At 52.5% G+C, this 57,671-nt stretch carries 52 protein-coding genes, 1 other RNA gene, 1 pseudogene and 2 other annotated features (1 of these 56 running past the window's edge); of the genes and pseudogenes, 12 read left to right on the top strand and 42 right to left on the bottom strand.

Translation table 11 applies throughout. The annotated features are described in order from the left end of the window. A protein-coding gene (locus EVJ28_RS00265; RefSeq protein ID WP_131457286.1) for an SDR family NAD(P)-dependent oxidoreductase crosses the window boundary here: on the top strand, window positions 1-573 show its 3' portion. 153 nt of this gene lie to the left of the window's left edge; the window shows 573 of its 726 coding nt (coding positions 154-726); the start codon falls outside the window, past its left edge; the stop codon is at window positions 571-573. A 63-nt stretch (window positions 574-636) separates the two neighbouring features. Here the strand turns inward: EVJ28_RS00265 and EVJ28_RS00260 are convergent, their stop codons facing one another. The 4 genes from EVJ28_RS00260 to EVJ28_RS14185 form a co-directional block, all read right to left on the bottom strand. Beyond that, the gene (locus tag EVJ28_RS00260; protein ID WP_131457288.1) at window positions 637-1,872 is read right to left on the bottom strand and encodes a DUF2254 domain-containing protein; all 1,236 of its coding nucleotides are present in this window, start codon (window positions 1,870-1,872) and stop codon (window positions 637-639) included. Window positions 1,873-1,940: 68 nt separating this feature from the next. Further along, on the bottom strand, window positions 1,941-2,597 hold the full coding sequence (gene mecA / locus EVJ28_RS00255; protein WP_131457290.1) for an adaptor protein MecA: 657 nt from the start codon (window positions 2,595-2,597) through the stop codon (window positions 1,941-1,943). A 175-nt stretch (window positions 2,598-2,772) separates the two neighbouring features. Beyond that, window positions 2,773-3,171 (bottom strand): transcriptional regulator SpxA, encoded by a 399-nt coding sequence (gene spxA, locus EVJ28_RS00250; protein ID WP_015881217.1) that lies wholly within the window; start codon window positions 3,169-3,171, stop codon window positions 2,773-2,775. A 175-nt stretch (window positions 3,172-3,346) separates the two neighbouring features. Further along, entirely contained in the window at window positions 3,347-3,484 is a 138-nt protein-coding gene (locus tag EVJ28_RS14185) for a hypothetical protein (protein WP_167331259.1), read from the bottom strand. 223 nt (window positions 3,485-3,707) lie between these two features. On the opposite strand from EVJ28_RS14185, the gene EVJ28_RS00245 reads away from it, so the two are divergent. After that, a complete protein-coding gene (locus tag EVJ28_RS00245) occupies window positions 3,708-4,238 on the top strand; it encodes an HD domain-containing protein (protein WP_131457292.1) in 531 nt (176 codons plus the stop codon). A 76-nt stretch (window positions 4,239-4,314) separates the two neighbouring features. Here EVJ28_RS00245 and EVJ28_RS00240 read toward each other — a convergent pair whose 3' ends face one another. The 5 genes from EVJ28_RS00240 to EVJ28_RS00220 all read right to left on the bottom strand — a co-directional run bounded on the left by EVJ28_RS00240 (window position 4,315) and on the right by EVJ28_RS00220 (window position 10,232). Further along, the gene (locus tag EVJ28_RS00240; protein WP_131457294.1) at window positions 4,315-5,265 is read right to left on the bottom strand and encodes an ABC transporter ATP-binding protein; all 951 of its coding nucleotides are present in this window, start codon (window positions 5,263-5,265) and stop codon (window positions 4,315-4,317) included. After that, on the bottom strand, window positions 5,265-6,338 hold the full coding sequence (locus tag EVJ28_RS00235) for an ABC transporter ATP-binding protein (protein ID WP_071399491.1): 1,074 nt from the start codon (window positions 6,336-6,338) through the stop codon (window positions 5,265-5,267). Before EVJ28_RS00235 ends, EVJ28_RS00240 begins: the two co-directional genes overlap by 1 nt. Window positions 6,339-6,361: 23 nt before the next feature. Further along, a complete protein-coding gene (opp3C, locus tag EVJ28_RS00230; RefSeq protein WP_131457296.1) occupies window positions 6,362-7,387 on the bottom strand; it encodes an oligopeptide ABC transporter permease in 1,026 nt (341 codons plus the stop codon). Then, complete coding sequence (gene opp3b / locus EVJ28_RS00225) at window positions 7,387-8,313, bottom strand: oligopeptide ABC transporter permease (protein WP_131469629.1); 927 nt, start codon at window positions 8,311-8,313, stop codon at window positions 7,387-7,389. Before opp3b ends, opp3C begins: the two co-directional genes overlap by 1 nt. 302 nt (window positions 8,314-8,615) lie before the next feature. Next, window positions 8,616-10,232: a peptide ABC transporter substrate-binding protein gene (locus EVJ28_RS00220; protein ID WP_131457300.1), complete on the bottom strand. Its 1,617-nt coding sequence runs from the start codon at window positions 10,230-10,232 to the stop codon at window positions 8,616-8,618. Window positions 10,233-10,504: 272 nt separating this feature from the next. Here EVJ28_RS00220 and EVJ28_RS00215 point away from each other — a divergent pair, with 272 nt between their 5' ends. After that, window positions 10,505-10,882, top strand: a complete 378-nt coding sequence (locus EVJ28_RS00215; RefSeq protein WP_131457302.1) for a DUF3899 domain-containing protein — start codon at window positions 10,505-10,507, stop codon at window positions 10,880-10,882. A 45-nt stretch (window positions 10,883-10,927) separates the two neighbouring features. Then, window positions 10,928-11,135: a binding site (T-box leader), on the top strand. A 47-nt stretch (window positions 11,136-11,182) separates the two neighbouring features. Further along, window positions 11,183-12,184 (top strand): tryptophan--tRNA ligase, encoded by a 1,002-nt coding sequence (gene trpS, locus EVJ28_RS00210; RefSeq protein ID WP_131469631.1) that lies wholly within the window; start codon window positions 11,183-11,185, stop codon window positions 12,182-12,184. 98 nt (window positions 12,185-12,282) lie between these two features. On the opposite strand, the gene EVJ28_RS00205 is transcribed toward trpS, so the two are convergent. From EVJ28_RS00205 to EVJ28_RS00135, 15 genes are all read right to left on the bottom strand, one after another. Beyond that, a complete protein-coding gene (locus EVJ28_RS00205) occupies window positions 12,283-13,947 on the bottom strand; it encodes a peptide ABC transporter substrate-binding protein (protein WP_131487794.1) in 1,665 nt (554 codons plus the stop codon). A gap of 203 nt (window positions 13,948-14,150) precedes the next feature. Beyond that, window positions 14,151-15,683, bottom strand: a complete 1,533-nt coding sequence (locus EVJ28_RS00200) for a peptide ABC transporter substrate-binding protein (protein ID WP_131487792.1) — start codon at window positions 15,681-15,683, stop codon at window positions 14,151-14,153. A 66-nt stretch (window positions 15,684-15,749) separates the two neighbouring features. Beyond that, on the bottom strand, window positions 15,750-16,982 hold the full coding sequence (gene fabF / locus EVJ28_RS00195) for a beta-ketoacyl-ACP synthase II (protein ID WP_131487790.1): 1,233 nt from the start codon (window positions 16,980-16,982) through the stop codon (window positions 15,750-15,752). Then, the gene (locus EVJ28_RS00190; RefSeq protein WP_131465417.1) at window positions 16,979-17,938 is read right to left on the bottom strand and encodes a beta-ketoacyl-ACP synthase III; all 960 of its coding nucleotides are present in this window, start codon (window positions 17,936-17,938) and stop codon (window positions 16,979-16,981) included. Before EVJ28_RS00190 ends, fabF begins: the two co-directional genes overlap by 4 nt. Window positions 17,939-18,014: 76 nt before the next feature. Beyond that, window positions 18,015-18,719, bottom strand: a complete 705-nt coding sequence (gene mtnN / locus EVJ28_RS00185) for a 5'-methylthioadenosine/S-adenosylhomocysteine nucleosidase (protein ID WP_070327645.1) — start codon at window positions 18,717-18,719, stop codon at window positions 18,015-18,017. 56 nt (window positions 18,720-18,775) lie between these two features. After that, window positions 18,776-19,249 carry a transcription elongation factor GreA gene (gene greA / locus EVJ28_RS00180; protein ID WP_131457315.1) on the bottom strand — a complete coding sequence of 158 codons (474 nt, stop codon included), beginning with the start codon at window positions 19,247-19,249 and terminating at the stop codon, window positions 18,776-18,778. 63 nt (window positions 19,250-19,312) lie between these two features. After that, complete coding sequence (gene udk / locus EVJ28_RS00175; protein WP_131457317.1) at window positions 19,313-19,951, bottom strand: uridine kinase; 639 nt, start codon at window positions 19,949-19,951, stop codon at window positions 19,313-19,315. A gap of 16 nt (window positions 19,952-19,967) precedes the next feature. Next, window positions 19,968-20,609: an O-methyltransferase gene (locus EVJ28_RS00170; RefSeq protein ID WP_131457319.1), complete on the bottom strand. Its 642-nt coding sequence runs from the start codon at window positions 20,607-20,609 to the stop codon at window positions 19,968-19,970. A 66-nt stretch (window positions 20,610-20,675) separates the two neighbouring features. Then, window positions 20,676-21,815, bottom strand: a complete 1,140-nt coding sequence (gene mltG / locus EVJ28_RS00165; protein WP_131457321.1) for an endolytic transglycosylase MltG — start codon at window positions 21,813-21,815, stop codon at window positions 20,676-20,678. A gap of 69 nt (window positions 21,816-21,884) precedes the next feature. Further along, on the bottom strand, window positions 21,885-22,181 hold the full coding sequence (locus EVJ28_RS00160) for a DUF1292 domain-containing protein (protein WP_016508787.1): 297 nt from the start codon (window positions 22,179-22,181) through the stop codon (window positions 21,885-21,887). A gap of 13 nt (window positions 22,182-22,194) precedes the next feature. After that, complete coding sequence (gene ruvX, locus EVJ28_RS00155; RefSeq protein ID WP_070327649.1) at window positions 22,195-22,617, bottom strand: Holliday junction resolvase RuvX; 423 nt, start codon at window positions 22,615-22,617, stop codon at window positions 22,195-22,197. 1 nt (window position 22,618) lies between these two features. Further along, entirely contained in the window at window positions 22,619-22,885 is a 267-nt protein-coding gene (locus tag EVJ28_RS00150) for an IreB family regulatory phosphoprotein (protein WP_035386073.1), read from the bottom strand. 37 nt (window positions 22,886-22,922) lie between these two features. Further along, on the bottom strand, window positions 22,923-25,565 hold the full coding sequence (gene alaS / locus EVJ28_RS00145; protein WP_131457323.1) for an alanine--tRNA ligase: 2,643 nt from the start codon (window positions 25,563-25,565) through the stop codon (window positions 22,923-22,925). Window positions 25,566-25,875: 310 nt separating this feature from the next. Next, a complete protein-coding gene (recD2, locus tag EVJ28_RS00140) occupies window positions 25,876-28,086 on the bottom strand; it encodes an SF1B family DNA helicase RecD2 (protein WP_201738310.1) in 2,211 nt (736 codons plus the stop codon). A 67-nt stretch (window positions 28,087-28,153) separates the two neighbouring features. Further along, on the bottom strand, window positions 28,154-28,840 hold the full coding sequence (locus EVJ28_RS00135; RefSeq protein WP_131468661.1) for a magnesium and cobalt transport protein CorA: 687 nt from the start codon (window positions 28,838-28,840) through the stop codon (window positions 28,154-28,156). Between the two features lie 118 nt (window positions 28,841-28,958). On the opposite strand from EVJ28_RS00135, the gene EVJ28_RS00130 reads away from it, so the two are divergent. Then, window positions 28,959-29,507, top strand: a complete 549-nt coding sequence (locus EVJ28_RS00130; RefSeq protein ID WP_236633982.1) for a VOC family protein — start codon at window positions 28,959-28,961, stop codon at window positions 29,505-29,507. Window positions 29,508-29,569: 62 nt separating this feature from the next. Next, window positions 29,570-29,845 (top strand): hypothetical protein, encoded by a 276-nt coding sequence (locus tag EVJ28_RS00125; RefSeq protein WP_131457329.1) that lies wholly within the window; start codon window positions 29,570-29,572, stop codon window positions 29,843-29,845. 62 nt (window positions 29,846-29,907) lie between these two features. On the opposite strand, the gene EVJ28_RS00120 is transcribed toward EVJ28_RS00125, so the two are convergent. The 4 genes from EVJ28_RS00120 to cymR are packed head-to-tail and all read right to left on the bottom strand — an operon-like array spanning window position 29,908 to window position 33,261. Further along, entirely contained in the window at window positions 29,908-30,573 is a 666-nt protein-coding gene (locus EVJ28_RS00120; RefSeq protein ID WP_201738311.1) for a tetratricopeptide repeat protein, read from the bottom strand. Between the two features lie 4 nt (window positions 30,574-30,577). After that, on the bottom strand, window positions 30,578-31,699 hold the full coding sequence (mnmA, locus tag EVJ28_RS00115; protein WP_131468654.1) for a tRNA 2-thiouridine(34) synthase MnmA: 1,122 nt from the start codon (window positions 31,697-31,699) through the stop codon (window positions 30,578-30,580). Further along, a complete protein-coding gene (locus EVJ28_RS00110) occupies window positions 31,700-32,836 on the bottom strand; it encodes a cysteine desulfurase family protein (RefSeq protein WP_131487788.1) in 1,137 nt (378 codons plus the stop codon). A gap of 17 nt (window positions 32,837-32,853) precedes the next feature. Then, complete coding sequence (gene cymR, locus EVJ28_RS00105) at window positions 32,854-33,261, bottom strand: cysteine metabolism transcriptional regulator CymR (RefSeq protein WP_131468652.1); 408 nt, start codon at window positions 33,259-33,261, stop codon at window positions 32,854-32,856. A gap of 60 nt (window positions 33,262-33,321) precedes the next feature. Between cymR and EVJ28_RS00100 the strand changes: the two genes are divergently transcribed. Then, the gene (locus EVJ28_RS00100; protein ID WP_131457337.1) at window positions 33,322-34,629 is read left to right on the top strand and encodes a replication-associated recombination protein A; all 1,308 of its coding nucleotides are present in this window, start codon (window positions 33,322-33,324) and stop codon (window positions 34,627-34,629) included. Window positions 34,630-34,653: 24 nt separating this feature from the next. Here the strand turns inward: EVJ28_RS00100 and EVJ28_RS00095 are convergent, their stop codons facing one another. The 3 genes from EVJ28_RS00095 to EVJ28_RS00085 all read right to left on the bottom strand — a co-directional run bounded on the left by EVJ28_RS00095 (window position 34,654) and on the right by EVJ28_RS00085 (window position 36,993). Beyond that, a complete protein-coding gene (locus EVJ28_RS00095; RefSeq protein ID WP_131468650.1) occupies window positions 34,654-35,421 on the bottom strand; it encodes a tRNA threonylcarbamoyladenosine dehydratase in 768 nt (255 codons plus the stop codon). Window positions 35,422-35,516: 95 nt separating this feature from the next. Continuing rightward, window positions 35,517-35,703, bottom strand: a non-coding RNA gene (ssrS, locus tag EVJ28_RS00090) — 6S RNA. A gap of 75 nt (window positions 35,704-35,778) precedes the next feature. After that, window positions 35,779-36,993, bottom strand: coding sequence for a DASH family cryptochrome (locus EVJ28_RS00085; RefSeq protein WP_131469635.1), 1,215 nt, complete (start codon window positions 36,991-36,993; stop codon window positions 35,779-35,781). Window positions 36,994-37,337: 344 nt separating this feature from the next. On the opposite strand from EVJ28_RS00085, the gene EVJ28_RS00080 reads away from it, so the two are divergent. Further along, a complete protein-coding gene (locus EVJ28_RS00080) occupies window positions 37,338-37,985 on the top strand; it encodes a YczE/YyaS/YitT family protein (protein ID WP_131487786.1) in 648 nt (215 codons plus the stop codon). 50 nt (window positions 37,986-38,035) lie between these two features. Here the strand turns inward: EVJ28_RS00080 and EVJ28_RS00075 are convergent, their stop codons facing one another. Next, complete coding sequence (locus EVJ28_RS00075) at window positions 38,036-39,070, bottom strand: zinc-binding dehydrogenase (RefSeq protein WP_131487783.1); 1,035 nt, start codon at window positions 39,068-39,070, stop codon at window positions 38,036-38,038. 98 nt (window positions 39,071-39,168) lie between these two features. After that, window positions 39,169-40,881, bottom strand: coding sequence for an ABC transporter ATP-binding protein (locus EVJ28_RS00070; protein WP_131468644.1), 1,713 nt, complete (start codon window positions 40,879-40,881; stop codon window positions 39,169-39,171). 118 nt (window positions 40,882-40,999) lie between these two features. On the opposite strand from EVJ28_RS00070, the gene EVJ28_RS00065 reads away from it, so the two are divergent. Further along, a complete protein-coding gene (locus EVJ28_RS00065) occupies window positions 41,000-41,350 on the top strand; it encodes an iron-sulfur cluster biosynthesis family protein (protein WP_131457351.1) in 351 nt (116 codons plus the stop codon). Next, the gene (locus EVJ28_RS00060; protein ID WP_131468642.1) at window positions 41,323-41,538 is read left to right on the top strand and encodes a hypothetical protein; all 216 of its coding nucleotides are present in this window, start codon (window positions 41,323-41,325) and stop codon (window positions 41,536-41,538) included. Before EVJ28_RS00065 ends, EVJ28_RS00060 begins: the two co-directional genes overlap by 28 nt. 33 nt (window positions 41,539-41,571) lie before the next feature. Here the strand turns inward: EVJ28_RS00060 and aspS are convergent, their stop codons facing one another. The 7 genes and pseudogenes from aspS to secD all read right to left on the bottom strand — a co-directional run bounded on the left by aspS (window position 41,572) and on the right by secD (window position 52,918). Continuing rightward, window positions 41,572-43,350, bottom strand: a complete 1,779-nt coding sequence (gene aspS, locus EVJ28_RS00055) for an aspartate--tRNA ligase (protein ID WP_131468640.1) — start codon at window positions 43,348-43,350, stop codon at window positions 41,572-41,574. Continuing rightward, window positions 43,347-44,627 carry a histidine--tRNA ligase gene (gene hisS, locus EVJ28_RS00050; RefSeq protein WP_131487781.1) on the bottom strand — a complete coding sequence of 427 codons (1,281 nt, stop codon included), beginning with the start codon at window positions 44,625-44,627 and terminating at the stop codon, window positions 43,347-43,349. The genes aspS and hisS overlap by 4 nt, the downstream gene beginning before the upstream one ends. 39 nt (window positions 44,628-44,666) lie before the next feature. Next, window positions 44,667-44,901 (bottom strand) — a binding site (T-box leader). Between the two features lie 38 nt (window positions 44,902-44,939). Continuing rightward, complete coding sequence (gene dtd / locus EVJ28_RS00045) at window positions 44,940-45,383, bottom strand: D-aminoacyl-tRNA deacylase (protein WP_131457355.1); 444 nt, start codon at window positions 45,381-45,383, stop codon at window positions 44,940-44,942. A gap of 17 nt (window positions 45,384-45,400) precedes the next feature. Continuing rightward, entirely contained in the window at window positions 45,401-47,590 is a 2,190-nt protein-coding gene (locus EVJ28_RS00040; protein ID WP_070327670.1) for a RelA/SpoT family protein, read from the bottom strand. A 187-nt stretch (window positions 47,591-47,777) separates the two neighbouring features. Continuing rightward, window positions 47,778-48,296, bottom strand: a complete 519-nt coding sequence (locus EVJ28_RS00035; RefSeq protein ID WP_016508814.1) for an adenine phosphoribosyltransferase — start codon at window positions 48,294-48,296, stop codon at window positions 47,778-47,780. Window position 48,297: 1 nt separating this feature from the next. After that, complete coding sequence (recJ, locus tag EVJ28_RS00030) at window positions 48,298-50,595, bottom strand: single-stranded-DNA-specific exonuclease RecJ (RefSeq protein ID WP_131487779.1); 2,298 nt, start codon at window positions 50,593-50,595, stop codon at window positions 48,298-48,300. Window positions 50,596-50,697: 102 nt separating this feature from the next. Beyond that, window positions 50,698-52,918, bottom strand: a pseudogene (gene secD, locus EVJ28_RS14255) (protein translocase subunit SecD). Window positions 52,919-53,136: 218 nt separating this feature from the next. Between secD and zupT the strand changes: the two are divergent. Beyond that, on the top strand, window positions 53,137-53,997 hold the full coding sequence (zupT, locus tag EVJ28_RS00020) for a zinc transporter ZupT (RefSeq protein WP_131457361.1): 861 nt from the start codon (window positions 53,137-53,139) through the stop codon (window positions 53,995-53,997). A 124-nt stretch (window positions 53,998-54,121) separates the two neighbouring features. On the opposite strand, the gene EVJ28_RS00015 is transcribed toward zupT, so the two are convergent. Further along, complete coding sequence (locus EVJ28_RS00015) at window positions 54,122-54,418, bottom strand: hypothetical protein (protein WP_131457363.1); 297 nt, start codon at window positions 54,416-54,418, stop codon at window positions 54,122-54,124. 14 nt (window positions 54,419-54,432) lie between these two features. Further along, a complete protein-coding gene (locus EVJ28_RS00010; protein WP_131487777.1) occupies window positions 54,433-56,205 on the bottom strand; it encodes a methyl-accepting chemotaxis protein in 1,773 nt (590 codons plus the stop codon). A gap of 176 nt (window positions 56,206-56,381) precedes the next feature. Here EVJ28_RS00010 and EVJ28_RS00005 point away from each other — a divergent pair, with 176 nt between their 5' ends. After that, window positions 56,382-57,536: an FAD-dependent oxidoreductase gene (locus tag EVJ28_RS00005; protein ID WP_131487775.1), complete on the top strand. Its 1,155-nt coding sequence runs from the start codon at window positions 56,382-56,384 to the stop codon at window positions 57,534-57,536. The last annotated feature ends 135 nt before the right edge of the window (window positions 57,537-57,671 follow it).

Raw genomic sequence — 57,671 nt, 5'->3', positions numbered from 1 at the left:
CTGAAATGTGATTTATCTCAAGCTGACGAGGTCGAGGCACTCATGGACCGCCTCGCAGCCGATCAAGTCGTCCTGCACGGATTATTCAATAACGCCGCGACGTTCGGTCGCCCCGGTACGCCTGAACGGTTGCCAGCCTCTGCTTTTGACGAAGTGTTCGAACTGAACGTGTTGGCGACAAACCGCCTCATTCAACGCGCAATCCCGCTCCTCGCGACCGGTTCTAGCGTGGTCAACAACGCAGCGATCGTCGGACACGTCAAATTCCCGCCGATGCTTGGTCCATACGCCGCTTCGAAAGCGGCCGTCATCGCCTTGACGAAGACGTTCGCCCACCGGATGAAAGGAAAGATTCGTTTCAACGCCGTCTGCTTCGGACCAGTCGATACGCCGCTCAGCCATAAGCTGTACGGCGGCGAGGCAAAATTCAAAGACGCGATGAGCCACCATTTCCGCGGGAACGCCGCTTCACCGGAAGAAGTCGCACCGGTCGTCACGTTCTTGCTAAGTGATGCGTCGAGCTATATTAACGGCCAAGCCATCACCATCGATGGTGGTTACAGCCTGTCTTGAACGCGAAAAGGGGTCGTCTACGAATTAGACGGCCCCTTTCGCTTTTGTGCGAACAGCTATATATTATGCCTTGATTTTCCTCGCTTGCATCATCTGGGTCGTCAAGAACGCCTTTTCGCGCGGATGCAAATCATCCCATGCGAGCACGTCTTCAATGTAATCGACGAATTCTTCAAACGTGTCGTGATGCGTTGGATGAGCGCGCAGGCGTCCGATCCGGATCGCCTCGAAAATCGACGCCATCACGAAAATGTCATGGCTCGCGTACGTTTTGATCGGCGCGAGCGCCTCGAATAACGTCGCTTCCATCGCTTTCCGTTTGATGTGCCAATCACTCTTACCGTTTGAGAAGACGAAATCCCCTTCCGGAAGTTCGCTCAATTCCCGTAAGATATCCCCGATATAGTGAATCGCATGAATCGCCGTGTTCGGGTCGTTAATCCCCGGTGATACTCCTTTAAGGGCGATCTCACTCAATTTTTCAATGACGAACGCCGGGTCTTGGATCGATGAACGGACCTCGCCGATTTGAAACACATCTTTGTCGAGAGCGTCATCCCCTAGCCAATATCCGAGAATATCTCCTTCCGCCACAAAGTCGCCGACCGCGACGACCGATTCGAAACTGATGTCGTGATCTTCTTGTTTCTCGCTCGAGAACAATTGAACATAGCCGGTCCGCGAGGCGTACACCGCTTGCCCTGTTTCGAACGTATGGACCGATCGTTTCAGCACGATGCTCACCTTTCCGTCTTCGACCGCTTGCTTCTGTTTTACGATGACGGATAATGCTTCTCGATGTAAGGACGATAACAGGCGTTCAGCTTGAATCGAGACGCTAATCGTCTGAATGAACTTGACGAACGCCCAGATCGAACTGACGACTAATACGACGCTGACACCTGAGGCGAGGACGGCGTCCTCTTCCGATGTCCGAATGAGAAATAAATTCGTGATCCCGTATACAGTCGTCATGATGAAAATACCGAGCGTATGTTTCGAAGCCGAGTTCGTTAAAAAGTTATTGATTGTACGGGGCGAGAATTGAGATGAATACGTCGTCAGCACGACTAAAATCGTCGAGAAACTGAACGTCATCATCGTCATGAGACTCGTGAACGACGACGAAAGGACGGAAGCGGCTGAATCCTGATCCAAATAAATGATTTTTGGCAACAGTTCGCGGAAAAAGCTACCGAAGTATTGCGTCAGAAACGTTAATACGATACCGCCTGTCCCATACAAAAACGGGACGAACCACGTACTGTCTGACAACATCAATTGTAAACGCTTGAACATCAAGTCACCTCTTCATATGTATCAATTAGTAAAAAAGTCGCCTGTCCGTTTGAACAGGCGATTCGAGTTTAAAAATAGTGGCGTACTTTCGAGAACACGTCGCCGTCGAGAATTGGTTTACCGTACTCCTCGAGCATAGCGAGGGTTTGCGTACTGAACGACAAATATTCGGCTAAAAGACTGAGGACGTTCTCTTCTTCTTCCGGCTCCATCTCGTCCGGGAAGTCGATCCACAAGTAGTAACGGTTTTCATAATGGAATAACTTGAGGGTGACGTTATCCAACGTATCACCGGCCCGTTTGCTCAGAGCGATAATGGCCTCAAAGTCATCCGTATCCATGGCTAACGGAGCCCACGCCTCCGGTTCAGTTTCGACTTCATCGAGTTCACTCAACTGGTCAAGGACAGACTGTTGATCACGCGCTTCGTCGATTGCGTTGCGCAAGAGCGAGCCGAGTTCTGCGTCGTCTTCTGTGTCGATCACATTTTTGGCGATCGTGACAGTCACTTCAAGCCCTTTTTCAAACGCTTGTACTTGTATCCATAGTGGACCATCGAACGAGATATCTTCCCGTTCGTGCGCTTCGTCCATCATCTGCCAGAACAGCTGCTCACCACGTTCTCGGTTGTACCAAATTTCATCCCGGGCGAATCCGCGTTTCTCGATATCGACATAAGTGATGAAAAACTTGACGGTATTGTCATTGATGCGCTCAATTTTCACGATTGTCCACTCCCTTCTGACCTCACTCCTACTTCTTAAGGAGGAGAGGGGAAATTGTCTTGTTATCATAGTACCCTTTTTTTCACCTGTCAATCTATTGATGATGGGGTGTGTATCACTATTTTATCGGAAAAACGAGATAATAAAAAGCACACTGCTTGGACAGTATGCTTCCTCACTCGTTGACGAGTCGTTGCGCTTCTTGAAGTTGGAACGTACGAACTTTACGAGGCAAGAACCGACGAATCTCATCTTCGTTATATCCGACTTGAAGGCGTTTTTCATCAATCAAAATCGGACGGCGAAGGAGGCCCGGATATTCTTGAATCAAATCGTACAACTGCTGAAGCGAAAGTGCGTCGACCGATACATCAATTTTCGAGAAAACTTTTGAGCGGGTTGAGATGATCTCATCTGTGCCGTCTTCTGTCATGCGTAAAATCTGTTTAATCTCATTGAGTGAGAGTGGTTCTGAGAATATGTTTCGTTCTGTAAATGGGATATCATGCTCTTCGAGCCAAGCCCGTGCTTTTCGGCACGATGTACAGCTCGGAGACGTATAAAGTGTGACCATTTTCGTTCCTCCCTGATCAAATGTTCGTCCATTTTTTCGTGACTCTTCTTGTATACCCAAAATCTCGTTCACGTAATTATAATAATTCTTATTTACTGAAACTTCAATGATATTCTTTCTCATCCGGGGAAGAAAAGAGGACGCATTCAGAAGAATGCGACCTTGATCGACCGTTCTACGAAGCTGGAATCCGAGAAACCGGTTGTGACACCGTTTCTTTCCCTGGCTTCACTTGCAAGTCTTTCAATTTCTTCTTGAGCACTTCTTTTAACAGTTTCTTTTTCTGTTGCAGTACTTTGTCACGCTCTTTCATGGTCTCTCACCCCCCATGGACGAAAGGAAAAACCAACCATTACTGTATCTGAAAATCTTAAAGTTGCACTAATCTATAGTTAAATTATAGCACATCCTATTGAAAAATGTTGAACAATCTCGTAAAAAATCATGATTTCACACGTTCCAAATTTGCATTTACTTATCCATTCCCGTATAGTTAATAGAAATAATCTTTGAAATCACCAAGGAGGAGAGCACGAATGAGAATCACGTTAGAAACGATCATGCAGCATCACGTCACCCAGAAATACTTGACACGATCTGGATTAAAACATGCCGTCGACGTCTGTGAACGCGCTCTCGAATTGGCGACACGACGAGGACTCGACACCGATCTAGCAACGAAGGCTGCACTGCTCCACGACATCGGTCATTACGAATGGTACACCGAAGGCAAGTGGAACTATGACTTGTATCGTCAAAACGATATCCACGCCATCAAAGGCGCGGAACGCGCGCATAAACTGTTGATCCGGCTCGGAGAAGACCCGGCTCGGGCCAAGGAAATTTCCGTCATGATCCTGCTTCATACGGATTCTTACCTTCCGCCTAGCCGCATCCAACGGACCCCGCTCCAACAACTCGTCCATGATGCCGACACGTTCGTCGAACAACCGGGCGGCCTTCACCATTATGAAACAATGGAGATTGAAGATGCGCTTGCTCGCGTCCGCTCCATCGATGCCGTCGTCGAGCGTCTCTCGAACTTGCCGCGCATCTCAAACGCTTAACACCGTCCGGGTCTCCCACGGTGTTTTCATTTGAGCAAAAAAGCCCCGAATCCAATTGGATTCGGGGCTTTTCGTATTAGACGAGCTGGGCTTTATACGCCTCATATTCTGCGTCTGTGAGCGAAACATAGTGACCTGGTTCGACTTCACGAAGCGCAGGGATACTCGAATCTTCATCCGATCGTCCGACAGCACCAAGTGAGCCAGACTCGTAGACGATCCGCTTACGTGTCCGTTCGTGTTCTGGGTCCGGAAGCGGGATCGCAGACAAGAGCGATTTCGTATAGGCGTGAATCGGGTTCTCGTACAGGCGCTCTGCCGATGCAAGCTCGACGAGATGACCTTGGTACATAACGCCGATCCGGTCTGAGATATACTTGACCATCGACAAATCATGGGCGATGAACAAGTACGTGAGATCGCGGTCCCGTTGCAACTCTTTCATCAAGTTGACGACTTGAGCTTGGATCGACACGTCGAGTGCCGAGATCGGCTCGTCGGCGATGATGAACTCCGGTTCAACAGCGAGTGCCCGGGCAATCCCGATCCGCTGACGCTGTCCGCCTGAGAATTCGTGTGGATAACGGCTCGCGTGCTCTTTCGTGAGGCCGACCGTCTCGAGGAGGTCGTACACACGGTTCATCCGTTCTTCATTCGTCTTGGCAAGGCTGTGGATATCGATGCCTTCGGCGATGATGTCAGCGACCGTCATCCTCGGGTTGAGCGACGCGTACGGATCTTGGAAGATCATCTGCATAGCCCGGTTGAATTTCAACTTCTCAGCCTTATTCTTTTTCCCGTGGACGTTCTCACCTTTGAAAAGAACATCCCCGTCTGTTGCATCGTAAAGGCCGATGATCGTACGGCCTGTCGTCGATTTACCGCAACCCGACTCTCCAACGAGGCCGAGCACTTCACCTTTGTAAATATCGAACGAGATGCCGTCGACCGCTTTAACGACGCGGCCTCGACCAATGTTAAAGTGCTGCTTCAGGTCTCGTACTTCTAGTAATTTCTCACGTTCCATTATTCAGCACCACCTTTCAAAATCGATTTTGCGAACGCGCTGTCAGGACGATACTTGAGCGCGAGCTCACGAATCGCTCGCGGCGGCGTCACTTGCGGTGCTTGTGGATGTAAGAGCCAGCTCGCTGCATAGTGTGTATCGCTAATTTGGAACATCGGTGGTTCTTTCTCGAAATCAATCTTCATCGCATACGGATTACGCGGTGCGAACGCGTCGCCTTTCGGTGGGTCAAGCAAGTTAGGCGGAGTGCCTGGGATGGCCGGGAGCGCTTCGTTCGGATCGTCGGTCGGACGCGGCATCGATCCGAGCAGTCCCCAAGCGTACGGGTGACGCGGCTCATAGAAGATTTCATCAACCGTTCCTCTTTCGACGATTTTACCGGCGTACATGACGGCGACACGGTCAGCCATGTTCGCGACGACACCGAGGTCGTGCGTGATGAAGATGATAGCCGTACCCGTTTTTTGCTGAATGTCTTTCAACAATTCTAAAATCTGAGCTTGGATCGTCACGTCGAGTGCTGTCGTCGGCTCATCGGCAATCAACACTTTCGGGTTACATGCGAGCGCGATCGCGATGACGATCCGTTGGCGCATCCCGCCTGAAAGTTGGTGCGGATATTGTTTAAGACGTGCCTCTGGGTTCGGGATCCCGACGAGCGTGAGCAATTCGAGCGTACGCTTCTTCGCATCTTCACCTGTCAATCCCTGGTGTTGCTTCAATCCTTCGGCAATCTGTTTGAAGATTGTCATCGTCGGGTTGAGTGACGTCATCGGATCTTGGAAGATCATCGCGATGTCGCGGCCGCGGATTTTCAACATTTCTTTTTCTGACAACTTCGCCAAGTCTTTTCCTTCGAACAAAATTTCTCCGTTCGTGATCTCACCTGGCGGGTTCGGAATGAGACGCATGATCGCTTTCGATGTGACGGATTTACCAGAACCCGATTCACCAACGATTGCGAGTGTCTCGCCTTTTTTCAAATCAAACGATACGTTGCGGACGGCTTGTACCGTTCCGGCATACGTATGGAACGAGACTGCTAAGTCTCGGACAGATAAAATCGTTTCCATGCACGAGTCCCCCTCTGTTTAAATTATTTACGCATTTTCGGGTCGAACGCATCACGCAAGCCATCGGCGAGCAAGTTGAAGCTGACCATGAGCAAGACGATGATGATTGACGGGATGACGAGCAAGTACGGGAACGTCCGTAGCTCTTTGTATCCGTCGTTGATCAACGTACCAAGTGACGCTTGTGGCGGTTGAAGTCCGATCCCGATGAAGCTGAGGAACGCCTCGAAGAAGATGGCAGATGGAATCGTGAACATGAGTGTGATGATGATCGCACCGAGCGTGTTCGGGATCAAGTGTTTGAAAATCAAACGGTTACTTGACGCACCGAGCGTACGGGCAGCCAATACAAACTCTTGGTTTTTCAGTTTCAAAATTTGACCGCGGACGAGTCGACTCATCCCGATCCAGCCAGTGATGGCCATCGCCAAGATAATGGTGAAGACACCTGGGTCAAAGATCAAGATGAACAAGATGATCAAGATCAAGTTAGGAACACCAGTCAAAATCTCGACGATCCGTTGCATGATGTTGTCAATGCGGCCACCGAAGTAAGCCGAGACGCCGCCGTAAGCGACACCGATGACCGTATCGATGATTGCGGCCATCAAACCGATGAAGAGCGAGATACGAGTCCCTTCCCAAACACGCGACCAAAGATCACGCCCGAGGTAATCAGTACCAAACCAGAAATTCTCTTCGACGTTTTTTTGTTCATAGAAGTTGATGTCACGCCCACCGAGGTTGGCCATGCCGTCAAATCCGGCCCACTCAAGTCCTGTGACTTTAGGCGGTAGTTTCGCTTGTGAGATATTTTGTTCATAGGCGTCACGAGCTGAAAGCATCGGACCGAACAACGCGAGCAACACTAAAATCAAAATGATCGACAGCGAGACGATGGCCGCTTTGTTTTTCTTGAGACGAAGCCATGCATCTTGCCAGAAGTTCAAACTTTTCCCAGCAATTCGTTCACCGAGCTGTTCGTTCATCTCGACACGTTGGAACATGTCTTGGTCGAACTGCTCGAAATCTTTTTTATTTTCAATCATCAGTTATCCCCCCCAAGACGAATACGTGGGTCAACGACTCCGTAGAGCAAGTCAACAAGTAAAATAATTAGAATGAACAGAGCCGAGAAGAAGAGCGTCGTGCCCATGATGACCGAATAGTCATTCAACGTAATCGACGTTACGAACAATTCACCAAGTCCCGGAACGGCAAAGATTTTCTCGATAACGAACGTACCTGTGAGTAGCGCAGCCGTCATCGGTCCAAGGATTGTAATCGCTGGAATCATGGCGTTACGCACCATATGTTTCCACACGATTGCATTCCCGGTTAATCCTTTCGCTTTCGCGAGCGTGACATAGTCTTGTCCGGTCACTTCTAGCATCTCGGTCCGTACGAAACGGGCGATCGACGCGGTGACCCCGAGCGACAACGAGATGGTCGGAAGGATCGTATGTGCCGGCGAGTCCCAGAACGCGACAGGCAATACGCCCCATTTTACCCCAACGTAGTATTGAAGCAGGGCCGCAAAGACGAACGACGGGACAGAGATCCCGATTACCGACACGAACATTGAACCATAATCGATGTACGTGTTATGGCGAATCGCTGCAACGATCCCGAGCAATAGTCCTGTCAGCGTACCAAGCACTAATGCCTGAATACCTAACTGGGCCGATGGTCCGATTCGTTCCATGATCAACTCCGTCACTGGCCGGTTGGCCGTACGGAACGATACGCCGAGGTCGCCTTGGACAAGGTTCCCTAAGTAAGTCGCGTAACGAACTGGAAGCGGATCATTGAGTCCGTAACGATCGTTCAAGATCTGAATTTGCGTGTCCGTCAATTTTTCCTGGTTCTGATACGGCGAACCTGGAAGCAGGTCCATCAGGAAAAATGTGAACGTCGCAATCAAGAAGAACGTGATGAGGCCGTAAACCAGCCGCTGAAGAATATAACGTCCCATAATAAAAACCCCCTGTTTTTCTAATTGTGTCTATGCTTGCACCAACAGCGTCACTATGACATATTTCCCTTTTCTTGAATTCACAAAATGAAAGGAATTTTCTGAAAGAATAGGTCAAACGTCATCTCAAGGCTCTTAGCACAGCATATGAAAATCAAAAAACTCTCAGTTTCTGAAGTATTCTGAATTTTCACTGTTACTCCATTATACTTTACCAACAAAACATTTGAATAGTATTTTCTCTCAATTCGCTTTTTTTTTTAGAAAAGTGGGGACATGCTTGCGCATGTCCCCTCGCCTATTTAGTTGATATCAACGTATTTGTACTGGTAATCAGCACCGAAAAGTTGACGGTTGAAGTTCTCGATGTTCGGACGGATCAAGTAAGCGACACCGGCCTGATAGATCGGCATGATCGCTTGGTCTTGTTCGATCAAGAGCGTTTCCGCTTCTTTGAATTTGTCGTAACGGGCATCGATCTCTGTTTCAGCCGAAGCTTCATCAATCAACTTGTCATATGCTGCCGACTTGTACTTGATGTCATTTTGACCGTTGTCTGACGTGAAGATGCCAAGGTTTGTGAGCGGGTCTTGATAGTCAGGTCCCCAAAGGGCGAATGACATCTGGTAGTCCCCGTTCGCTTCGCGTTCGAGCTTGTTGTTGAACGGTTGTTGCGAGATGTTAACCGTCACGTTCGGCAAGTTCGATTCGATTTGGCCTTTCATATACTCTGAGATTTGTTTTGAAACTTCACTGTCGAATGAAAGCAATTCGATTGTGATCGCTTCGCCGCCAGTTGCTTCTTCCCAAAGCGTTGCTGCTTCATCAGTGTTCGTCTCGAAGTGTTGTACGCCTTCTGTGTAATCCGTTCCGTCTTCATACTTGATGAATTCTTTCGGGATGAACGAAGTCGTTGCAATCGAACCGTTGTTCAACAGTTGGTCGACAATACCGGCTGGGTCAACGGCACGAGCGATTGCTTTACGTGCGTTCACATCAGCGAATACTTCATCTTCATGATTGAACTTGAAGTAACCGACCGCTGAACGAAGTCCTGTGTTGTAGTCTTCGTCTTCTTGGAAAGCAGCGACTTGCTCAGACGCGAGGCCTGCGTAATCAACATCGCCTGCTTCATACAAGTTGACGACCGTTGACGTATCTTTGACGACGCGAACGTCGACTTTGTTGAGGGCGACGTTGTCAGCATCCCAGTACGCATCGTTTTTCGTCAAGACATAACCTTGTTCACGGTCCCACTCTGACCATACGAACGGACCGTTGTAGAGAAGGTTCTCTGTGTTTGTTGCGAAGTCCGCTCCTTGCTCAGTTGCGAATGCTTCATTGATCGGTGTGAACGTACCGAACGATGTGAGTGAGACGAACGATGGGTCCGGACGCTCGAGTGTAACTTCTAGCGTTTTCTCATCGATTGCTTTCACGCCGAGTTCTTCTTTAGGAAGGTCACCCGTGTTGATGGCTTCGGCATTTTTTACCGTGTTCATGATATACGCATACTGTGAACCAGTTTCTGGGTCCACGGCACGTTGCCAAGCGTAAACGAAGTCGTTCGCTGTAACCGGCTCACCATTCGACCATTCGGCGTCACGAAGCGTGAACGTGTAGACGGTCTCGTCTTCGTTCAATTCCGGTTCTCCTTCGGCGATGGCTGGAACGGCTTGCCCTTCTTGATCAAGACGGTAAAGGCCTTCCATTGTGTTGGCGATCAAGTTGAACGCGACTGCGTCCGTTGCGAGCGCCGGGTCGGCTGTAGTAATGTCAGACGTGTCCGTCAAACGAAGTACTTTCTCTCCGTTCGAAGACGAACCGCCGTCAGAGTCTCCGCCAGTCGAGCAAGCGGCGAGCACTGAACCGAGCGCTAAGATGAGTGTCATCATTAGCAAAATCGATTTTTTCTTCATTGCGATGTCCCCTTTCTAATCTCGTGAAGCTTAGCATTCCGTCGGACTAACATCTTACTCTTTTTCTTTAATTTTCTGAATATTACATAAAGTATCCGACGAAAGAACGTTAGGGCTATTGTAAAAAATTTTTAATCAAACTGTCAACTGTGGAATAAACCGCTATCATCTTAAAAACTTCCTTCTCGCCATAATAGCGGGACTACGCGTATCATAGAACCATAAGCAAACGTGACAATTTGACGTCGTCACGTTGAAAGGAGTTTGTCACATTGAAAAATTTTAGAAGTATATTAATCGTTTGGGGAATTGTCACAATTGCCTATACGGTTTGGTCGTACGTATCGTATTACCGCGCGGAATCGTTCGCGTTTCATTTGAGCGGTGGCTTGTTCGTCGCCGGCATGATCGCCTTCGCGTTCGGGATGTTCTCACAGATGAGCGCTTCAGGATTGTTCGACGGGATTATGTATGGGTTTAAGCGGAACCGCCGCGCCAAACTAAAAGAAATTGATTCCGATTATGAGGAAGACGAAAAAGACGACGACGAGATGAAAGAAGAACGTTCCGTCCGTAAACAGTCGGCTTGGCGTTGGGTATACGTCGGGATTGGCAGTGTGATCCTGTCATACGTCATCACCCTCGTTTGACCTTTTTGTTTTTCCGCCAATATGCTAAACTAAATGCAGAATATAAGAAACACGAGGAAGAAGACAAGTACCTCGAACCCCCTCTCCCCCAGAGAGTCTACGTTGCTGCGAGTAGACGGAGAGCGTTCAAGCGAATGGACTTCAGAGTGGCTCACCTGAATGGTAGTACGGTGAGACGGTTACGCCCGTTAACGCGATCAAGTGGCATGACTTCATGCAAATTTGGGTGGCACCGCGGTTATTCGTCCCGATTTTTCGGGCGGAGAACTGCGGTTTTTTATATTTTATGGAGGTGTAGGCATGGCAACGATATTTTCAGGCATTAAACCGACCGGCGTCGTGACGCTCGGTAACTACTTAGGGGCGATGAAACAATTCGTCGATCTTCAAGAAGAACATGACGCGTACTATTGTATCGTCGATCTTCACTCGATCACGGTCCAACTCGACCGTGTCGAACTGATGGACAACACCCGCAAGCTGGCGGCGCTCTATCTCGCTTGTGGACTTGACCCTGAGAAGGCAACGATCTTCGTCCAGTCAGAAGTAAAAGCGCACGCTCAACTCGGATGGATGTTGACGTGTATCGCCGGGATGGGCGAACTCGGTCGGATGACGCAGTACAAAGACAAATCGCAAGGCAGCGATAACGTCGGGGCCGGGCTGTTCATCTATCCGACACTCATGGCGGCGGACATTCTACTTTACGGGACAGAGCTCGTGCCGGTCGGTGACGATCAAAAACAACATATCGAACTGACGCGCGACTTGGCCGAACGGTTCAACAAACGCTATTATGAGACGTTCAAGATTCCTGAGCCGCTCATTCAAAAAGAAGGGGCTCGGATCATGAGTTTGACGAACCCCGAGAAGAAGATGTCGAAGTCGGACGCGAACGTCAAAGGCTTCATCTCGATGCTTGACGAACCGAACGTCATCCGTAAAAAAATCAAGAGCGCCGTCACGGACTCGAGCGGCGTCATCAGCTTCGACCGGGAGAATAAGCCGGGCATCTCGAACTTGCTCGAGATTTACTCGTTATCGACGGGTACTTCGATAACAGATCTCGTGACTCAATACGAAGACTCGAACTACGGAACGTTCAAGCAAGACGTCGCCGAAGCGGTCGTCGCCATGCTCGAACCGATTCAAGCGCGCTATCACGAACTCGTCGACTCGTCAGAGCTCGATGCGATCCTTGACTCGGGACGCGAGAAAGCCGAAGCGGTCGCGAACAAAAACCTCGCCAAGATCGAGAAAGCGATGGGCTTAAGCCGGAAACGTGCCAAAGTGAAAAAATAAGACAGAGCCGCCCAACGCATGCGTTGGGCGGCTTCTTTATGGAAGAACACAAAAAAAGAAAGAAACAGGCGTCCCTGTCTCTTTCTGGTGAATGTTGCTTATTGCTCTTTGCCTTCGATGAATGCCCACTTGTACGAGTAGTCAGCGCCGAATCCGTGTTCAACGATTCCTTTAACGTATGGCTTCGTGAGACGAGCTGATCCGCGTTGGTAAACTGGCGAGATCGCGTTCTCTTCAAGAACGATTTTCTCTGCATCTTGAAGTTCTTTCCAACGTGCTTCAGCATCTGTGTTCGATTTCGCAGATTCGATGAGTGCGTCGAATTCATCGTTCGACCACTTACCACGGTTGTATGGTCCGTCAGTAACGAAGAGGTCAACGAACGTCATTGGATCCTGGTAGTCAGGTCCCCAGCCTGCGAATGTAAGCTCAAAGTCACCTTTGTTCTCGAGGTCAAGTTTGTTGTTGAACGGTTGTTGCTTGATCGTAAGCGTCATGCCTGGAAGGTTCTTCTCAAGTTCACCTTTGATGAACTCACCGATTTGCTTCGCAGACTCTGAGTCGTAGTTGAGGAGTTCGATTTCGACAGAATCTGTCCCGAGCTCTTCAAGCCCTTTTTCCCAAAGTTCTTTCGCTTTATCAACGTCGTAGCCGCCGATGTCGCCGTTCGCTTCACGGAAGTCTTTACCGTCTGGACCTGTTACGAAGTCTTTCGGTACGAGATAGTTCGCAGGTACTGAACCGTTCGCGAGGAGCGTTTCAGAGATTGCTGCTTTATCGTAGGCCGCATCGATCGCGTTACGGATGTTTTGGTTGTCGAACGCTTCAACTTCAGTGTTGAACTGGAGGTAGAAGAGTGTCGGCTCAACGACAGTCGAGAAATCTTCGCTGTCTTGGTATTGAGCAACGAGTTCAGAAGTCAAACCAGTACGGTCAACGTCGCCGTTTTCGTACAAGTTGACGCCTGTTGAAACTTCTTTAACGACTTTAACGTCGATTTCGTCAAGTTTGACGGCTTCAGCATCCCAATAGTCGTCGTTTTTGACCATTTTCCAGCCTTGCTCGCGCTCCCAGCTTTCGAGTTTGAACGGTCCGTTGTAGAGCGTCGTCTCTGCAGACGTACCGAAGTTCTCGCCTTGTTCCGCGTCGAACGCTTCAAGTTTAGGCATAAATACGCCGAAGCTTGTGAGACCAAGGAAGTAATCAGCTGGTGCTGTCAATTTAACTTCAAGTGTCTGATCGTCAGTTGCTGTAACGCCGACCGCGTCACGCTCGCCTTCGCCAGTGTTGTAAGCTTCAGCGCCTTCGATGACAGACATGACGTAAGCATATTGTGATCCGTTGTCCGGATTAAGTACTTCTTTCCAAGCGTATTCGAAGTCGTTTGCCGTTACAGGCTCACCGTTAGACCAAGTTGCGCCTTCACGGATTTTGAACGTGTACGTTTTACCGTCTTCAGAAACTTCGTGTGATTCAGCCATCCCTGGTGTTGGGTTGTCTTCTTCGTCCATACGGTAGAGACCTTCGTTAACGTTGTTCAAGACGTTGAACGATACTGCGTCAGTCGCGAGAGTTGGGTTAAGTGAAGGAATGTCTGCACTGTCGAGCAAGTTGAGGACTTGCGCTTCATCTGCACTACCTTCTGAACCTCCATCTCCGTTTGTTGTCGTTGTTTCTTCTTCCCCACCCGAGCAAGCTGCTAGGAACGCGCTAGATAGAAGCGTTACCGACGTTGCTAATGCAAAACCTTTTTTCTTATTCAATACGATGACCCCCTGATTTTTTTCGTTTTAACGAAATGAACGATGGTAGAAAATTCTGAAAGTTAACTTTACAAAATTTGCTACCACAATCCCGTTGATGCAATAATACAATATTCTGATAATTTTGCAAAGTATTTATTTTGATTTTTCTAAAAAATTTTTATCATAGGCTAAAAGCCCGCCTAGGGAGACGGGCTTTTAGCTCATTTTTTATAAACTTTTGAAAAAGTTAGGACGTACGAAGGACCGATGACCGGAAATCCAATTTCCGCATAGGTGGAATCGACCGCGTAAGTTCTTCCAGCTTGGTAGATTGGAATAACGACTGCCTCTTCCAACAAGCGTTTTTCGGCTTGACGATACGCTTCGTTCCGCGCCTCGAGTACCTCAGTCGAGCGTGCCTCCTCCATCAACCGATCGAACGTCTCGTCTTTATAACCACTCGAATTCAAATAATTTCCTGTTTCAAATTGAGTCAAATAAGCACTGTACGCCGGATAATCCGGTTGCCAACCAGACAGCGACAGCGCATAGTCACCTGCGACTTCTTTCCTAACTTTGTCACCGAGCGGCAGTTCCGTGATGGAAACAGACAGCCCCGGAAGTTTTTCAAGTTCGGTTTCAATCGTCTCGGCGATTTGTCTCGCTTCTTCATCGACAAAGCTGAGTAATTCGATGTCAATCGTTTCTTCTTCGTAGCGCTCTTTGACCGACTCGAACAAACTAGACGCATCTTCTTCAAACGAGACGTCTTGCGCACTCTCGTCTGTGACGAGCAAGCGGTCCGTCGTTTGTTCGGCGCGGGCGAGTGCATCGGTGAACGCCTCTCGATCGAGCGCAATCGCGAGCGACCGGCGGAAGTCAGGGTCATCGAACGGATACTCATCGACGTTCGATTTCAAATAGAAGACACCGCTCCGAGGCACGTCAATCACTTCACTTTCAAGTGAATCGAACACACTTTCATCCGTCCCATAAGGAACCGGGTGAATGCCCGTCGCTTCCGTCCCGAGCGCGGCGTCCGCCCAAATGATGATGCGCTCGAGCGTAACGTTACCCGAGTCATGGTAAGATTCGTTTTTCGTCAGTGTCACTTGGGCTGCGTCAATCGATTCGATTTGAAACGGTCCGTTCGCATCGAGTTCTGGCCAAGCCCCGATGGCTGTTTGTGGAAGAAACGCCGGCATTGCCAAAATCTCCTCGAACCCTTCCATCGGTCGCTCGAGCGTCAATTCGAGTGTCTGCGCATCGACCGCCTTGACACCGAGCGTCTCCGGCTCGGCTGTTCCGAGACTGATTGCTTTTCCATTTTTAACATCTTCAAGTAAAAAACTAAACGGTGAGTTCGTATCGTCGTCCGCGAGTTTTCTAAAATGGTCGACGAACGTCTCGGCGGTTACCGCCTTGCCGCCCACCGTCTGACTCGGCTTTAGCGAGAACGTGTACGTCGCACCGTCCTCTGACCGGGTCAAGTTCTCGACGAGACCTGGCTCGATCTCACCGTCCGCCCCGAAGCGATACAATCCCTCATAGACATGAGACAATATCGTCTGGGAACTCGGATCGATGGCGAGTAACGTGTTCGGCTGCTCCGGTAACGTCTCCCCGTGGATCGTCACGACTTGTTCTTCTTGCGGTACTAGTTCACGTGCCTGCTCGCGTTGTCCGTTCCAAATGATCAAAAAAAGTATAAGGACTGAACCCAACAAGGCGGCACCGATGATAAAACGTTTCATTCGGCATTCTCCCTTCTGTTAGACCAACCCTTATACCCTACCCGTTTTTAACCTATTTTTCTACAATCAGTCTGTCACTTTTGCGAATGCGAGTGTCGCATTATGGCCCCCGAAGCCGAGTGAATTGCTCAGTGCGTACTGAATATCAAGTTCCCGCTTTCCTTCTCGAACATAATCAAGGTCACAGTTTTCTGCCGGTTCGTCACAGTTGATCGTCGGATGAATCTGACCCTCATGAATCGACAACGCCGTGATGACCGCTTCGACGCCGCCCGCAGCACCGAGCAAATGCCCGATCATCGATTTCGACGAATTGACGGCGAGCTGATCAGCATATTCCCCGAACACGTTGCGGATCGCTTTCGTTTCTAACATATCGTTGAGTGGTGTGCTCGTCCCGTGGGCGTTAATGTACTGGACGTCTTCCGGTGCGATTCCGGCGTCACGCATCGCTTCACTCATCGCTTTCGACCCACCTTCAGCTTCAGGTGACGGTGCCGTGATATGGTAGGCGTCCGAACTCATCCCGTATCCGACGACTTCGGCATACATTTTGGCACCGCGCGCTTTAGCGTGCTCATATTCTTCGAGAACGAGGACACCTGCGCCTTCGCCCATGATGAACCCGTCACGATTTGCATCGAACGGACGGCAGGCCGTCGCCGGATCCGGGTTCGTCGATAGCGCCTTATTGGCACAGAACCCTGAAAACGATAACGGTGTGATTGGTGCCTCGGCCCCGCCTGCGAACATCGCGAGCGCATCACCGCGTTGAATGACACGGAACGCTTCGCCGATCGAGTTCGTGCCCGACGCACAAGCCGTCACCGAGCAGTTGCTCGGTCCTTTCGCCCCAAGGTAGATCGAGACTTGGCCGCTCGCCATGTTCGGGATCATCATCGGAATGAAGAACGGGCTGACCCGGCGCGGTCCGCGTTCATGCAAGATGCTCGCTTGTTTATCGATCGTCTCGACGCCACCGATGCCGCTCCCAATCCACGTCCCGACTTTGTCCGCCATCGCTGTCACATCTAGACCGCTATCCCGATGTGCGGCGTCCGCTGCTAAAATTGAGTATTGGATGAACGAGTCCATCTTCCGAGCTTCTTTTGGCTCAACCAAATGCTCGATATTCCATTCTTTGACTTCAGCGCCGACTTTTGCCGGGTACTGGCTAATATCAATCTTCGTCAACGTATCGACCGCATTGTCCCCGTTCAATAGCCGACCCCACATTTCTGTGACATCATTGCCTAACGGTGATACGACACCTAACCCTGTAATGACTACTCGTTTCATGAACAAATCTCCTCCGTGATTTTAGCGTTATTCCATGTGAGACAGCTCGCTCCCCAAGTGAGCCCGGCACCAAAGCCGGCAATGACGACCGTTTGCCCGGCCGTGACCTTCCCAATTTTAACTGCTTCAGCAAGCGCGAGCGGAATCGAGGCAGCCGATGTGTTCGCATGGTCTTGAATCGTGACGACTACTTTGTCTTCAGCGAGCCCTAACCGCTCTATCGCCGCGTCAATGATGCGGCGGTTCGCTTGGTGCGGGACTAAGACGTCCATGTCGGCAATGTCTTTACCGGCTTGATGAAGCGCCTCTAACACGATGTCCGGCATTTTCCGGACCGCGAACTTGAACACTTCACGCCCGTTCATGACGATTTTACCATCTGCATTCTCATATAAAAACTTCCCACCCGTACCATCGCTCCCAAGAACGATTGAATCGATTGCCGCGACGTCATCTTCCCCCAATACGACTGCACCTGCGCCATCACCGAACAAGACGGCAGTCGAGCGGTCGTCCCAATCGATCAAATTACCCATCTTTTCGGCTCCGATGACGAGTGTACGTTTAAAGCCTTTCGACTGCATCAAGCTCTTCGCCGTATCCATCGCGAAGATGAAGCCGCTACAGGCGGCGCTGACGTCAAATGCGACGGCACGTTTCGCGCCTAAGTTCGCTTGGACGAGACAAGCTGTCGCCGGGAATGATGGTGCCGTCGCCGTCGCGCAGACGATCGCGTCGATGTCCTCGATCACAACCCCTGCGCTCGCAAGCGCCCGTTTAGCGGCCCGAGTCGCCATGTCTGCTACCGACATGTCCGCATCGGCCAAATGACGCGCCTCGATCCCGGTCCGGGTCCGAATCCATTCGTCGCTCGTATCCATACGTTTTTCCAAATCGACGTTCGTGACCCGGTTATCCGGAAGGAATGAACCGATGCCGATGATTCCAATGTTCATAGCTATAACCCCTATTCTTAGTATCTGGTACTAATATAAGGGAATGAAAAAGGGATGTCAACGCATCCCTCTCGAATTATTCACTTTGTCCGAGCCGTTTCGTGACCGCCATGACCATTTTCGCCGAGTTGATCGATGCCGTCTCTAAAAATTCATCGAACGACAAGTTCGCCTCTTCGTCGGCGCTGTCTGAGATTGAACGTGTGACGACGAACGGTACTCCGAACTGGTGGCACGTCTGGGCGATCGGGGCCGCTTCCATTTCAACGGCTGCGACACCATCAAAATGTCCTAAAATTTCCGCGACTCGTTTTGAATCGTTGATGAATGAGTCACCTGTGACGATCAGCCCGGTGTGGACGTTCACATCGTGCAAGCTCTCAATGACTTCCTTACAGACGTCCATCAAGTGCGCGTCCGCTTTATAGGCAGCAGGCATGCCCGGAACTTGGCCGTACTCATAGCCGAACGCTGTCACGTCGACATCGTGGTGGCGGACTTCCGTCGAGACGACGACGTCGCCGACTTTCATCCCTTTCTTGAAGCCACCGGCAGAACCGGTGTTGATAACGACATCTGGTTTGAACTTGTCGAGCAAGAGCGTCGTCCCGATGGCCGCGTTCACTTTTCCAATCCCTGACTTTAAGATGACGACCTGGACGTTGCCAAGGTATCCTTCATAGAAGTGATAGTTCGCAATCTCTGTATCCGTCCGTTCTGTCAATTCGTTACGAAGCAAGTTCACTTCTTCTTCCATCGCCCCGATGATTCCGATTTTCATGTGATAGCCTCCTCAGAAAGAGAGCGACCTCCAATTGGATGCCGCTCTTTTAGTCATTATTTGATTTCTTTAATTTCGACGACCATGTCGCCACCAGGTGTTTGCACGTTCACGATGTCTCCGACGGTACGACCGAGAAGCGCTTTCGCGATCGGTGATTCGTTCGAGATTTTCCCTGTGAACGGGTCAGCCTCGGCACTACCGACGATTGTATATGTTTCGTCTTCATTGTCTGCTTGAATGAAGAACGTCACCGTCTTCCCGATTGCGACCATTGAATTGTCCGCGACATCACCTTTGATGATGACGGCGTTACGAAGCATCTCTTCAAGTTGTGCGATACGTCCTTCGACCATAGCCTGCTCTTCTTTCGCTGCATCGTACTCAGCGTTCTCAGACAAGTCTCCGAAGTCACGGGCAATCTTAATGCTTTCAACGACTTCTTTACGGCGTACCGTCTTCAGTTCATTCAATTCATGTTCAATCTTTTCTTGTCCTTCTAACGTCATGTAATGTTGCTTTTCAGCCATATCCGTCACTCCTTCATTGTCTCCTAGTATATTACAGCAAATCAGAATTGAAAACGATTTATTTTAGTAGGCCCGATTGCGTTCCGTAAGCACCCAGCGGATCTTCGTCACGAGCAGATCGATGGCGACAAAATTCTCGCCGCCTTCAGGGACGATGATGTCTGCGTAACGCTTCGTCGGCTCGCAAAATTGCAAGTGCATCGGACGGACAACGTTCGTATATTGGGCGACGACCGAATCAATCGAGCGTCCCCGCTCGTTAAGATCGCGTTGCATCCGGCGTAAAATCCGGACGTCGGCGTCTGTGTCGACGAACACTTTAATATCCATCAACTCACGAAGACGGTCGTCCTCGAGTGCTAAAATCCCTTCGACGATGACGACGTCGACCGGTTGGATCGAAATCGTCTCGTCCGAACGTGTATGGGCGGCATAATCGTAAACCGGCTTCTCGATCGCTTGATGATTTTGCAACTGCTTGATCTGTTCAATCAACAAATCGTTGTCGAATGCGAACGGGTGGTCATAGTTCGTCTTATACCGCTCTTCCATCGTCATTTCTGACTGGTCTTTATAGTAGGCGTCTTGCTCGATCATGACGACCGATTGTCCTTTGAACGCATCCACGAGTGCACGGGCGACGGTCGTCTTTCCAGATCCAGTCCCACCGGCCACGCCGATAATGACGGGTTTATGTTGCATCAAAGTTAAATCCTCCTCATCGTAATTTACGACTGATTGCTAGGCCATCACCGAGAGGCAAAATCGCGGTGTGATAATCGGTCCGTGCCATCAATTGCTCAGTAAACTGTTTTACGAGACGGACGAGCCGGCGTCTCCGACGGTCAAGAACTGACACGTCTTCGAGCAGGACGTCTCCTCTCAAAAACAAATTATCGCTGTAAATAGTACCACCAATTGGTACTAAAGCGCCATACCCATCAAAGAATTTTTGATATTGGCCTTTGGCTGCATCGATGAAAACCGCATCAAACGATCCTTCAATCGATCCAATCAGTTCGACCGCATCGCCGTGAATGACGGTGATCCGGTCCGAGACGCCCGACCGTCCGATAAAGCCGAGCGCTTCCTCGTAACGACGTGCGTTGCGTTCGATTGTAACGATCTCGGCCTCTGGCAACAGCTCAGCCATGCGGATCGCACTGTATCCGATCGCCGTCCCGACTTCAAGTATACGCTGCGGCCGTTGCATCGCGAGCAACGATAATAACACCTCTGAGCCGGTCAAGTCCATGATCGGCACGTGATGAACGCGCGCGAACTCTTCCATCTCCGCTAAGAGCGGTGACCGGTTTAAAATCAAGTCCTCCACGTATCCTTCATAGGATGAATGTTCCACGTCTTACACCTCTTACTCTCTATTCATTCAAACGACCGGAAGCCAAGGCCTCCGGTCGCATATCTATCAGTTGTTTGCTTCTTCGAACGCTTCCCATTCGGGGCGATATTTGTTGACGTTCTGTTGATGTGCCTCATATGTCACTTCAAACAGAACTTCTCCGCTCGGGAAACCTTCGCGAGGCGGCCGTGCGTAGAAATAAACGTTGTCTGTATCGTTCGGGTTGAGCGTCGCTACGAACGCATCACGACTGACCGAGGCGATCGGACCAATCGGGATCCCAGGGTAACGGTATGTGTTATACAGTGAATCGTTTTGCAAATCATTGAACGACGTGAAAATTGACGTCTCGCCCGTTCCGTACCAAACGGTCGGGTCGGATTGCAACTTCATCCCGTCCGCAAGCCGGTTCTCAAATACGCCGGCAATCTCTTGACGGTCTTCTGTCGATACTGCTTCTTTTTCGATGACGGAAGCGAGGGCGAGCGTCTCGTGGAACGTACGTCCTGACGCCTCGACAGTATCAGCATACTCGAGATAAAGCTGTTCGGTCGGCTTGAGCATCTCATCGATGATTTGTGTGAGCGTGACACCTTTGTCGAACTCATACGTGGCCGGGAACAAGTAGCCTTCGAGCGGGTGATAAATCCCTTCTGCTAACACTTCTTCGGTCAACATCTCGTGTTCGGCGACGAGTGAACGGATATATTCCTGATCGCTCAGCTGTGCCGAAATCTCTTCTTTCGGAATTTCAGCCACGTTGGCGAGCCGCGCGATGACTTGATCGATTGTGAATCCTTCTGGAATGACGAGTTTGATGTCAGGTACGACGATCACTTTACCCGTCTTCAGCGTGGCGATCAACTCGTCAAGTGACTGTGACGGAGACAGCGTATACGTCCCCGCTTGGAACGATGACTCATTTTTAAACCGTGTGTATAAACGGAAAATCGTGCTACTCCTCACAAGTCCATTCTCTTCGAGCAGTTCGCCAATATAACCTGAGCCTGCACCGAGCGGAACCTCGACTTCGACTGTTTCGGACGAAGCGGGATCGATCGGCTCAAGTGACCGCTTTACGAATGCATACGAGACAGCGGCGCCCGTGGCGATGACAAGAAGAAAGACAGCAAGAATAATAACCGTGATGCGGCGAACGATCCGGCTACGTGCACGCTTCTCATCAGGCATCGATGGATGGTTCATGCGTGTTCTCCCCTGTTCTTCTGTATGAAGATGGGCGACGAGGGTTCACCCTAGCCGCCCGTCCACTTATTAGTCTAATCCGACTTCGTCGTTGACGATGTCGAACGCTTCCATCACTTCTTCAAAGTCGTCATCATCTTCGACGAGTTTCAAGATGAACTCACCATCTTCAAGTTCTTCGATTTCAAACGCGTAAACTTCGATTGTATCTTCATCTTCCGATTCCGGGTTACCGACTGGTTCGAGGACGACAAACGTCTTTTTCGAACGGTCGCTCGTCATACGGAAAATTTCTGCAAATAAATGCTCGTCTCCATTTTCATCTGGAATACGGTACATTTCTTCTTCACGACGGATTTCTGCCATGCGTAGTTCCTCCTTATTTCCCTGGACGATCCAGGTAATTTTGTAAAATCATGACGGCTGCCATCTTATCGATGACGGCCTTTCTCTTTTTACGGCTGACGTCTGCTGAAATGAGCATCCGCTCCGCTTGCATCGTCGTTAAACGTTCGTCGACGAGAACTGTCGGCAAACCAGTCGCCTCGGTGAGGGCGGCGGCAAACGCCTGTGACGCCTCACCCCGAGGACCGATCGTTGCGTTCATATTCTTCGGAAGACCAACGACGACTTCTTTCACATCGTACTGCTCGATAATCGGTCGAAGCAAACGAACAGCCTGTTCAAAGTCGGGTTCCGTCCAATAGACCGTCTCCACACCTTGCGCCGTCCAACCCATGAGATCGCTCACTGCGACCCCAATCGTCTTCGAACCGACATCAAGCCCCATAACTCGCTTCATATTAGTCCTCTTTCCGATCGTTCAAATACGATTTGACCAACTCTTCGAGCAGTTCATCTCGCTCAATTTTGCGAATCAAGTTTCGCGCATCGTTATGACGCGGAATGTAGGCAGGGTCACCTGACAACAAGTATCCGACGATTTGATTGATCGGTTGGTAGCCTTTTTCCTCGAGTGCTTGATACACCGTGATCAGTGTCTCCCGAGTATTGGCTCGATTATCATCTTCTGGAAAATTGAATTGCATCGTGCGATCCATTTGGCTCACAAGAATCCACCTCTTTCCGTTTGCACTTCACATTCTATTATGCCAGTGATTGAACGTAATGTGAAGCAAACTTCAATGCTTCGTCCAGTTTTGTCGCATCACGACCTCCGGCTTGCGCCATATCAGGACGGCCGCCGCCGCCTCCACCGCAACGAGTCGCGACTTCTTTAATCAATTTCCCGGCGTGGAAACCGCGGTCGTTCAAGTCTTTTGTCACACCTGCGACGAGGTTGACCTTGTCGCCGTTCGCTGATCCGAGAATAATGACGGCTGATCCAAGTTTTCCTTTCAACTCGTCGACCATGCCCCGGAGCGCATCCATATCTTGTCCGTCGACACGTTTAGCGATCAATTGGACGTCGCCGTACGTCTCGATCGAATCTGTGAGCGTTGACGCCTCGATGTTCGCAAGTTTGGCTTTCAACGACTCGGTCGCCCGTTCCGTCTCTTTCATTTCAACTTGAAGCGCTTGGACGCGAGTAGGCACTTCGAACGGTTTCGTCTTCAACAGTTTCGCAGCCGCTTCAAGCGTCTCGATATGTTGGTTCATGACTTCATACGCGCCAGCGCCTGTGACTGCCTCGATCCGGCGAGTCCCGGCCCCGATACCTGACTCAGACAAAATTTTGAACAACCCGATTTCAGCCGTGTTGGCGACGTGGCAACCTCCGCATAGCTCGACCGAGTAATCACCGGCCGCGACGACGCGGACGACGTCCCCGTACTTCTCTCCGAACAGCGCCATCGCTCCCTTCGCTTTTGCGTCGGCGATGTTCATCTCTTCGATATCGACACTGATCGATGCCCAAATCTTCTCGTTCACTTGACGTTCGATCGACTGGAGTTCTTCCGCTGTCACTTGACCGAAGTGCGAGAAGTCGAAGCGGAGACGGTCCGGTGTCACGAGGGATCCGGCTTGATTGACGTGCTCACCGAGCGTGTCTTTCAAAGCGCGGTGCAACAAGTGCGTCGCCGTATGGTTCTTGATGATCGCTTGGCGCTCGTCTTTATCGACCGTAGCTGTCACCGCGACCTCAGCCTTGGCGATTCCTGAATCGACGACGACCGCATGCAAGTTTTGACCGTTCGGTGCTTTTGATACACCCGTGACGCGCAAGACGAAGTCCGTCCCGACGATTCGGCCTTTGTCACCGACTTGACCGCCGCTCTCGGCGTAGAACGGGGTGTGGTCAAGGATGACTTGCGCCTCTTCTCCTGCCGCGACGACGTCCGCAAGCTCGCCGTTATGAATCAAGCTGACGATTTTCGCTTCAGACTCAAGGTCCGTGTACCCGACGAATGATGACGGGAGCTTGATGTCAGCGAGGACACCGGATTGAATTTGCATCGACTCGACGTCAGCACGCGCCGTACGGGCCCGTTCACGTTGTGCGTTCATCGCTTGCTTAAATCCATCCTCATCGACCGTCAACTTGTGATCTTCTGCGTATTCGATCGTCAACTCGAGCGGGAAGCCGTACGTGTCGTATAGACGGAACGCGTCTTCTCCACTGATCACGTTCGATCCAGTTGCTTTTTGTGCTTTCGCGACTTCGTTCAAGATCGCAAGGCCGTCGTGAAGCGTCTCGTGGAAGCGCTCCTCTTCGTTCTTGATGACTTTTTTGATGAAGTCCTTTTTCTCACTCACTTCTGGATAGAAGTCGACCATGATGTCGCCGACGACGTCGACGAGTTCAAACATGAACGGACGTTCGATCCCAAGCATCTTCGCATAACGGACGGCACGACGGAGCAGACGGCGCAACACGTAGCCGCGGCCTTCGTTTGACGGGAGTGCCCCGTCCCCGATCGCGAACGATACGGTCCGGATGTGGTCGGCGATGACTTTGAACGCCACGTCTTTACTGTTGTTAGCCCGGTACGTCTCACCGCTGATTTTTTCTGTCTCGCGAATGATCGGCATGAACAAGTCGGTGTCGAAGTTCGTCGGCACGTCTTGAAGCACACTCGCCATTCGCTCGAGTCCCATCCCTGTATCAATGTTTTTACGCGGGAGCTCGGTATAGTTACCGTGACCGTCATGGTTGAACTGGCTGAAGACGATGTTCCAAATTTCAAGGTAACGCTCGTTTTCGCCGCCTGGATAAAGTTCCGGGTCGGTCGGGTCGTCACCGAACGCCGGGCCGCGGTCGAAGAAGATCTCCGTATTCGGGCCAGACGGGCCTTCGCCGATCTCCCAGAAGTTTTCTTTGAGCGGGATGATCCGGTCAGCAGGAACACCTAACTCGAGCCAAATTTGTTTCGCTTCCTCGTCGTCCGGGTGAATCGTTACCGACAAAAAGTCCGGGTCAAGCCCGTACCAGTCGTCGCTCGTGAGTAGTTCCCAACCCCATTTGATGGCGTCTTCGCGGAAATATTCACCGACCGAGAAGTTCCCGAGCATCTCGAAGAACGTATGGTGACGCGCCGTCTTCCCGACGTTCTCGATATCGTTCGTCCGAATCGACTTCTGGGCGTTGACGATACGCGGGTTTGCCGGAATGACGCGGCCGTCAAAATATTTTTTAAGCGTCGCGACGCCTGAGTTGATCCAAAGAAGTGTCGGGTCCTCGACCGGTACGAGTGAGGCACTCGGCTCGACCGCGTGTCCTTTTGACTTAAAGAAATCTAAATACATTTGGCGAATCTCGGCGCCAGTTAATGGTTTGAGCGGTTTCATCAACAATTCCTCCTTATTCTGAACGAAACGAAAAAAAAGCGATGCCCATCCCTGTGGAAAGGGACGAAAGCATCGCTTCGTGGTACCACCCTCGTTCGCACGGATTTACCGTGCCTCGAAACATCCGATAACGCGGATGAGACGCCCAGGGTGAGTGGGGACTCCAGACTAGCTTCGGTCGACCGACCCCCATCTTCTCACAGCCTAGGAAGATGTCTCTGGTGAGGCGGTTACGACGTACTCATTTCCTTCATCGTCTTTAATCGTTTCAGTTTTCTATTGGTCATTATCACATGTCAGAAACCAGACGTCAAGACTTGCCGCCAAGCCGTTCGACGAGTTTTGTCCGCCGCACCGGCTCTTCTTCCCGCGTCGCCGCCTCGAGCGCCCGGACGTCGCCGAACAAGAGCAAACTCTTCTTCGCCCGCGTGACGGCCGTATAGATCAAGTTGCGCGACGAGCGGAACCCGCCGTTGAAGAAGACGGGCATGAGTACGATCGGAAACTCGGAGCCTTGCGACTTATGGATCGTAATCGCATAGGCGTGGGTGAACTGGTCCCATTCGCTGCGGTTGTATTCGACCTCGGTCTGGTCGAAGCGGATGTAAATCTTATCGACTTTGTCGACGTTCTCTTTGGCGAAGAAGATGTTCGTGATCTCGCCGATGTCACCGTTATAGACGTTCTCTTCGGCGTTGTTGACGAGTTGGAGCACTTTGTCGCCGCTCCGGTACGTCCGATTGCCGTGTTTTACTTCCCTTGCCGCCGACTTCGGATTGAACACGTTTTGGAGCGCCTCGTTCAACCCATCGATGCCGCACACCCCCCGATACGTCGGGGCGAGCACTTGGATATCGAACGGCGAATAGCCTTTTCGCAGTGCGGCGCCGGCCATCTGACAGATCGCCTGCAGCGCCGTCTCTTGGTTCGCTGTATAGAAGCGGCGGTCCGGCAACGCCGCGAGCAAGTCGTCCGGCATTTGTTTCGCGTTGAGCGCGTGCGCCAGGCGCAGGATGCTCGATTCGGACGCCTGGCGATGGACGACGTCGAGCCGGACGACAGGGATGCCGCCGGTCGCCATCAAGTCGGCGAGCACTTGGCCCGGTCCGACCGACGGGAGTTGATCACGGTCACCGACGAACAAGATTTTCATCCCGTTCGGCACGGCCCGCAATAGGCTGCGGAACAAGAAGATATCGATCATCGACGCCTCGTCGACGATCAACACTTTGCCGACGAGCGGGTTCGTGTCATCGACTTGGAACGAGCTACCGTCAAACTTGAGCAACCGATGAATCGTCGAGGCCGGCAGCCCGGTCGATTCACTGAGCCGCTTGGCAGCGCGTCCGGTCGGTGCGGCGAGGACGAACGGGAACGGTTGGTTCGGTACCGGCTCGAGTTTCCAATCGAACACGTCGCTGAGCGCGTGGATGATGCCGCGGACGACGGTCGTCTTCCCTGTTCCCGGTCCGCCGGTGAGCACCATGAGCGGGGACTTCAAGGCGAGCTCGATCGCTTCGCGCTGTTGTTTGGCGTACTCGATCGAGAACATCTCCTCGACCCGGCCGACCGCATCAAAGATCGTCGTCATATCGACGTCTTCCGTCGTCGATGTCGACATGATCCGGGCCAGTTCTTCGGCTGCTTTGCGTTCAGCCCGGTAGATGCGCGGATGATAGACGACGCCGTCCTCGACGATGATCCGTTCGTCCTTGACGAGCGTCTCGAGCGCGCCGTTGAGCGCCTCGCCCGGGTCGCCGCCGATGATGCGCGGCATCTCGTTCGCGAGTTGATCGGCCGTGACGAACAAGTGTCCGTTCCCTTGCTCGAGTTCGAGCACATACAATACCGCCGCCGCGATCCGCTCCGGATGGATGCCTTGAATCCCGAAGTGGGCGGCGATGGCGTCTGCCGTCTTGAAGCCGATGCCTTGCACGTCATACATGAGCGCGTATGGATTCTTTTCAATCGTCTCCATGGCCCGACCTTCATACTCTTTATGAATCTTCGAGGCGAGTCGCGGTGTCACGTCGAACGGGGCTAAAAACAGCAACAGCTGGTCGACCCCATATAAGACGTTCAACCGCTCGGTGATGACGCGGGCTTGTTTTTCTTTCAACCCTTCGACTTTCGATAAGACATCGGGATGCTTGACGATCTGGTCGATACAATCGTCACCGAGCGTGTCCGCGATTTTTTGTGCCGTCTTTTGGCCGATCCCCGGAAACGATCCGTTCGTCAAAAAACGGACAGCAGCTCGCTTCGTCATCGGGACGACGCGGCGGATCCAATCCGCTTTCATCTGTTTGCCAAACCGTGGATGGTCGACGAGACGGCCGTGCGCTTTGTACGTCTCGCCTTTCTCAATGCCGACACCGACGCCGGCGATGACCATTTCGGTCTCGTCTGTCTCAAAATTTTTCTCTTTTATACGTACGAGCGCAATGGTATGCGCTTCTTCTTCCGATTGAAACAGGACGCGGATGACTTTTCCTGTCAACTCGTAAGGTGCTGCTATCATTCGAGCCACCTCCAGCTAGTTTTCCATTCCCCATTATAGCCCGAGTTCGAACGGTAGAACAAATCGACTAACTGAATAGATTCAAGATTTGCTCGAGTTGATCGAGATTGAGCCGCTCGAGCAGCCTAATCAATTGGTCGATATCGACCCGATTTAAGATGCGTTCGAGTTGCTCCAAGTCGACGGTCTCTAGCAACCGCTCGAACCGTTCGAGTTCACCTGAGTTGACGTATCCTTCAAGCCGGTCGAATAGCTCGGTCCGCTCGATGCGGAACAGCTGCTCGAGTGACGGCCGTTGAATGAAGAAGACGAGCCCGGCGGCCGCTACGTGGACACCCCAGTTGAGAACGACGTGACCGAGCCGTACCGTCTGTCCGACGAACGGGATGAGCGGGATGAACGAGAGTTGCAAGACGATGATGACGAGTTGAACATACGGGTTCGGGATGAACCAGGCGGTGAGCGCGAGCAGTGCTGGGACGACCCACGCCACACCGACCGTCCCGAGCGTCTTGGTCCACGACCGGTTTGATGACAACAGCCAATGCATGAGGATCCCGATGACGAGGAACGTCACAAATAATAACAAGAGCGTCGACGTCGCCCGCTCTGACTCGACGACGACCCGGTACAACAGATTGTTCGTCCATTCTCCCGTGGCAAGCCGTTCATCGACCGCTGTAAATAAACGTCCGAGCATGAACCATTCGACAATGAAAAATACGACGACACTAAATAAACTAAGTATGCGCATAATGTCTCCCCTTTCTAGCGTTCCCCTTCTTTTCCCCGAACCTGAAACAAGCTATGCACGTTTTTCGGTGAATCAAAGCGGGAACTGTCGAAGTGAAACCATGAAGGAGGAAACAATGATGACGAAACGGCTACCAATCAGTGGACTATGTGAACTCGTCTTAGAAGTGACCGACATGACGGAGGCCGTCGATTTTTGGCACGGAAAGCTCGGTCTGCCGGTCGTCGAGCAATGGGTCGGCGATGACGCCGAACCGAGTGCGTCGCAAGAAGGGGCGAACGAACCATGGGCGACATGGCTGTACGTCGGCGGCAATACGCGGCTCGGTCTATGGCTGAAGCGTGACTTTACGACAGACGAGGAAGAAAATCGCCAGCAGCAAGTGACCGAATGGGACACACTGTATGACGAAGGCGGCACCCACGTCCATTGCGCCTTTTTCGTGCCGATGAACTCGTTCGATCAAGCGCTCGAGGTGCTCGAGGCGTCAGCGATCCCGACGAAGCTGCGGACGTGGGACGAGGACGAGACGGTCAACGGCAAAGAGCGCTCGGCCTACTTTAAAGACCCGAGCAAGAACGTCATCGAATTGTATACGAAAAATATGGACGAGGCGTACGGCGAGTTTGCCGGCGAGCCGGTGAAGATCACGACGAAACAGCTATGATTCAAATTAAGTTGAAGTAAACCACGTGATAAGATGAGAGAAACTGGAAAAGGACGTGACTTATGAAAGCTGTCTCGCTTCTTACTGCGGCTTGCCTCGGCTTGTTGACGTATTTGCTTTACTTTGTGATTGATGCGTTTCCCACGCTCGATCGACCGACCTCTTTTTTCACACTTACCTTGTTATCATTCGTGGCGATATTCGTGATCTTGATCGACGGTGTGCGTAAGTCTAAATCGGGTGGCCCGGTCATGTGGAGCTATATCGCTCTCGCCTGCACACTCCTGCTCGCGGCTGGGAATCTTTTCATCTGGTTCATCGGACGATTGGCCATCTAGACAATTCGTACGTCAAAAAAGTGCCTTCGCATGTCGCGAAGGCACTTTTGTTTAGTGTCGATTCAATTCCCGAGCAACGCATCCATCTTCGCTTTCGCGTCACGCGCGAGCTCATGGTCCGGTTGCAGTTCGAGTACGCGTTCAAGTTCGGCGTACGTCTTGTCCTGCTCTCCGAGGAACGCATAGGCGATCGCCAAGTTGTAGCGGGCGTCGGTATGCGACGCATCCAAGTCGAGCGTGTCTTCGAGTGCTTCGACCGCCATGTCGAGCTGCTCGTTTTGCGCGAGCGCGAGACCGTATTGGAACGTGATCTCGACGTCTTCCGGCGCTTGCGCTTTCGCTTCACGAAGTCGCGGCAACGCGCGGACGAAGTCGCCCATCGCCTTGTACGTCAAGCCGAGCATAAAGTGCAAGTCTGCATCATTCATGCCGGAAAGGAGCGCTTGTCGAAGCGACGCTTCGGCCAAGTCGACTTGTTCGAGCTCATAGGCGAGCGCGCCTTTCGCGTAATGGGCCGCACCGAACGCATTGTCGAGTTCGAGCGCCTTGTCGTAAAAGACGACCGCCCGTTCATGGTCACCGATCGCTTGAAGCAGTGTGCCCATGTTGACGTAACCGGTCGGGTCCGTCGGGTTCGCCTCGATGGCGTCGTTGAAATGTTTGGCCGCTTGTTCAAATTCACCTTGCTGCATCGCTTGGATGCCTTGTTCGTTTGCGTTCACTGTCATCACCTCATCCGATATAGTCGAGTTGTTTCCCGTTAATATACGCTTTGTCGATCGTCGCCCCGCCTAGACAGATATCCCCGTCATAAAAGACGACGGCTTGTCCTGGCGTGATGGCACGTTGTGGCTCATCAAATTTGACGAGTACTTCGCCACCTTCGAGCGGCGCGATCGTTACCGGCACGTCTTGTTGACGATAGCGGAACTTCGCCGTCGCCCGGAATTCCGCCTCAGGAGCCGAGCCGGTCCACGACAATTGTGACGCGAAGAGCGCGTCTGAATAGAGCGCGTCGTGGTGGAAGCCTTGGCCGACGTAGAGGATGTTCTTCTCGACGTCTTTCCCGACGACAAACCAAGGCTCTCCGTCTCCACCGATGCCGAGACCATGCCGCTGACCGAGCGTGTAATACATGAGCCCGTCGTGGCGTCCTTTCACAACCCCGTCGAGCGTCTGCATCTCACCTGGTTGTGACGGCAAATATTGACCGAGGAACTCTTTGAAGTTCCGTTCACCGATGAAGCAGATGCCGGTCGAATCTTTCTTCTTCGCCGTCGCGAGTCCAGCAGTCTCGGCGATGACACGGACGTCTTTTTTGTCCATGTGCCCGATCGGGAACATCGTCCGCGCGAGTTGGTCTTGCGACAATTGGTTCAAGAAGTACGTTTGATCCTTGTTGTCATCTTTCCCACGCAACAGGCGGTGCTCGCCGTCGACGAACTCGACGCGGGCGTAATGCCCTGTCGCGACGAAGTCGGCCCCGAGTCGGAGCGCATGATCAAGGAACGCCTTAAACTTGATCTCTTTGTTACACATGACGTCCGGGTTCGGTGTCCGCCCGAGGCGATACTCGGCTAAGAAATATTCAAAGACGCGGTCCCAATATTCTTTCTCGAAGTTGACCGCGTAGTACGGGATCCCGATTTGGTTGGCGACCGCGATGACGTCCTCATAGTCTTCTGTCGCCGTGCAGAATCCAGACTCATCCGTATCATCCCAGTTTTTCATAAAGATCCCGATGACGTTATACCCTTGCTCTTTTAACAGATGGGCCGTCACCGAAGAATCGACGCCGCCTGACATCCCGACGACGACCGTCGTGTCTCCAGGGGCTTTTGTTCGTAAGTTCATCTATCTCACTCCGTTCATAAATGTCGAGACGACCTCATGTAGTCGTTCGGCGAGCCGTGTCACGTCATCGACCGTGTTGCCCAGTCCAAAACTGATGCGGACCGATTGTTTCGTCCGGTCAGATTGACCGTACATGGCCGTCAGCACGTGCGACGGCTCAATCGTTCCAGCCGTGCAGGCACTGCCGCTCGAAATGGCATAACCACGTATATCCATCATGATCAGGAACGGCTCAAGCTCGATGCCCGGCAGGTACAAGTTGACGATGTGCGGCAAGCGGTTCGCCCCGTTCACTTCGTACTCGACGCCAAGTTCATCAAGCGTGTGTAGCAACGTGTCAGCCATCTCTCGGTAAGCTGTCACCCGCTCGTTCCGTTCGGCCATGACCAGTTCGGCCGCTCGGCTAAATCCGACGGCACCCGGAACGTTTTCCGTGCCGGCTCGACGTTTCCGTTCTTGTTGTCCTCCAAAAGAACGCGTCGCTAATTTTACACCTGTTTTTATAAAAAGAAAACCGATACCTTTCGGACCGTTCACTTTATGTGCCGACGCCGACAACAAGTCGACGCCGAGCGCGTGCACGTCGATCGTTTCTGTGCCGAGCGCCTGGACCGCGTCCGTATGGAACAACGTATCCCGGTCGGCTAGCAAGCCCCCGATGTCAGCAATCGGTTGGATTGTCCCGACCTCGTTATTGCCGTACATGACCGAGACGAGGATCGTATCGTCACGGAGCGCGTCTTTGAGCGCAGCGACCGATACGGCACCGGACTCGTCGACGTCTAAGTACGTCACGTCGAACCCTTCACGCTCGAGTTGCTCCATCGCATGCAAGACGGCGTGGTGCTCGACTTTCGTCGTGATCACATGCTTCCCTTTGTGTTGGTTCGCATAAGCCGCGCCGAACAAGGCGTAATTGTCTGACTCGGTCCCGCCCGACGTGAAGACGATCTCGTTTGGCGTCGCACCGATCCATGTCGCGAGCGTCCGGCGTGACGCGTCGAGTGCCGCCCGAGCTTTCCGGCCGACACCATGTATGCTCGACGGATTGCCGTACTGCTCTAAAAAATAGGGAGTCATCGTCTCGAGCACCTCAGGACGCATCGGCGTCGTGGCCGCGTGGTCAAAATAGTTCATATCCGTTCACCTCATCATTAAATATAGAACATGTAGCCTTCTGAATCTTCTTCCGCGAGATCGGCGAGTGTCGTTTCTTCTAACACCGTCTCGATCGCCGCTTTGATCTTGTCCCAAAGTTTTCGCTTCACGGCGTCGTCCGTCTCCGAGTCTTCGACGATCGTCAGCGGGCCTTCGAGCAATCGAATGATCTCACCGGCCGTGATGTCGCGCGGTGATTTGACGAGCTGATAACCGCCGTAGGCACCGCGGACACTTTTGACGAGACCGCCGTTACGGAGCGGGCCGATCAATTGTTCCAAGTAATGTTCTGGCAGTTCATGGCGCGCCGCGATTTTCTTCAAACTGAGCGGTTTGCTGTCCGTCTCACGGGCAAGCGCGATCATGATCGTTAAACCATAACGGCCTTTAGTAGATATTTTCATATTGGTTTCTCCTTCTGTTATACTGTTCGAACAAACGTTTGTCGAAAGGAACGTGTCCGTATGAGTGATTTATTTCAACAATCGAATAGCGGGCCGCTCGCCAACCGGATGCGCCCGGAGACATTAGACGAAGTCATCGGTCAACGCCACATCATCGGTGAAGGCAAGCTGTTGCGCCGCGCCATCGAGGCCGACCGGCTCGGCACCATTATTCTTTATGGTCCGCCCGGCACTGGCAAGACGACGCTCGCTCGCGTCATTTCAAACTATACGAAAGCGACGTTTGTTCAATTGAACGCCGTCACGGCAAAACTAGATGAGCTGCGGAGCGTCATCCGTGCAGCCGAATCTCGTTTTGATTTCGAGCAAGAGCGGACGATTTTATTTTTAGACGAGATCCATCGTTTCAATAAACTGCAACAAGATGCGTTGCTCCCGGCGCTAGAGGCCGGCAAGCTCGTCTTGATCGGGGCGACGACCGAAAATCCAAGTTTCGAGGTCAATGCGGCGCTATTGTCGCGCGCGACCGTGTTTCGGCTCGAGCCGCCTGGACAAGACGAGCTCCGGGTCGTGCTTGAGCGTGCGCTCGCCGACAAGAAAGGGCTCGGCAACTACCCGGTTGAAATCGAAGACGCGGCCGTTGACCATTATATCAAAATGGCGGACGGTGACTACCGTGTCTTGTTGAACGCGCTCGAACTGGCCGTCTTGACGACGCCGGAAGTCGACGGCAAGATCCAAATCACGCTCGACGTCGCCGAAGAGTCGATCCAACAAAAAGCCATCAAATACGATAAGACGGGCGACCGACACTATGACGTCATCTCGGCGTTCATCAAGTCGATCCGCGGCTCGGACCCGGACGCCGCCCTGTACTGGCTCGCCGTCATGATCGAGGCGGGCGAATCGCCGCGCTTTATCATGCGTCGCCTGTACGTTCACGCGGCCGAAGATATCGGTCTCAGCGACCCGAACGCGCTCGTCATCGTCGACGCGGCCGCACGGGCGAGCGAACATATCGGGTTCCCGGAGGCACGCATCCCGATGGCCGAGGCCGTCCTCTATCTGGCGACGGCACCGAAGTCGAACGCCGTCATCACCGCGATCGACAAGGCGATCCATCACGTCCGGACGGTCGAAGGTGGTCCCGTCCCGGTCCATCTCCGTGACGCGCATAGCCCTGGGGCACGCGAGCTCGGTAATGGCGCCGGCTACAAATATCCACATGACGAGAAAGACGGGTACGTCCCGCAAAACTACTGGCCGGAAAACTTGGCCCGGAAACGTCCTAAATATTATACACCGACGAGCCGTGGCTTCGAGCAACAACTCCAAAAACGGCTCGACTATTGGGAAAAACGACGCTGACTCATTCGAGTCGGCGTCGTTTTCTTAGTTCTGGATGCGATTGATCTCGACACCAGCCGTCTCGAGCATTTGATTGATGACGTACCCGGCGGCGACGAGTCCTGCGACCGACGGCACGAACGCGTTCGAGCTCGGTGGCATCTTCGCTTTACGGATCGGGGCGTCTTTCTTACCGACGACCTCGTTCACGTCCTCGCGCGTCACGATCGGTGACTCGTCCGAGAACACGACCGGCACGCCTTTATAGATATTATGTTTACGCAAACGCGTCCGCACCATCTTCGCGATCGGATCGTATGACGTGTCTTTAATGTCGATGACTTGAATCCGGGTCGGGTCCATCTTGTTGGCCATCCCCATGCTCGAGATGACCGGGATACCGCGACGTTTACACTCGACGATCAAATGGATCTTATAGATGATCGTATCTGACGCGTCGATGACGAAATCGACGTTTTGAGCGAAGAACTCTTCGAACGTCTCTTCGGTATAAAACATCTTCAACTGGACGAGTTCGACGTCCGGATTGATGTCGAGCAGACGCGCCCCCATCGCCTCGACTTTCGGTTGTCCGACTGTCGACAAGAGCGCGTGGATTTGACGATTGACGTTCGTGATGTCAATATCGTCCTTATCGACGAGCACGATTCGACCGACCCCGCTCCGGGCAAGCGCTTCGGCCGCGAACGAGCCGACACCGCCGACGCCAAGAATGGCGACCGTCTTCCCTTTCAACGTTTCAATACCTTCTTGACCGATAGCCAACTCATTACGTGAAAACTGGTGTAACATAATCTTCCTCCAAATTAATACTATTTTTTCACACTATTTTACTCGGAATTATAATCAAAAAAAAGACGTCTAGCGACGTTTTTACAATAAAATCGATGGGGCCCGGAGTGCCGTGACGATGCCCTGCTTTTGAACCTGCTTAAGCAGGTGGGTGATCTAGCGTCCCCTTCACAAGTCCTCCTGCACGTGATGAGGCAGTTGATCCGGCTGGCAGTTCGATCTCCCGTATTCAAAGTGTTGGCTCAAAATAACGAAGGCGGCTCTCGTACACCTCAGGTATCCCATCTGTTGTCCTTACTATAGCACTACCTGTAAAAAGAAGTCAATCAGAAACCACGATTTCTAGTGACGGTTTCGTCACATCCACGTGTCACGAAACGCACGCGTCGGGTCATACGTATCTTGTTGGCGTGAGACGTTGAAACGCCGGTCGCGTGAATCGTTGCCGACACCGGCCTGATACGCCCAATTGCCATAATTGCTGGCGACGTCATAGTCGATGAGCATCGCTTCGAAGTAGGCCGCACCATAGCGCCAATCTTGTCCGAGCTCTTTGGCGAAATAGCTCGCGACGATTTGCCGGCCCCGGTTCGACATCCATCCCGTCGTGTTCAATTCGCGCATGAACGCGTCGACGAACGCGACGCCCGTCTCGCCTTGCTGCCACCGATGAATCACGTCCTCGTCCATTTTCCACGCCTTGTCCTTCGAACGTATCCCTTGGCGACGGAACAACCGCTTCCCTTGCTCGAGCGCGACCCATTGGAAAAACTCGCGCCACAACAGTTCAAAATAGAGCCAATATGTCGACTCGTTCGCCCCGTGCTGTCGTTCATGAAGCTCTAGTTCATGGAGCACACGCCGCGGCGAGAGCGAACCATTGGCAAGAAAAGCCGACAACTTGGATGAGTCGTCGACCCCAAAGCCGTTCCGTGTCTCTTTATACGTGCGGACGGGACCTGCCAAATAGTCGCTCAGACGTTTCCGCCCCGACGTCTCGCCGCCTTGAAACGGGAATGCGGACCGGGCGTCAAGCATCGGACGCTCGAACGGGACAGGAAACGGGAGCGGACGCGACTGACCTGAGCTCGTCCGCTCGATCAGCTGTTCAGGACGGGCATCGTCCTCGACCGCTTTTCGGAACTCGGTGAACAAAAACGGCATCTTTTTAAACGGGATTTCGGTGCGTGGGTACAGTGTGAACCCGTCGAACGATTGCCACTCCCCTTGCCAACGCGCGATGACGTCTTTTTCAAGCAATCGTTCGTTCAATCCGATCGACCGTTGAAACAACAGCCGGTCTGTCGGGTCGAGGATGTCGAGCGGATGACCGACATGGACATGGAGCGGGATCCCGAGCGCGTCGAGCGATCCGGCCAAGTCTTCTAGCGACTCTTTTAAAAATTGAAGCCGTCTGTCCCCGAGCGGGATGACGCCGAAACGATTTTCGTTCAGCTCGTCCTCCCTTATAAAGTAATGCCCCTCGATCGCTTCATCATGTTTTTGCGCCTCTTCGAGTGGCCGATGGTCATCGATCCGTAAATCGTTCTGATACCAAATAATCGTCTTCATATTCTTCGCCTCCTGGCTCTATTATGCGTGATGCATCTGCCATCAATCGTGTCGAACCTGTTCGAAATATGTTTTCATTTCCGCAACGTGTGGAATATAACTCTTTAGAGAAGAGAAAGGGGTGCAACAACATGGCTAGAAAAGGAAAATTCGGTACACTCATCAAAGTCGCGACGGCGGTCGCTCCGTTCGTCTACAATTATTATAAAAAGAACAAAGCAAAAAAAGCAGAAACACCTAAAAAATAATCAATGGCGTCTCAGCCAAGCTGAGGCGTTTTTTTCTTGCCTTGAAACCAATTATGATATGATGATGGAACATTTTAGGGGATCGAGGCGACCAATATGCAGGCGGTATGGATACAATCTTTACGAATCAGTTTGAAGTGGGCGTTGTTCATGGGCGGTTTGTTCCTGCTCGCCCTCGGATCGTCGATGATGATCACGGCCGACCTCGGCGTCTCGACGTGGGACGTGCTCCATCTCGGGCTCGCCCGACACACGCCGCTCTCGGTCGGGACGATCATCCTCCTCGTCGGCCTGTTGCTCGTCTTATGCAAATACATATTGGACCGCATCCGACCCCAGTTCGGGACGCTCGTCAACGCCGTCTTCGTCGGCGTGTTCATGAACTTGATCCTCGACCACCACTTGCTGCCGACGCTCGATGGCACCGCACTCAACATCGCCTGGCTCGTCCTCGGCATCTTCGTCATCGGCATGGGCGCCGGTCTTTATGTTGCCATCGGTTACGGCGCCGGCCCGCGTGACGGACTGACGCTCGCCTTGGCCGACCGTTTCAATACGTCGGTCCGCATGATGCGGACGTGGATGGAGCTCTCGGCCTGCTTGATCGGCTGGGTGCTCGGCGGTCCCGTCTTTTTCGGGACGGTGCTGTCGATTTTCTTAATCGGTCCGTTCTTCCAGTTTTGGCTCGAACAGTTCCGTCGACTCGTCTCAGTCATCGACCGGACGAAAGCCGATATCGCCTGAATTTAAGAGAGGAAATCGGACTCAAGGGGTCTGATTTCCTCTCTTTACTGTTACGGGACGAGGACGATCTTACCGACCTTGCCTTGCTGTTTAAAATACGTTTGCGCCGCCCGGGCCTCTTCTAACGAGAACGTCCGGTCGACGACCGGCTTGATCTGACCACTCGAAATCGCTTGGAGCATCGCTTTGAATTCCGCTCGCGTCCCGAGCACCGATCCGTACATCGTAATGTGCTTCAAGTAGAGCGTCCGGAAATCGAGATCGGCCCGTTGTCCCCCGGCCGATCCGGATATGCAAAACTTACCGCCATTCTTCAATACATCGAGCGACGTTGCGAACAACGCATCCCCGACGACGTCGAGCACGGCATCGACCGGTCCACCGTTCGCTGCTAAAATCTCGTCCGCGAGCGTCTCCGACCGATAGGAAACGACGTGGCTCGCCCCGAGCGCTTTCAGTTTCGGCGCGTCTTTCAAATCGCCGATGATGGCGATGACGTTCGCTCCGAACACGTGCGCTGCAATCTGCACGTTCAACGAGCCGACACCGCCGCTCGCACCGGTGACGACGACCGTCTCACCAGGACGGATTTGAATTTGCTCGTTCATGTGCCACGCCGTCAACCCGCTCACCGAGAAGACGGCGCTATCGACGAAACTGTCGAGCGGCATGTCATAACAAAGCTCGGCCGGCCAGACGACATATTCCGCATAACCACCGTCATATTCCGAGCCGATGAACGACATGTCGGGAGCGATATGCTCCGCACCGTCCGCCCCACTCGACGTGAACGGGAACAAGACGACACGCCGGCCGATCATCCCTTCATCCACTTGATTCCCGACCCCGACAATTTCTCCGGTAATATCTGATCCTGGAATCCGGGGAAACTGGACTCCCTCCGGACGCCAGCCCGACTCCTGATCCGTCCCGTACGCCCCTTCTCGCATCCATATCTCCGTATTGTTGATGCCGCACGCCTGTACGCGAACGAGCACCTCATCGTCTTTCGGTGTCGGGACCGGAACGTCGACGACCTGTAATTGATCGACGTCACCGTATCCGATAACTTGAACTGCTTTCATCAATTCATTTCCTCCTCACACATACACTGATGCTTGTTTATACCCATTTTACGCAAAACAGCCACCAAGACTTGAATCACTGGTGGCTGCCCGACTAGTTAGAGCTGCTGCCGTCTGAGCAGCCCGGCGAAGACGCCGCCTTTGGCACTCAACTCGTCGTGCGTGCCGTCCTCGACGATGCCGTCGGCGGTGACGACGAGGATGCGGTCGGCATTCTTCACGGTCGCAAGACGGTGCGCGATGATGAGCGTCGTCCGGTCGGCCGCGAGTTCCGTAAGCGACTCTTGGATGATCGCTTCCGTCTCGGTGTCGAGGGCGGACGTCGCTTCATCTAAGATCAAGACCGGCGGGTTTTTCAAGAACATGCGGGCGATGGCGATCCGTTGTTTCTGTCCGCCCGACAGTTTCAGTCCCCGCTCTCCGATCTGCGTGTCGAGCCCGTGCTCGAGTTCGTCGACGAGCGAATTCAAATGTGCCTTCTCGACCGCGTGCATGACTTCCGCGTCGCTCGCCTCGAGCTTGCCGTAGGCGATGTTCTCGCGAAGTGTCCCGGCGAACAAGAACACGTCCTGCTGCACGATCCCGATCTGGCGACGCAGACTCTCTTTCGTCATGTCACGGATGTCGATCCCGTCGATCGTGATGGCCCCAGCCGTCACGTCATAAAAGCGTGGGATGAGCGAGCAGATCGTCGTCTTGCCGGCACCGCTCGTCCCGACGAGGGCGACCGTCGACCCGGTCGTGATGTCGAGGTCGATATGCGTCAACACTTCTCGGTAGTCCGAGTAGCCGAACGAGACATCGTGGAAAGCGATGTTCCCTTTCAGTGAACTGACCTCGACCGCATCCGGACGGTTCTCGATGTCCGGTGCCTCATCGATCAGTTCTGTGAACCGTTTGAAGCCGGCCATCCCTTTCGGATACATCTCGAGGAGCGCCGTGATCTTCTCGACCGGTTTGATGAGCAAGTTCATATACAAGATGAAACCGACGAGCTCACCGTATGTCAATTCGTTTTCATACGTCAAGTACGCCCCGTAGACGAGGACGAGCAATGTCATGAGCCGTGTCGTGATATAGATCCCGGCGAGCGACTTACTCATGACCCGATACGCTTCGATCTTCGAACCGCGATAGAAGTTGTTGTCTTGTTGGAACCGGTTGATCTCGAACGTCTCGTTCGTGAACGACTGGACGACACGCGCGCCAGAGACGCTATCTTCGACGCGGGCGTTCACTTCACTGATGTTGCCGTACATCTTCTGCCACGCCTTGTTCATGTTTTTATTGGCGTACGTGATCATGATGACGAGGAATGGCACGGCGATGACCGTCACGAGCGCAAGTTGCGGATTGATCGAGAACATGATCCCGAACGCGCCGAGCAATGTCATGATGGCGATGAAGAAGTCTTCCGGGCCGTGGTGTGCCACTTCGCCGATGTCGAACAAGTCGTTCGTGACCCGGCTCATCAAGTGACCGGTCTTATGGTTGTCGAAGAAGCGGAACGATTGCTTATGGATGTGCGTGAACAATTCTTCGCGCATATCGGTCTCGATATTGATCCCGAGCTTATGTCCCCAATAGTTGACGACGTACTGCATCATCATGGCGAGTATGTACAGAATAAGCAAACCGATACTGATGATAATGATCCAATTCCATTCGCCGCCCGGTAACAGAACGTCGATGAACCATTTCACAGCGAGCGGGAAGCCAAGCTCGAGCAGGCCGACGAGGATGGCGAACGTGAAATCAAGGATGAATAACTTCTTATGTGGACGGTAATAACTAAAAAAACGTGAGATCATTTCCTTTCCCCCTTCTAAACAAATAGTTTACGCTTTTTTGCAGGAAGTGGAAAATGGGAAGCACGTCTTTTTCAATCTTTTTTCAGACGATGTATAATGGACGTAAGGAGTGATAACAATGAACGTACAGATTACAGACCGCGCGAACGAGCGCATTAACGCCTTAAAAGGCGACCGTGACGGACAGATGCATTTGTTTTATGAGACGGAAGGCTGCGGTTGCGGCAATAGCGGCATCTTCGAGATCCGTTACGTGACCGAGACGACACCGGAAGACGTCGAGATCGACTCGAACGTCGGGCCAATCCTCATCAAGAACTGGACGAAAGTGTTTCTCGATGAGGACATGATCATCGACTTTCGCGACGACAAACGGTCGCTCGTCTTGAAGAGCAACGGCCAAGTGTTCAACTCGAACCTGCTCGTGACCGATGGGACCGGTTGCCAGCTGAACGTGCCGAGCGCATGAAACAAGCGCTCCAGGAGCACCCGAAGTTGATGCTTTGGTTCCTCCTCAGCTTCGGCCTCGGTTTGTTCGGCATCTATCTCGCTTTCACGGACTCCGTCTATACGATGACGGCCGTGATCGCATCGCTGTTCGCGTTCGGATTCGCGCTTCAACGGACTGCAAAGAAGATGGAACAGCAGCATGACTAAAAAGGAGGTTCGCCGCGGCGAACCTCCTTTTGTTTATCCTTGTTTCTTCTCTTTCACCGCTGTCCGGATTGACAACTCTTCGAGTTGCGCGTCCGCGACCGGGCTTGGTGCTTGCGTCAATAGACAGCTCGCCGACGCCGTTTTCGGGAAGGCGATCGTGTCACGGAGGTTCGAACGACCCGCGAGGATCATGACGAGGCGGTCGAGACCGAGCGCGATACCCGCGTGCGGCGGTGTGCCGTATTCGAACGCTTCGAGCAAGAAGCCGAACTGGTCGACCGCTTCTTCTTCTGTGAAGCCGAGCAGTTTGAACATGCGCTCTTGAATGTCACGTTCATAAATCCGCTGCGATCCGCCACCGAGCTCATAACCGTTCAAGACGAGGTCATAGGCGAGCGCGCGCACGCTTGCTGGGTCCGTCTCGAGAAGATGGAGGTCGTCACGGTTTGGCATCGTGAACGGGTGGTGGTTGGCGTAGAAACGTCCGTCTTCTTCTTCGAACGTGACGAGCGGGAAGTCCGTCACCCAGAGGAAGTTGAACTTCGACTCATCGATGAGACCGAGCTCATGACCGAGTTTGACGCGAAGCGCGCCGAGGCTGTCGGCGACGACAGTCGGTTTTGCCGCCACGAACAAGAGCAGGTCGCCCGCTTCCGCGTTCGTCGCTTCAATCAACTTCTGTGCGTACGTCTCGTCGAAGAACTTCGCGATCGGTCCGTTCAAGCCTTCAGCCGTCACTTTAAGCCAAGCGAGGCCTTTCGCGCCGTAGACGGCCGTGAACTCTTGAAGCTTGTCGATGTCTTTACGCGAGAACTTGTCGGCCTCGCCTTTGACGTTGATCGCTTTGACGTGTCCGTTCGACTCGAGCGCCATATCGAACACTTTGAAGCCTGCGCCTGTGACGGCGTCGGCGACGTCGATGAGTTCGAGACCGAAACGTGTGTCCGGCTTATCCGAACCGAAGCGACGCATCGCTTCCTCGTGCGTCATCCGCTCGAACTTGGCCGGTGTGTCGGTGCGACCGAGCGTCGCTTCCATCACTTGCCCCATCATCGCTTCCATCATCGCCATCAAGTCTTCGACGTCCATGAAGCTCGTCTCGATGTCGACTTGTGTGAATTCCGGTTGACGGTCGGCCCGGAGGTCTTCGTCACGGAAACAGCGGGCGATTTGGAAGTAACGGTCGAACCCAGCCACCATGAGGAGTTGCTTGAACAGCTGCGGTGATTGTGGGAGCGCGTAGAACTCGCCACCGTGGACACGGCTCGGGACGAGATAGTCACGGGCGCCTTCCGGTGTCGACTTCGTCAAGATCGGCGTCTCGACTTCGAGGAACTCTTCTTCTGTCAAGAAGTTACGGATCGTGTTCGACGCCTTCGAGCGGAGACGGAACGTCTCTTGGAGTGCCGGACGACGCAGGTCGAGGTAACGGTATTTGAGGCGAAGGTCTTCTGAGACGTTTTCCGCTTCGTCGCCGATCGGGATCGGTGTCATCTTCGCCGCGTTCAAGATGTTGATCTCTGAAGCGATGACTTCGATGTTCCCTGTCGGCATGTTCGGGTTTTTGTTTTCACGTTCGAGGACGGTCCCTTTGATGTCTAAGACGTACTCGCTACGGATTGATTCCGCGAGCTTGTGCACCGCTTCGTTCTCAGGGCGCACGACGACTTGGACGATGCCTGTGCGGTCACGAAGGTCGATGAAGATGAGTCCTCCGAGGTCGCGTCGTTTTTGAACCCAACCTTTCAATTGTACTTCTTGGCCGATCAGTGACTCTGTCACGCGGCCGTTCATATGTGTGCGTCCGATCATTGTCCTGCTCCTTCCGATAGTTCACGAATTTTGTCTGCGACGGCCGAGAGCGGCACGTCGACTTGTTCTCCAGTTGCCATGACTTTGAGCGAGGCCGAGCCGCGTTCGACTTCATCGTCTCCGAGGATGACGGTGAATGCCGCATTTAAGCGGTCGGCTTGTTTGAATTGTCCTTTGAACTTACGTCCGAGGTAATCGCGGTCGGCTTTGAACCCTTCCATGCGGAGGAGTTGCAACAGGCGCGTCGCCGTCGTCTCGACGTCTTTTCCGCCTTGGGCGACGACGAAGACATCAAGCCCGGTCGCAAGCTCAGGGAGCACGTTCTCGTTCTCGAGCGCGAGGATGAGCCGTTCAAGCCCGATCCCGAAGCCGATACCTGGCATATCCGGACCGCCGATATCTTGGACGAGACCGTTGTAGCGTCCACCGCCGCAAAGCGTCGTGATAGCGCCGAAACCTTCTGCTTCCGACATGATCTCAAACGCCGTGTGCGTGTAGTAATCGAGGCCACGGACGAGTGTCGGGTCGACCTCGTAGGCGACACCGAGCGCGTCCAAGTGCTCGAGCACTTTGTCGAAATACGCTTTCGACTCTTCGTTCAAAAAGTCGAGGATCGACGGTGCCGACTTCATCGCCGGGTGATCGCGATCGACTTTACAGTCGAGGACGCGGAGCGGGTTTTGGTGCAGGCGCGTCTGACAGTCTTGGCATAGTTCGTCTTGGACCGGCTCGAAGTGACGGATGAGCGCTTCGCGGTGGGCGTTGCGGCTTTCCGCGTCACCGAGCGAGTTGACGACGACTTTGATTTTTTGTAAGCCGAACGATTTGTAGATCGTGTAGGCGAGGCTGATTACTTCGGCGTCGACGGCCGGGTCACTGCTGCCGATCGCCTCGACACCGTACTGGTGCAATTGGCGGAAACGGCCTTTTTGCGGACGCTCGTAACGGAACATCGGTCCCATGTAGTACAGCTTTGTCGGTTGATCGGGACTGCCGAACAGTTTGTTCGTGACGAAAGCGCGAACGACCGAGGCCGTCCCTTCCGGACGGAGCGTGTACTCGTCCTTGCCTTTTTTGACGAGCGTGAACATCTCTTTTTGGACGATGTCCGTCGTCTCGCCGACGCTGCGTGTGAACAGGTCCGTCGTTTCAAAAATCGGTGTGCGAATCTCTTTATAGTTGTAGCGGGCACTAATGTCGCGTAACTTGTCTTCGACATACTGCCACGTCTCGACCGTGCCTGGGAGCAGGTCTTGTGTACCGCGTGGTGCTTTCATCAAAATTCCCTCCTTAGAATACAAAAAGGCCCTCGTCCGCAAAGGGACGAGAGCCTGTTAAAGTTTCCCGTGGTACCACCCTCGTTGCAGAGCCAAAATCGATACTCTGCCACTCGAAATCGGTTAACGCCCGATGAAACGGCTTCCCCTACTAAACGTTCAAGGAAGCACCTCCAAAGTGTCGTTCGGGTCATCATCCAGTCGATGCTTTCAGCCTCGGCATCGCTCTCTTTGCTGGTGGGGTGACCGTACTTCTCTTTATCATAGGTGTTAGGTTATATGGTTCATGATGCCGAATTTTGGCGCCTTCTGTCAAGCGTTTTTTTCGAGCATGAGCGTGACCGGACCGTCGTTGACGAGCCCGACGTCCATCATCGCCCCGAACTTTCCGGTCTCGACGACGAGTCCGTGCGTCCGCAAACGGTCGTTGAACTGTTCGTAAAGACGTTCGGCGATGTCGGGTTTCGCAGCCTGCGTGAACGCGGGACGGCGGCCTTTCGACGTATCGCCGTACAGCGTGAACTGCGACACTGACAACACTTTGCCGGCGACGTCTTGAATCGACAAGTTCATCTTCTCGTCCGCGTCTTCGAACACACGGAGCCCCGCCACTTTATCGGCGAGCCAGTTCACTTCCTGCTCGGTATCCTCATGGGTCACCCCGACGAGGAGCAGATAGCCGGCGTCGATTTGTCCGACCGTCTGTTCATCGACTTTGACAGATGCTTCCTTCACTCGTTGCAACAATACACGCACTTAAAATCTTCCTTTCGTCACGTCATCATGACTCGGCTGACCGAGTATACGTCCGAGATCTGTTTGATCCGGTCGACGACTTTTTGCAAATGGTTCACGTTCGGAATCGAGATCGTCATCGAGATGCGGGCTTGTTTGTTTTGGTCCCCACGCCCGCTGACGGCGATGATGTTCGTGTTCGTCGCTGAGACGGCTTGGAGCACGTCGTTCAACAGTCCCGACCGGTCATAACCGGTGATCTCGATATCGACGTTGTAGTTCTTCTCTTTCGCCTGGCCCGCTTCCCACTCGACGGTCAAGAGGCGTTCCGGGTGTTGCTCGTTGATGATGTTCAAGCAGTCTTTCCGGTGGATCGAGACGCCGCGACCGCGGGTGATATATCCGACGATTTCGTCGCCCGGCACCGGGTTACAGCACCGGCTCATCCGGATGAGCATATTGTCGATCCCTTTGACCGAGACGCCGGCCTCGGCCGTCTTCTTCTTCGGTGACTGGCTGACTTTTAGTTCGTTGATCGCGTCAGACAGTTCGAGTTTCGGCTCTTTCCGTTGCTTCTCCGTCAACTTGTGCGCGACTTGGGCCGCGGTGATGCCGTGATAGCCGACGGCGGCGTACATCTCTTCTTCGTTCCCGAAGTTGAACTTCTCGACGACGATGCTGATCGACTGGTCATCGATGACTTCTTTCGGTTCGAAGCCGAGCTTCTTGATCTCGACATCGACGAGTTCTTTGCCTTTCTCGACGTTCTCTTCACGTTGTTGGCGTTTGAACCATTGGCGGATCTTATTCTTCGCCTGACTCGAGACGGCGAGTTTGAGCCAGTCCTTGCTCGGTCCATAACTATGTTTCGACGTGATGATCTCGATGATGTCACCCGTCTCGAGTTTATGGTCGAGCGGCACCATGCGTCCGTTCACTTTCGCACCGGTCATCCGATGACCGATCTCGGTATGGATGCGGTACGCATAGTCGATCGGGACCGAGCCTTTCGGCAACTCAAACACGTCACCTTTCGGCGTAAAGACGTACAACATGTCGCTGAAGAAGTCGACTTTGAGCGACTCCATGAACTCTTCGGCGTCGGTCGTATCTTTTTGCAACTCTAAAATTTCACGAAGATGGGCAATCTTTTCATCGAACCCGTTCGTCGCGACGTTTTTGCCTTCTTTATAAGCCCAGTGCGCGGCAATCCCGAACTCGGCGATGAAGTGCATGTCCTTCGTCCGGATCTGCACCTCGAGCGGCTCACCCTTCGGTCCGATCACCGTCGTGTGAAGCGATTGATACATGTTCGGTTTCGGCATGGCGATATAGTCCTTGAAACGACCCGGCATCGGCTTGTACTGCGTATGAATGATCCCGAGGACAGCGTAGCAATCACGGATCGAATCAACGATGATCCGGACCGCCATCAAGTCGTAAATTTCATTGAACTCTTTATTATGCTTCACGATCTTATTGTAAATCGAGTAAATATGTTTCGGTCGACCGTTGACATCGGCTTCGATACTCACTTCATCGAGAACGGCGTTCACTTCGGTGATGACCGATGAGACGAGCGCTTCACGCTCTGTCCGTTTCTGTTTCATCATCGAGACGATCTTATAGTATTGCTGCGGGTTGATATAGCGTAACGAAATATCTTCGAGCTCCCACTTGATCGTCGAGATCCCCATCCGGTGCGCGAGCGGCGCAAAGATTTCAAGCGTCTCCTCGGCTTTTTGGACTTGCTTCTCTTTCGGCATATGCTGCAACGTCCGCATGTTGTGCAAGCGGTCGGCGAGTTTGATCAAGATGACACGCACGTCTTCAGCCATCGCGATAATCATCTTACGGTGATTCTCCGCGAGTTCTTCTTTCTTCGACTTATATTTGATCTTCCCGAGCTTCGTCACACCATCGACAAGCATGGCGACTTCAACCCCAAATTCGTCAGTCAGTTCTTTGAGCGTGACATCCGTGTCCTCGACAACGTCGTGCAACAAGGCACCGACAATCGTCGTCGCATCTAAGCCGATGTCGACGAGAATACCGGCCACTTGTACCGGGTGCAGGATGTAGGGTTCACCTGAACGTCTGAACTGACCGGTATGATGAAGTTTTGCGTATTCGTAAGCGCGTTTCACTTCGGCAACATCATGCTCATCCATATACTTCCCGAGCGCGTCGAGAAGATCCTCAATACTTACGATTTGTTTTTTGGTCATAACATTCGACACCCTTTTTCTTACCGCTCCCAACGTCTCGGATTCGTCGCAGCATGGTAGTAGTTTGCGTTCAAGTTGTTCTATTTTTTATTACCATTATCAAAAAAATCTGACGACCTGTCAAAGGTTGTAGGTTGTTTTCCTCAAAAACTATTCAAAAAACGGGAAGCATGAGCTTCCCGTTTCCTCAGTCTTCGTAGCGGATGAGTGAGAACACGTCGTATCCTTCGAGACGTTCGCGTCCACCGAGGCCGTCGAGTTCGATTAAGAACCCGATTCCAGCAACGACACCACCGAGTTGTTCGATCATTTTGATCGTCGCTTCGATCGTGCCACCCGTCGCCAGTAAATCGTCGAGGATGACGACTTGCTGACCTGGCTTGATTGAATCTTTGTGCATCGTCAAAATGTCCGTGCCGTATTCAAGACCGTACGATACGCGAACCGTCTCGCGCGGTAACTTGCCTTCTTTACGTACCGGGACGAAGCCGAGTTCGAGGGCGTAAGCCGCCGGGCATCCGACGACGAATCCGCGTGCTTCTGGTCCGGCGATGAGTTCAGCGCCACGTTCCTGCGCGTAGACGATCAATTCGTCGACCGCTTTCTTATAGGCAGGTCCGTCTTGCATAAGCGACGTGATGTCTTTAAAGCTGATCCCTTCTTTCGGGTAATCCGCTACTTCTTTAATATGCTGTTTGAAATCCATTTTATGTGTAAGCCTCCTGCATCTTGTTCGATCGCAATGATTGTAACCGCTCTTTCAGCTCTGCCAACGACGCATAGACGAAACGTTCTTCGAGTTGTTCTCGTCCGACGCGACGTTTGTAACAAGGCGCTTCGGTCAAATCACGTTTCGGTGCTTCTGGATTCACTCCAGGCAGTCCGTCTTCCATTGTAACAAGAAATTCGAGTTCAGAGAATACTTGATGCATAAATTGAATCGTATTTTTTGTCCATTTTCGTTCGATTGACAAACGAATCAAGTTTTCACGCAGGTGTTTCCGTTCGCACGTGGCCATATGGACGTAATACGTTCGGAAATCTTCCCGGCTCGGCAATTTCTCGAAAAACGAATTACCCGCTTGGCCGAACGCGCAATAGACGCGCTCGACGTCTTCGTTGAGCAGGTCGGACAGCGCCGTCTCGTCGTCCGGTAAATCGAGCAAGACGACGAACCGTTTGACCGGCGTTTTGAAATCGTGGAGGGAAAACTCGTTCGACTCGCCTCTGAACGACACGTACGATGTCGCGTCACTCGGAAGCTGTCTCAATTCATCAATCGAGTTTTTCTTGCCTCGATAATCGAACACTTGGAACCCATCGACACGGATGTCTTGAATCATGAGTTGCGGCTTGCGCATCCCGTTCCATTCGTTCACTTGGAGACTCCCCATGACCGAGATGTGTGCCATCTTCGAGATTTCCGAGACGACGTGACCGAACCCGAAGCCGATGCCGTCGAGTTCGCGCTTGTCTCCAGCAAGCTGGACTTTAAGGTGCGTGTTGTCGCGCCCGATTTGACGGATATCGCGCAGTTTCGCGTCCGCGACGACGACCCGCGGTGACGGGTTGCCCATCCCAAACGGGGCGAGCTTGCCGATTTCTGCGATCAAGTCGAGCGATACGTCACTGACGTCGAGCTTCAAATCGACGTTCACGCGGGCGACGAACGTCTCGTCCGGAATCGATTCCGCTTGCTCGTTCAAGCGTCGTCTCAGCTCAGCCACATTCTCTGACATGAGCGTCATCCCGGCCGCTGCCGGGTGTCCTCCGAAGTGCGGGAGAATATCTTCGTTTTTAGAAAGCTCTTTAAATAAGTCAAAACCATCGATCGAGCGGCCCGAACCCTTAGCTTTCCCCGTCTTCGGATCGTGGCAGAGCAGGATGACCGGTCGATAGTACGCCTCGACGAGACGTGAGGCGACGATTCCGACGACGCCCGGATTCCAACGTTCGCTCGCGACGACGAGGACACGGTCGTCCGTCATCGATGCTTCGACGAGTTCGGTCGCTTCTTTCGCGATCGTCTTGACGATGTCTTGACGCTCTTTGTTTTGTTTATCGAGTTGATTCGCTAAGACGAGTGCTTCTTCGACACTTTCGGCGAGCAGCATCTGGAGGGCTGGCATCGCCGAGTCAAGTCGTCCGGCCGCATTGATGCGGGGACCGAACGCGAACCCGACCGACTCTTCGTTGAGCGTGCTGTCCGTCAAGGCACACACTTCGCGCAGCGCTAAAATCCCGGGCCGCTTCGATTCATCGAGCGCCTTTAGACCAAGCTTCGCGAGCAGACGGTTTTCTCCGTCGAGCGGGACGAGATCGGCGATTGTCCCGAGGACAGCCAAGTCGAGCAGCTCGTCAGGCATCCGCCCGAGCACGGCGTGTGCCACTTTAAGGGCGACTCCGGCTCCGGCGAGCTTGTCGTATGGATACGACGGATCGATGTGTGGATGAATGATCGCAAACGCGTCAGGTAGCGTCGCTTTCGGCTCGTGGTGGTCGGTGATGATCAAGTCGACGTTCAGTTCTTTCAACAACGTCGCTTCTTCGATCCCCGAGATCCCGCAGTCGACCGTGATGACGAGCGTGAACCCTTCACTTGCCGCCCAACTGAACGCTTCTTTGTTCGGCCCGTATCCTTCCGTGAACCGGTTCGGGATATAGCACTCGGCCATGACCCCGATCTCAGTCAACGCATGCCACATGACGGCCGAGGCACTGACCCCATCGACGTCGTAATCCCCGTAGATGAGCACCATCTCGCCTTCGTCAGCCGCTCGCTTCAGGCGTTCGACGACTTTCGGCATCTGCTCGAACAAGTTCGGGTCGTGGAACTCGAGTTCGTCCTCGATCTGGAGGAACGCCTTCGCTGCGTCAGGCTCTCGATGGCCCCGTTGCGTGAGCAACATCGCGAGTTGTTCCGATATATTTAGTTCTGTCTGTAGTTGTTCGATCGCGGTCGCATCCGTCTCCGGATACACCCACCGTTTCTTTGCATGATACATATCCTTCACTCCAATCAACTGTTGATTATATCAGAACAGAGACGTGTTTTGCCGTCTTGACATATGAAAAAGGTCCTCCGAACGAATCGGAAGACCTTGTCATCACGCCTCAGGGGCGGGTGTGGCTTGTTTCTTTTTATTGATCGTTAATTTTTTGAGCATGAGCCAGAGGTATGACGCGATGAAGAGCGACGAGTACATCCCCATGACAAGTCCGATGAGAAGTGCGACCGCGAAGCCGCGAATCGATTCGGCTCCGAAGATGTACAAAGCGAGCGCCGTCACGAGCACGGTGATGACGGTGTTGACCGAACGGACGATCGTCTCTTGAATCGACGTGTTGACGATGTCGCGGTATACGTCCATCGACTTGATCTTCCGCTCTTTTTCGTACGCTTGAATATTCTCGCGCAATCGGTCGAACGTGACGATCGTATCGTTGACCGAGTACCCGATGATCGTCAAGATCGCAGCGACGAAGTACAAGTTGACTTCGATCCCAAAAATCGAGAACGCGACGATCATGAAGAACGCATCATGCAACATCGCGACGACGGTCGCGACCGCATACGAGAATTGGAACCGGAACGTGATGTAGAGAATGATCCCGAGCGACGCGAGAGCGACCGCATAGATGGCGTTACGGGCGATGTCGCGGCCGACTTCGGCTGAAACGGTACTAATATTCGGATCACTTCCAAACGTTTCCGTGAATACAGTCTTGACTGAAGCGACTTCATCCTGGCCGAGCTGACCGACGAACGTCACGTTCGCGAGCGCCCCTCCATCGGCGTACTGAATCGAAGAAATCGACTCGTCGACGCCCGCTTCGGTAAAGGCGGCTTCAAGTTCTTGTTGTGACACTTGTGTCTCCGTCTGCACTTCGACACGCGTCCCTGACGCGAAGTCGATTCCAAGGTTTAACCCTCGGAAGAACAAAATACCGAGACCGATGATAACGACGGCACACGAGATGATGAACAGCGTGCGCATATGTTTCACATAGTTTAATTCAGTGAGCTTAAAGTTCACGGATTTCACTCTCCTTCACACCAAACCAGCCTTTACGTTTGTCGAACAAGCGACTAGCGACGAGGAGGTGCATCAAATAACGTGAGATGAAGACGTTCGAGATGAACGTCATCGCAATTGAGATCATGAGCATGATGGCGAACCCTCGGACCGAGCTTGTCCCGAAGTAGAACAACACAGCGGCTGAGATGAGCGTCGTCAAGTTGGCATCGATGATCGTACTGAGCGAACGGCGGTTACCGGCGCGGAACGCCGACAGTACCGACTTGCCTGAACGAAGCTCGTCTTTAATCCGCTCGGCCGTGATGATGTTCGCGTCAACTGCCATACCAACCCCGAGGACGAGAGCGGCAATCCCTGGCAACGTCAAGACGGCGTTGATTCCATTAAAGAATAACATGATCAAATTGATATACAAGACGAGCGTAATGATCGAGACAAGTCCAGGTAAACGATAGAAGAACAGCATGAACAATAAGACAGCTGCAATCCCGATGAGCGAAGCAAAGACGGTCTTATCAAGCGCGTCTTGTCCGAACTGGGCCGATACCGACGTCGAGTAAATCTCTTCAAGCTTGACTGGAAGCGCCCCGGCGTTCAAAATGTCGGCTAAGCGTTGTCCGCTCTCGGCATCGATGTCACCGCCCGAGATGATCGCTTTGTCAGATAGAATTGGTCCAGTGACCGAAGCATCTGAGACGATTTTCGAGTTCTCTTTTTGAATCTCTTCTTCATATGAATCGCCTTCTTCAAAGTCTAACCAGATGACGAGACGGTTCTCCGGCGCCGGACGCTGTGCGATTTGCGACGTCACTTCGCCGAACTTATCGGCTGACTGGAGCGTCAACTCGACGACCGGGTTTCCTTGTTGGTCATAACTGATGGCAGCGCCTCGCGGTGCGAGGTCTTTCCCGTCGAGGAGGACGTTGTCATCGATGTCACGGAACGTGAGTTGTGCTGTCGATGACAGCACTTCCCGCGCATCGTTCTGGTTCGATACGCCTGCGAGTTGGACGCGGATGCGATTCTCGTCTTCAATCCGGATATCCGGTTCAGAGACACCTAAGACGTTGACGCGGTTGTTGATAGCGCGAACCGTTGCATTCATCGCTGATTGGTCGATGACATCGCCGTCCTCGAGCGGCTGGACTTCGTACAGCACTTCAAACCCGCCTTTTAAGTCGAGTCCAAGGTTCGTGTTCTTGACGACCCATGGCGTCGTGAAGACGGCGAGCAAGATCGTCGCGATCATGATGACCGCAAAAATCGCGATATTCCCTTTTTTGTACATACGGCTATTTCCTTTCTAGATACGTGTTCTATATAAAACTTCTCCCGTTAACATTACAAATATTCTAAACATTTATCAATCATTTTCCTAAAATTGTAACACCACCCTCGATATTTTCTGGTTTTTTTGCCCGAACGACTAAAAGTTGCGTTAGGGCAAAACTTACGTTATGCTATGATTATCGAAAATATATTACGTTTGCAAAGGAGTCCTCTACAATGGATAGTACAATTATTTTCGCCTTTTTGTTGACACTATTCGCTGGGCTCGCGACCGGGATTGGAAGCATGATCGCCTTCTTCGCGAAGCGGACCAACACAGCCTTTCTGTCAATCTCGCTCGGCTTCTCGGCTGGGGTCATGATTTACGTCTCGTTCATTGAGATCTTCCCGAAAGCGCTTGTCGAACTCGTCGGTGCCCACGGGGAAAAGGCCGGCACAATTTATACCGTGCTCGCATTTTTTGGGGGGATGCTCCTGATCGCGTTAATCGATAAGTTGATCCCTTCCCCTGAAAACCCGCATGAAGTCAAGTTCGTCGAGACGATGCAAAACGACCCATCGTCTCAAGAACTAGCCACGACCGCAACTAAGGATGAGCCCGCTCCGCTAAATCAGGAGACGAAGCAACGGCTTCACAAAATGGGTCTGTTCATGGCGCTCGCCATCACGATTCATAACTTCCCTGAAGGACTGGCCACGTTCATCTCCGCGCTCGATGATCCGGCCGTCGGTATCGCCATCGCGATTGCCATCGCCTTGCACAATATTCCGGAAGGGATTGCCGTGTCGGTGCCGATTTACTACGCGACCGGCTCGCGGAAGAAAGCGTTAAAACTCTCGTTCCTGTCAGGTCTAGCGGAACCGGTCGGTGCCATCGTCGGCTTCTTGATTTTGATGCCATTCTTGAACGATACGATCTTCGGTTTGTTGTTCGCAGCCGTCGGCGGAATCATGGTATTCATCTCGCTCGACGAACTGTTACCGGCCGCCCGTGAATACGGCCGGGCCCATCACTCGATTTACGGCATGGTCGCCGGAATGATGGTCATGGCAGCGAGCCTCGTCCTTTTAATGTAACGAAGACATGTGTCAATCTATGCACCTATCAATAAAGAGGTCGTTGAAACGGATTATCCGTCTCAATGACCTCTTTTCATTTCATAGATAGTAGTTCACTTAAGATGATTTTGTTCTCTACTCATCATTCAGAGTTTTTCTTCTTAAAAATTTCTAGCGCTTCAAAAAAAGCGATTCCTGTCAGCAATGAAATGTTTTTAAGGTTTAATACATTATTTTCAATCCAAATTTGCGCTAAAGATTCTCCACAACTTGCTCGAATCATCTCATCCGTGCCTTCATCATTTGCGACGGTCAACAATGCAATCTCTACTGCTTCGTTTTTTGAAATAAAACCCAAATCGATAGCAGCATCGTCTCTTTCTGCATCACTTGCTGTCTTGTCTACTAATATCCCGATTAAATCGCTCGTATTGTCCACACTTAAACCCCTTTTCAATGCGGTGTAGAAGTCTTGAACAAATGGACGAGATCTTTCAACTCAACCGACATATGGCTCATCGTCTCGGCGATGCCATTGATTTCTTGAATCGCGGCGAGCTGTTCTTCCACGTTCGCCCCCGCTTCTTCGACACTGCGTTGCGTCGAAACCGCGTTCGTCGACATGTCCTCGACCGAGACCGCGACTTCGGTCGTATTCGCACTGACTTCCTCTGTCGCTGCGGCAATTTCACTCATCTGACGCGATGTCTCTTGAATGACCGACACGATTTCACGGAACGCCCCGGCGACTTCACCCATTTGGGCGACGCCGTTCGTCACATGCCCGCTCGTCACGTCAAACGCCGCCTCAACTTGTTTCGTGTCCCGTTGGATATCGACAACGACCGCTTGAATCTGCTTAGCCGATTGTTTCGACTCTTCGGCGAGTTTTCGGACTTCGGCGGCGACGACCGCGAATCCTTTTCCATGCTCGCCAGCCCGTGCTGCCTCGATGGCGGCGTTCAAAGCGAGCAAGTTCGTCTGTTCGGTGATGGCCGTGATCGACCGGGTAATCTTTTCAATCTCAAGCGATTGGTTCGAAAGACGTTCGACCATCTGTTGGGTCAAATCGTTGGCCCGTTGAATTTCTTGCATCTGACTCTCGGCCAACTGAATCGTCTCAAGTCCGCCGCTCGCAGCCTCAAGTGTATGAATCGTCTGTTCATTCACACCTTGGGAGGCGGCAGCGATTTGATTCAAGCCGGTGACGGCCTGATTGACGCCAGACGTCCCTTCCTCGGCGCGCTTGGCCGACACTTGGGCCGCGATATTCATGTCTTCGAACAGTCCAGCCACGCCTTGGGTCGTCGTCGCGACGTGGTCCGTGCTCGCGTATAGCTCTTCCGAATACGCCGTCACTTTATCCGAGGCCGCGCCGACCTGGCGGATCAACCCGACGAGGTTGCGTTTCATCTCGTTAAAAGCCGTCACGAGATCACCAAGCTCATCATTCGATTTGGCGACGATGTCTTCCCCGGTCAAATCTCCTTCCGCGACGACTCGTGCTTCACGGACGAGACGGTTGATCGGTGTTAAGAACAGTTTTTGGAGCGCATAGAGCGACAATAGCCCGATGGCGACACCGATGATACTGATGATAATCATCCAGACGATCGAGGTGCCAGCGTTTGCTTGTACCGCCGCCGTCTCTTCGTCCAACATCTCCGCTTGATGAGCGACGAGATCGGTGACCGTCATCCGGACCCGATCGGTCGTCGGGGTCACGCTCGTGTTGAGTACCGTCTTGTACCCGATCTCATCTTGTTGTTGGCGCAGTTCGATGGCACGTGCCATCTCGGTGTCGAGCAGTTGATTAAACTTCTCTAGATTCCCAAGCCAGCTGAGCACTTTGTCGTCAGATGAAGACTTTTTAAGCGCATCCATCAATTCGTCGCGCTTTTGTTGCGACGCTTCTAAACTGATCAGCGTCTTCGGGTTCGAGACGAGTAAATAATAATTCAAGTAGCGCTCGGCATCAGTGACGGTCAACGCCAAATCTTCGGCGATCAACATGTCACGGAGACCTTCGTTCAACACCCGATCGTACTCAGCAGTGGCCTTTTGCAATTGATAAGAACCGAGCGCACCGACGAGGAGCAAGGCAATGATTGTCGGCACGAGCGCGATCGCCATCTTCCGTCGCATCGATGAACGGCCTTTCGTTTGTTTGACGCGAGCCCAACCTTGCCAATTTTTGATTGGTTGTAATAATCGTTTAACGTCCATGTCCGTTTCCTCATTTCCAATTTCTTCTCAACTTGACATTAATGCAAACGTTTTCACTAATCAATTTGATTTTTGGAAATGAGGTCGATGATTCGACGGATTGATGAAGTTTGACAAAAAGCAGACATTTACTCTATGATACAAATCGTAACTATTACTATTTAAGAGGTGGAAGCATGACTGATCTGTCAACACGGGTATTAATCATCGGCGCCGGCGTTCACGGTATGACCCTCGCTGTATCTTATTTAGAACAAGGCGGTGCGTTAGAAGAGCTTCTGCTAATTGACGCTCACGATCAACTACTCAAGAACTGGAAGTCCCAAACCGCTCATATTGAAATGTCACATTTGCGCTCGACGCGCGTCCATCATATATCGTCTAATCCATACGCGTTGAAACAGTTCGCGGCGGCGAACGACTATGGCTCTTATCATTTCAAGGATACGTTCGGCCGACCGTCTTTAGCGTTGTTCAACGATCACTGTAATCAAGTGATTGCGGACTTTAATCTTCGTTCTCGTTTTTTAGGCAATCAACCCGTCTCCTCGATTAAACGGTCCGGCAACGTCTACGAAGTGACGACATCGACTCGACGGATTACCGCCGAGACAGTCATCGTTTCGACCGGTCAATCGAGCTCGATGCATCTACCGGGCTTTGCGGACATCCCGACATGCCGACACGTCTTTTCAGTTAACGATCAACCGGAACAATCGAACGTTACCGTCGTCGGCGGCGGGATCACGGCGTTACATTATACGGTATCGCGTCATAGTAAAGGCCATGACGTCACGCTCGTCACGAAGCGCCCGCTCGAGGTGAGCCAGTTCGACGCCGACCGCAGTTTCATGGGTCCAAAGGGGTTACGCGCTTTTCATCAGTTGGAAGAAAACTGGATCGAGAAACGTGACTTCGTCAAACAAGAACGAAAGCCTGGGACGTCCCCGAACGACCTCGTCTTAAAAGTGAAGCGGCTCGTGCAACTTGGTGAAATCCGACACATCATTGGAGAAGCGGTCCGTGACGGTGACCAGTTATTCGTCGACGGGATTGCGTTGCCGTCTGACGAGATCGTTTGCTGCACGGGGATCCGCCCGCTCCATCCGAAAGAGACGTTTTTACGGCCGCTCATGGAGCAGCTCGACTTACCGCTCACCCCATGCGGCACACCGGTACTCGATGCCTCACTCGCTTGGACAGACAACTTCTACATGACTGGCGCTTACGCCGACTTGATCGTCGGCCCGTTCGCTCGTGCCATTTACGGCGGGCAAGAAGGAGCTCGTCGTATCATTCCTCGCCTATTACCCGCACGAAAAAACGCCTGACCATATACTGATATGCTCCCCAATAAGTAGACAGATGAAATAACAAATCTGTTTATCTGATTGGGGAGTGTTTTTTTATGACGAGAAGTCGACATACGATCGAACAAAAACTGAGCGCGCTGCGCATGATGGATC

The sequence above is a fragment of the Exiguobacterium sp. SH3S3 genome, from assembly GCF_004337115.1.
GTDB lineage: Bacteria > Bacillota > Bacilli > Exiguobacteriales > Exiguobacteriaceae > Exiguobacterium > Exiguobacterium aurantiacum_A.
The sequence above is the reverse complement of the archived record's forward strand: the minus strand, read 5'-3'. Positions and strand labels throughout refer to the sequence as shown.

Bases quoted from the DNA above. Each gene is read 5' to 3' on its own strand.
- EVJ28_RS00240 (WP_131457294.1), bottom strand. From the start codon at position 5,265: ATGGAACGTGAGAAATTACTAGAAGTACGAGACCTGAAGCAGCACTTT.
- ruvX (WP_070327649.1), bottom strand. From the start codon at position 22,617: ATGAAGCGAGTTATGGGGCTTGATGTCGGTTCGAAGACGATTGGGGTC.
- spxA (WP_015881217.1), bottom strand. From the start codon at position 3,171: ATGGTCACACTTTATACGTCTCCGAGCTGTACATCGTGCCGAAAAGCA.
- EVJ28_RS00040 (WP_070327670.1), bottom strand. From the start codon at position 47,590: ATGACCAAAAAACAAATCGTAAGTATTGAGGATCTTCTCGACGCGCTC.
- EVJ28_RS00160 (WP_016508787.1), bottom strand. From the start codon at position 22,181: ATGGCAGAAATCCGTCGTGAAGAAGAAATGTACCGTATTCCAGATGAA.
- opp3b (WP_131469629.1), bottom strand. From the start codon at position 8,313: ATGGGACGTTATATTCTTCAGCGGCTGGTTTACGGCCTCATCACGTTC.
- opp3C (WP_131457296.1), bottom strand. From the start codon at position 7,387: ATGATTGAAAATAAAAAAGATTTCGAGCAGTTCGACCAAGACATGTTC.
- EVJ28_RS00235 (WP_071399491.1), bottom strand. From the start codon at position 6,338: ATGGAAACGATTTTATCTGTCCGAGACTTAGCAGTCTCGTTCCATACG.
- EVJ28_RS00110 (WP_131487788.1), bottom strand. From the start codon at position 32,836: ATGAACTATTTTGACCACGCGGCCACGACGCCGATGCGTCCTGAGGTG.
- EVJ28_RS00260 (WP_131457288.1), bottom strand. From the start codon at position 1,872: ATGTTCAAGCGTTTACAATTGATGTTGTCAGACAGTACGTGGTTCGTC.
- EVJ28_RS00010 (WP_131487777.1), bottom strand. From the start codon at position 56,205: ATGGACGTTAAACGATTATTACAACCAATCAAAAATTGGCAAGGTTGG.
- mtnN (WP_070327645.1), bottom strand. From the start codon at position 18,719: ATGAAAATCGGAATCATCGGGGCGATGGAAGAAGAAGTGAACTTGCTT.
- EVJ28_RS00080 (WP_131487786.1), top strand. From the start codon at position 37,338: ATGCAGGCGGTATGGATACAATCTTTACGAATCAGTTTGAAGTGGGCG.
- EVJ28_RS00085 (WP_131469635.1), bottom strand. From the start codon at position 36,993: ATGAAGACGATTATTTGGTATCAGAACGATTTACGGATCGATGACCAT.
- EVJ28_RS00130 (WP_236633982.1), top strand. From the start codon at position 28,959: ATGACGAAACGGCTACCAATCAGTGGACTATGTGAACTCGTCTTAGAA.
- EVJ28_RS00245 (WP_131457292.1), top strand. From the start codon at position 3,708: ATGAGAATCACGTTAGAAACGATCATGCAGCATCACGTCACCCAGAAA.
- EVJ28_RS00035 (WP_016508814.1), bottom strand. From the start codon at position 48,296: ATGGATTTCAAACAGCATATTAAAGAAGTAGCGGATTACCCGAAAGAA.
- hisS (WP_131487781.1), bottom strand. From the start codon at position 44,627: ATGAAAGCACCACGCGGTACACAAGACCTGCTCCCAGGCACGGTCGAG.
- fabF (WP_131487790.1), bottom strand. From the start codon at position 16,982: ATGAAACGAGTAGTCATTACAGGGTTAGGTGTCGTATCACCGTTAGGC.
- trpS (WP_131469631.1), top strand. From the start codon at position 11,183: ATGGCAACGATATTTTCAGGCATTAAACCGACCGGCGTCGTGACGCTC.
- recD2 (WP_201738310.1), bottom strand. From the start codon at position 28,086: ATGATAGCAGCACCTTACGAGTTGACAGGAAAAGTCATCCGCGTCCTG.
- greA (WP_131457315.1), bottom strand. From the start codon at position 19,249: ATGGCTGAAAAGCAACATTACATGACGTTAGAAGGACAAGAAAAGATT.
- EVJ28_RS00220 (WP_131457300.1), bottom strand. From the start codon at position 10,232: ATGAAGAAAAAATCGATTTTGCTAATGATGACACTCATCTTAGCGCTC.
- EVJ28_RS00005 (WP_131487775.1), top strand. From the start codon at position 56,382: ATGACTGATCTGTCAACACGGGTATTAATCATCGGCGCCGGCGTTCAC.
- EVJ28_RS00070 (WP_131468644.1), bottom strand. From the start codon at position 40,881: ATGATCTCACGTTTTTTTAGTTATTACCGTCCACATAAGAAGTTATTC.
- EVJ28_RS00125 (WP_131457329.1), top strand. From the start codon at position 29,570: ATGAAAGCTGTCTCGCTTCTTACTGCGGCTTGCCTCGGCTTGTTGACG.
- EVJ28_RS00120 (WP_201738311.1), bottom strand. From the start codon at position 30,573: ATGACAGTGAACGCAAACGAACAAGGCATCCAAGCGATGCAGCAAGGT.
- EVJ28_RS00200 (WP_131487792.1), bottom strand. From the start codon at position 15,683: ATGAAACGTTTTATCATCGGTGCCGCCTTGTTGGGTTCAGTCCTTATA.
- mnmA (WP_131468654.1), bottom strand. From the start codon at position 31,699: ATGAACTTACGAACAAAAGCCCCTGGAGACACGACGGTCGTCGTCGGG.
- alaS (WP_131457323.1), bottom strand. From the start codon at position 25,565: ATGAAACCGCTCAAACCATTAACTGGCGCCGAGATTCGCCAAATGTAT.
- EVJ28_RS00190 (WP_131465417.1), bottom strand. From the start codon at position 17,938: ATGAACATTGGAATCATCGGCATCGGTTCATTCCTTCCGGATAACCGG.
- EVJ28_RS00065 (WP_131457351.1), top strand. From the start codon at position 41,000: ATGAACGTACAGATTACAGACCGCGCGAACGAGCGCATTAACGCCTTA.
- EVJ28_RS00095 (WP_131468650.1), bottom strand. From the start codon at position 35,421: ATGTTACACCAGTTTTCACGTAATGAGTTGGCTATCGGTCAAGAAGGT.
- udk (WP_131457317.1), bottom strand. From the start codon at position 19,951: ATGCAACATAAACCCGTCATTATCGGCGTGGCCGGTGGGACTGGATCT.
- EVJ28_RS00075 (WP_131487783.1), bottom strand. From the start codon at position 39,070: ATGAAAGCAGTTCAAGTTATCGGATACGGTGACGTCGATCAATTACAG.
- recJ (WP_131487779.1), bottom strand. From the start codon at position 50,595: ATGTATCATGCAAAGAAACGGTGGGTGTATCCGGAGACGGATGCGACC.
- EVJ28_RS14185 (WP_167331259.1), bottom strand. From the start codon at position 3,484: ATGAAAGAGCGTGACAAAGTACTGCAACAGAAAAAGAAACTGTTAAAA.
- EVJ28_RS00135 (WP_131468661.1), bottom strand. From the start codon at position 28,840: ATGCGCATACTTAGTTTATTTAGTGTCGTCGTATTTTTCATTGTCGAA.
- mltG (WP_131457321.1), bottom strand. From the start codon at position 21,815: ATGAACCATCCATCGATGCCTGATGAGAAGCGTGCACGTAGCCGGATC.
- cymR (WP_131468652.1), bottom strand. From the start codon at position 33,261: ATGAAAATATCTACTAAAGGCCGTTATGGTTTAACGATCATGATCGCG.
- zupT (WP_131457361.1), top strand. From the start codon at position 53,137: ATGGATAGTACAATTATTTTCGCCTTTTTGTTGACACTATTCGCTGGG.
- aspS (WP_131468640.1), bottom strand. From the start codon at position 43,350: ATGATCGGACGCACACATATGAACGGCCGCGTGACAGAGTCACTGATC.
- EVJ28_RS00100 (WP_131457337.1), top strand. From the start codon at position 33,322: ATGAGTGATTTATTTCAACAATCGAATAGCGGGCCGCTCGCCAACCGG.